The sequence below is a fragment of the Thalassotalea sp. HSM 43 genome, from assembly GCF_004752005.1.
Taxonomy (GTDB): domain Bacteria; phylum Pseudomonadota; class Gammaproteobacteria; order Enterobacterales; family Alteromonadaceae; genus Thalassotalea_A.
The window spans coordinates 2,305,054-2,362,724 of record NZ_CP038493.1 but is presented as its reverse complement, the minus strand read 5'-3'; the positions used below and the strand labels follow the sequence as shown (position 1 = coordinate 2,362,724).

Sequence of the window (57,671 nt, the reverse complement as noted above, 5' to 3'; positions counted from 1 at the left end):
GGTTCGAAGTGGTTCGCAGATATAATGACAACGGATGAACGCGGGATTAGGTATGCACGCTTCTTCTAAAATGGAAAAGGGTATCCACTACACTCTTAAATAGGCACTTTTCTTCAGTAAATTACAGACAACAAAAAAGGGTACCCTTACGGATACCCTTTTTCATTTTCAATTACTAGCACATGGATGTGTGTAGTTAGAGCAATGCAGGAGCAATTGCCGAGGAGCGAAGCTGAAAAGTAAAAAAGCCCCTAGCGTTAGCTAGGGGCTTTCTTGAATTGGAAGCCTGGCGATGACCTACTCTCACATGGGAACTCCCACACTACCATCGGCGCTACTTCGTTTCACTTCTGAGTTCGGCATGGGATCAGGTGGTTCCAAAGCGCTATTGTCGCCAGACAAAAAACGTTAAACAATTTGAAAGTGATATTAAATTCTTACTCAATTCTTATGATGCGTGAATTACATCAAACACATACAAAACCGTTTGGGTGTTGTATGGTTAAGCCTCACGGGCAATTAGTATCAGTTAGCTCAAGGCCTCACAACCCTTACACACCTGACCTATCAACGTTGTAGTCTCCAACGACCCTTTAGGGGACTTAAAGTCCCAGTGAGAACTCATCTCAAAGCCTGCTTCCCGCTTAGATGCTTTCAGCGGTTATCAGTTCCGAACATAGCTACCGGGCAATGCCATTGGCATGACAACCCGAACACCAGAGGTTCGTCCACTCCGGTCCTCTCGTACTAGGAGCAGCCCTCTTCAATTCTCAAACGCCCACGGCAGATAGGGACCGAACTGTCTCACGACGTTCTAAACCCAGCTCGCGTACCACTTTAAATGGCGAACAGCCATACCCTTGGGACCGACTTCAGCCCCAGGATGTGATGAGCCGACATCGAGGTGCCAAACACCGCCGTCGATATGAACTCTTGGGCGGTATCAGCCTGTTATCCCCGGAGTACCTTTTATCCGTTGAGCGATGGCCCTTCCATTCAGAACCACCGGATCACTATGACCTACTTTCGTACCTGCTCGACGTGTCTGTCTCGCAGTTAAGCTGGCTTATGCCATTGCACTAACCGTATGATGTCCGACCATACTTAGCCAACCTTCGTGCTCCTCCGTTACTCTTTGGGAGGAGACCGCCCCAGTCAAACTACCCACCAGACAGTGTCCCCAAGCCCGATCAGGGCCCCAGGTTAGAACATCACGCATACAAGGGTGGTATTTCAAGATTGGCTCCACTCAAACTGGCGTCCAAGTTTCAAAGCCTCCCACCTATCCTACACATGTAGGAGCAATGTTCACTGTCAAGCTATAGTAAAGGTTCACGGGGTCTTTCCGTCTAGCCGCGGGTATACGGCATCTTAACCGCAATTTCAATTTCACTGAGTCTCGGGTGGAGACAGTGTGGCCATGATTACGCCATTCGTGCAGGTCGGAACTTACCCGACAAGGAATTTCGCTACCTTAGGACCGTTATAGTTACGGCCGCCGTTTACCGGGGCTTCGATCATGAGCTTCGCTTACGCTAACCCAATCAATTAACCTTCCGGCACCGGGCAGGCGTCACACCGTATACGTCATCTTACGATTTAGCACAGTGCTGTGTTTTTAATAAACAGTTCCAGCCACCTGGTTACTTCGACCGACCGAGGCTTAGAGAGCAAGTCTCATCACCCTAGCCGGCGTACCTTCTCCCGAAGTTACGGTACTATTTTGCCTAGTTCCTTCACCCGAGTTCTCTCAAGCGCCTTAGTATTCTCTACCTAACCACCTGTGTCGGTTTGGGGTACGGTTCCTATATATCTGATGCTTAGAAGCTTTTCCTGGAAGTATGGCATCAACAACTTCAACTCCGTAGAGTCTCGTCTCGTATCTCAGCCTTAAGGAAATCCGGATTTACCTAAATTTCCAGCCTACATACTTTCACATGGACTACCAACGCCATGCTTGCTTAGCCTGCTCCGTCCCTCCTTCGCAATATATAGAAGTACAGAAATATTAATCTGTTTCCCATCGACTACACCTTTCGGTCTCGCCTTAGGGGCCGACTTACCCTGCCCTGATTAACATGGGACAGGAAACCTTGGTCTTTCGGCGGGGGAGTTTTTCACTCCCCTTATCGTTACTCATGTCAGCATTCGCACTTCTGATACCTCCAGCATGCTTTACAACACACCTTCAACGGCTTACAGAACGCTCCCCTACCACTTGAACTTACGTTCAAATCCGCAGCTTCGGTGCTATGTTTAGCCCCGTTACATCTTCCGCGCAGACCGACTCGACTAGTGAGCTATTACGCTTTCTTTAAAGGGTGGCTGCTTCTAAGCCAACCTCCTAGCTGTCTGGGCCTTTCCACATCGTTTCCCACTTAACATAGACTTTGGGACCTTAGCTGGCGGTCTGGGTTGTTTCCCTTTCCACTTAGGACGTTAGCACCCTAAGTGTGTCTCCCGGATAGCACTCATTGGTATTCGGAGTTTGCAAAGGGTTGGTAAGTCGGGATGACCCCCTAGCCTTAACAGTGCTCTACCCCCAATGGTGTTCGTCCGAGGCTCTACCTAAATAGATTTCGGGGAGAACCAGCTATCTCCCGGCTTGATTAGCCTTTCACTCCGACCCACAGGTCATCACCGCATTTTTCAACATACGTGTGTTCGGTCCTCCAGTTGATGTTACTCAACCTTCAACCTGCCCATGGGTAGATCGCCGGGTTTCGGGTCTATGCCCTGCAACTAAACGCGCAGTTAACACTCGCTTTCGCTACGGCTCCCCTAATCGGTTAACCTTGCTACAGAACATAAGTCGCTGACCCATTATACAAAAGGTACGCAGTCACCCCGAAGGGCTTCCACTGCTTGTACGTATGCGGTTTCAGGTTCTATTTCACTCCCCTCACAGGGGTTCTTTTCGCCTTTCCCTCACGGTACTGGTTCACTATCGGTCAGTTAGGAGTATTTAGCCTTGGAGGATGGTCCCCCCATATTCAGACAGAATTTCACGTGTTCCGTCCTACTCGATTTCACGGTAAGTTTATTTTCATGTACGGGGCTATCACCCTGTATCGCTGCCCTTTCCAGAGCATTCCACTAACTTACAAACCGCTTAAGGGCTAATTCCCGTTCGCTCGCCGCTACTAAGGAAATCTCGGTTGATTTCTTTTCCTCGGGGTACTTAGATGTTTCAGTTCTCCCGGTTCGCCTCGTTAAGCTATGTATTCACTTAACGATACCCGCCTTACGACGGGTGGGTTTCCCCATTCGGACATCCCAGCCTATAACGCCTTTTATCGGCTTAACTGGGCTTTTCGCAGATTAACACGTCCTTCATCGCCTCTAACTGCCAAGGCATCCACCACATACGCTTAGTCACTTAACCATACAACCCCAAAAAGTTTCGAGTGCCTTGGTGACAAAACCAAGACCAAATGTATGTCTGACATTTTCACGCATTCAATAAGAATGTTGATAACTTACGTTATCAAACTCAAATGTTGCCATTTGAGCCTTGAGTAAGAACAACTAACACAACGAATAGTGTTAGTTATAATTTGAAACGCTTTAACACGTTTCGATTGATAAACAACAAGTTGTTTATCGTGGTAACTTATTCAGCGCTTACGATTGGAGGTCGCAAGCATAAGTTACCGGGTTTAATATCAGCTTTCCAAATTGTTAAAGAACAGTGAGTTAAAAACTCTAAGATAAACAGCGTTTATCTTAGAATTCTCATTCTATTCAATTGTTATCATGTAATTTGTGTGAACACTCAACAAGTAAGCGTTTTACTTAAGGTAAGGAGGTGATCCAACCCCAGGTTCCCCTAGGGTTACCTTGTTACGACTTCACCCCAGTCATGAATCACAAAGTGGTAACCGCTCTCCCGAAGGTTAAGCTAGCTACTTCTTTTGCAACCCACTCCCATGGTGTGACGGGCGGTGTGTACAAGGCCCGGGAACGTATTCACCGTGGCATTCTGATCCACGATTACTAGCGATTCCGACTTCACGGAGTCGAGTTGCAGACTCCGATCCGGACTACGACAAACTTTGTGGGATTCGCTCCACCTCGCGGTCTTGCTGCCCTCTGTATCTGCCATTGTAGCACGTGTGTAGCCCATCCCGTAAGGGCCATGATGACTTGACGTCGTCCCCACCTTCCTCCGGTTTATCACCGGCAGTCTCCTTAGAGTTCCCGCCCGAAGCGCTGGCAAATAAGGATAGGGGTTGCGCTCGTTGCGGGACTTAACCCAACATTTCACAACACGAGCTGACGACAGCCATGCAGCACCTGTCTCAGAGTTCCCGAAGGCACCAAACTATCTCTAGTAAGTTCTCTGGATGTCAAGGGATGGTAAGGTTCTTCGCGTTGCATCGAATTAAACCACATGCTCCACCGCTTGTGCGGGCCCCCGTCAATTCATTTGAGTTTTAACCTTGCGGCCGTACTCCCCAGGCGGTCAACTTAGCGCGTTAGCTACGCTACCCACAGATCAAGTCTACAGACAGCTAGTTGACATCGTTTACGGCGTGGACTACCAGGGTATCTAATCCTGTTTGCTCCCCACGCTTTCGTGCCTCAGCGTCAGTATTTGTCCAGGTGGCCGCCTTCGCCACTGATGTTCCTTCCAATCTCTACGCATTTCACCGCTACACTGGAAATTCCACCACCCTCTACAATACTCTAGCCTGCCAGTTCGAAATGCAGTTCCAAGGTTGAGCCCTGGGCTTTCACATCTCGCTTAACAAACCGCCTACGCACGCTTTACGCCCAGTAATTCCGATTAACGCTCGCACCCTCCGTATTACCGCGGCTGCTGGCACGGAGTTAGCCGGTGCTTCTTCTGTCGCTAACGTCACAGTAAGCAGTTATTAACTACTTACCTTTCCTCACGACTGAAAGTGCTTTACAACCCGAAGGCCTTCTTCACACACGCGGCATGGCTGCATCAGGGTTTCCCCCATTGTGCAATATTCCCCACTGCTGCCTCCCGTAGGAGTCTGGGCCGTGTCTCAGTCCCAGTGTGGCTGATCATCCTCTCAAACCAGCTAGAGATCGTCGTCTTGGTAGGCCATTACCCCACCAACTAACTAATCTCACTTGGGCTAATCTAAAGGCGAAAGGTCCGAAGATCCCCTCCTTTGGTCCGTAGACATTATGCGGTATTAGCAGTCGTTTCCAACTGTTGTCCCCCACCTCAAGGCATATTCCCAAGCATTACTCACCCGTCCGCCGCTCGACGCCAGAGTAGCAAGCTACTCTTCGTTTCCGCTCGACTTGCATGTGTTAAGCCTGCCGCCAGCGTTCAATCTGAGCCATGATCAAACTCTTCAATTAAAAAGTTGTTTGAAACAAATGTTTCGACTCAATGAATTCTGTTGCTGTTTCTCTTTCGAAAAACATTTTTGACATAAATTGTCGTTTGCATGAGAACTCATCAAGTAAAGTCTTAAAAAAGACTTAATGGTAAAACCATCTTATCTTGTGAGTGCTCACACAAATTGCATGATAACTAATTGTTAAAGAACTAAGCAGTAGTCGCATTCGCTAGTGCTTGTTGCTTCAGGTCTTGCCCGAAACGAGATGCGCATTCTACGCAACTCAGTTTTGATGTCAACATTTTTTTGAATTTATTTTCAAAAGTTTTGTTGGCCGTTTAGAGAAACAATCGCTTAACTAAACGTATCAAAACACCCCGTTGGCCTTTGCCGTTGAAGTGGATGCGCATTTTAGGGATTTTTCAGATAAGGTCAACAGTTTTTTTGAAATAATTTGAATTTAGTGTTTTTTCGCTCAGTTCTTGTACAAAACCCTATAAATAAGGCTCTACACAGAGTTGCATTGGTTAAATACTAGCTAATTTAAAGAGGTTACAGTGCAACAGTTGTTTGCCAAAGAAACTCAGTCACTTGCCTTAAGAACTGATTAAATTGCTAACTAAACTCTATTAATTAGCAACATAATTTAACATTAAGACTCACTGATAAGAAATATACAAAATCACGCCTTTTCAGTAAGTTAATAAAGACGTGTATTTATATGTTTTTAATTCGTTTTTTCAGGCTCAGGCACAGTATCACCTTTAACCTTTTCCCTAAACCGTTGAATAACAACATATAAAGGGGGAATTAATAAAATGCCGACAGTTGAAGCGGCAATCATACCACCAAAAACCGCCGTGCCTACACCATTGCGACTTAGCATACCTGCACCAGAAGCAACCACTAGCGGTAATAAACCTGCAATAAAGGCAAAGCTGGTCATCATAACCGCACGAAAACGTAACCGAGCACCTTCGACAGCAGCATCAACTATAGGGACTCCTTTTTCTCGCTGCTCCTTGGCGAACTCTACTATGAGTATGCCATTCTTAGCGGAAAGTGCTATAAGCACGACGATGCCGATTTGCGCATAAAGGTTAAGCTCAAGACCAGTGATTAGTAAAGTAAACATCGCACCTAGTAATCCAACAGAGACGGATAGGATTACACCGACTGGAATGCTCCAGCTTTCATAAAGAGCTACTAAGAATAAATAAACGAATAACAAAGCTGCCGCCAAGATTGGCGCCGTTTGTCCTGCTGCTTGTTTTTCCTGTAATGCTGTTGATGTCCATTCAAAACCATAGCCAGGCGGTAGCGTTTGTTCGGAAACTTCCTCCATTGCATCTAGCGCATCACCCGATGCATAACCTGGGGCTGGTCCTCCCATCATGGTTAAACTGCGGTTGTTGTTGTAGCGCATCACGTATTGAGGACGCAATATCATTTCAGGTTCAGCTACCGAGCGCACTGGCACCATTTCACCGCTACGGTTTTTGACGTGCAATCTAAATATGTCTTCAATTTCGTTTCGATCTTCCATTTGGCCTTGTAGGTTTACCTGCCAAGTGCGGCCAAACAAATTAAAGTCATTAACATAGTAACTACCAAGCATAGCTTGCAGGGTTAAGAATACGTCACTAATTTCTACCCCCAAGGTTTGCGCTTTGCTTCTATCTATATCTAAATATATTTGCGGTGTATTGGCAGAGAATGTCGTGAACACACCTTGTAGCTGTTCATTTTGATTGGCATTAATCATCATGCTGCGACCAAGCGCAGCTAAATCAGCAGGACTCTTACCTTGCAAATCTTGCAGCTGATATTCAAAACCCGAACCGGTACCTAGGCCCATAATAGGCGGTAAGTTAAAAGGAAATACATTGGCGTTTTGTATCGTCGCAAATTGCCCACCCAATTTAGCGATCAATTGGTGAGCATCCAATGACTCATCTTCACGTTGATCAAATGGGTCTAACACCACCACTAAAAAACCAGCGTTGGATTTAACTATGTTATCTATCAAACTAAAACCAACGACTTCAGTTACTTCTTTGACACCTTCAGTTTCCATCGCCACTTGGCCGGCTTGGCGTACAACGCTATCTGTGCGATTGACCGAAGAGCCCTCAGGTAACTGGATTTCAACCATAAATGCGCCTTGATCTTCATCAGGTAAAAAGCCACTCGGTACATTATTGGTTATTGTGGTTAAGCCAAAGAAGATAGCAATGATGGCTGGGATACTAAATATCGACACACGTACTAATCGCTTAACAACCGATACATATCCATCTCGCGCTTTATCTATTCCAGAAAATACATATTTTATCAAACCCTTTGATGGGCCATGCGATGGTTTTAGGAATAACGCACATAATGCGGGACTTAATGTCAGAGCGTTAATAGCCGAGATAACCATAGAGCCAGACACGGCAACGGCAAATTGCTGAAACATCAATCCAGAAATGCCAGGTATAAAGGCAACCGGTACAAATACCGCGAGTAATACAGCGGTGATCGCAATGATTGGCCCAGTAATTTCTTTCATGGCAATTTTTGCCGCCTCAGCTGGACTTAAACTTGGATCTTTTTCCATTACTGCTTCTACGTTTTCAACAACAATAATGGCATCATCAACAACAATACCAATGGCAACCACTAAGGCGAGTAAAGACACTGTATTAGCAGTAAACCCGAAGGCCAGCATAACGACAAACGCGCCTAAAATTGATACCGGCACCGCAATGATGGGAATAATCGTCGCTCTTAAATTACCAAGAAACAGATAGACAACGATAACGACTAAACCTAATGCTTCAACCAGTGTGTGCTGAACAGATTCAATACTCTCCTCGACAAAACGAGTTGTATCGTAAGTGATGGTGTAATCCATTCCTTGCGGGAAACTTTCAGCAGCTTGCTCCATAACTTGTTTTACCGCTTCTGAAGCCGCGATTGCATTAGCTCCCGGTGCTTGATAAATGCCTAAAACAGCGGTTGCCCCACCTTGAAAGCGACCATAAGCATCTAAAGATTTACCACCTAATTCGGCATGGCCTATATCTTTTATGCGCACAAACGAGCCATCGTTGTTTGCTCTTACAACGACATTATCAAATTGTTCTGCATCGGTTAGTCGGCCTGTGGTTTGAATATTTAACTGGAAATCCTGATCATCTGTCATAGGTTGGGCACCTATACGACCGACGGCAGCTTGTAAGTTTTGCGACTGTAAAGAAGCAACAACTTCGGCAATGGTAAGCTTGTAGCTGGTTAATTTATCTGAATCTAACCAAATCCTCATGCTGTAATCTATACCATATAGGTAAACATCACCGACACCAGGCACGCGTTTTAGGTTATCAAGTAGGTTTATATTGGCATAGTTACTTAGAAATAACGTATCAAAGCTTTCGTCAGGAGAGTTTATAGCCACCATTTGCATCAATGCTGATGACTTTTTCTTTACGTTTACACCGTTACGCTGCACTTCAGATGGCAATTGTGCCTCGGCCAGATCGACTTTGTTTTTGGTATTTACTGTGTTTATGTCAGCGTCGGTACCAACAGCGAATGATCCCAACATTGTATAGCTACCATCACTACTGCTCGTCGACTTCATATACAACATGTTGGATACGCCAACCACTTTTGATTCAATGGTTTGCGCTACGGTTTCTTCGACGACTTCAGCACTAGCCCCGGGGTAAAACGCAGTTACCTCAACTTGAGGTGGAACAATATCGGGAAATTGAGCAACAGGTAGCGCTTGTAAAGAAATGACACCTGCGATTGAAATCACCAAGGAAATAACAATAGCGAATCGCGGTCGATCAATAAAAATGTCAGAAATCATCTTTCTACTCCGCTGAAGCTATATTAGGATTTACAACGACTCCCGGTCTTACTTTTTGCACACCTAAGGTTATTACTTTTTGCCCTTCTTGAAGACCATTTTTAATAACCACTTTACCTTGTATCGTGGCTCCCGCTTCAATGCGCTGCACGACGACTTTATTTTCATCATCAACTAACAGCACATAACGACCTTGTTGATCAAATTGCACCGCGGACTGCGGTACGGTAATTTCGGTTCTCGGGTTTTGTTCTTGCAACTCAACATTTACCAGTTGTTGATGCACTAAGACACCATCGGGATTATCAAACTTTGCACGCACTAATAACGTATCTGTTGTTGGATCCGCAACGACGTCAATAAAGTCTAACTTACCAATTCGTTGATAATAACTTCCGTCTGCCATTTTTACTCGTACCTCGATTTGCTCAGGCGTGATACCAGTTTTGGCACTTGAATGGGTCATTAATTCTCTTTGTGTAATTGGAAACGTAACGTAAGAAGGATCTTGACTGACAACCGTGGACAGTGCTTTTGAAGATGGACCAACAAAATCACCTACAGAGTATGGGGATAAACCTATTTTGCCACTAATAGGCGCTTTAACATCGGTATAACTAAGATTTAATTCAGCGGTGCGTAATGCTGCTTTTTGTGAAGTGATCTCACCGTTAACTTCTATAAGGTTTGCTTCAGCAATATCAAGTTGCTCTTGAGAAATGGCTTTAGTTTTTACCAGTTTTGCTCTTCTGTCTCGTTCGATTTGTGCTAGTCGACGCGCACCTCGAAGTTTTTCAAGCGCGCCTTTAACTCGTTCTACCTCTGCGATATAACTGTCTTTTTCGATAACAAACAGCAATTCACCGGCTTCAACTTGGGCACCCTCACTTTTCAGCCTCTCCAATAAAAACCCTTGAACCCTTGCGGTAAGCTCTACCGCATCAACCGCTTCAACTCGACCGTTGTAGGTCACCGATCGCTTAACATTCGATTTGCCAACCTCAATAACAGTTACCGAAGGTGGTGGCGTAGTCCCTGGTCCTTGTTGAGAGTCCTTGCAACCAAAAGAAAAGAGCAACCATAAGATCAATAAAGACTTAATGGCGACAGATACTGAACTAAACATAGTCCAATCTCCTAGTTAGTGAATAGATGCAATCGAGCTTCGATTTGATTGAATACATTACGTCGACATGATGAAAGCCCAATTAACTTGATAGTGCTGATGATTATTAACACTTATTAAAGGATAGGAAATGTAAGTAAATTCACAAATTTTTATCTAAAAAGAAGCGTGTTAAGTCTTTGTAAATGCGCAATAGAATGATTTTTAGATTATAAAAGCGCAAAAGCCCACTGTAATAGCGGGCTGTCTTAAACGTGCTGGAGGGAGACAAATTCTTAAAAGCCTAAAACCAAAAAAGCCCGCTGCAATAGCGGGCTGTCTTAAACGTGCTGGAGGGAGACAAATTATTAAAAGCCTAAAACCACAAAAGCCCGCTGTAATAGCGGGCTTTCTTAAACGTGGTGGAGGGATACAAATTATTAAGAGCCTAAAACCACAAAAGCCCGCTGTAATAGCGGGCTTTCTTAATCGTGGTGGAGGGAGGTGGATTACTAAATGCCTCCATGCATTTAAACCTCAAGGTTGTACTTCGTACGTGCCAAATTGCTCCAGACAATTTGGTTGAACCTATGGTTCTCATCCACATGCTCTAAAACCACAAAAGCCCGCTGCAATAGCGGGCTTTCTTAAACGTGGTGGAGGGAGGTGGATTACTAAATGCCTCCATGCATTTAAACCTTAAGGTTGTACTTCGTACGTGCCAAATTGCTCCAGACAATTTGGTTGAACCTATGGTTCTCATCCACATGCTCTAAAACCACAAAAGCCCGCTATAATAGCGAGCTTTCTTAAACGTGGTGGAGGGAGGTGGATTCGAACCACCGAAGGCGGAGCCGTCAGATTTACAGTCTGATCCCTTTGGCCACTCGGGAACCCCTCCAAAAATTGGAAGCCTGGCGATGACCTACTCTCACATGGGAACTCCCACACTACCATCGGCGCTACTTCGTTTCACTTCTGAGTTCGGCATGGGATCAGGTGGTTCCAAAGCGCTATTGTCGCCAGACAAAAAACGTTAAACAATTTGAAAGTGATATTAAATTCTTACTCAATTCTTACGATGCGTGACGTGCACGGATGCACTAGTGTCAAACACATACAAAACCGTTTGGGTGTTGTATGGTTAAGCCTCACGGGCAATTAGTATCAGTTAGCTCAAGGCCTCACAACCCTTACACACCTGACCTATCAACGTCGTAGTCTCCGACGACCCTTTAGGGGACTTAAAATCCCAGTGAGAACTCATCTCAAAGCCTGCTTCCCGCTTAGATGCTTTCAGCGGTTATCAGTTCCGAACATAGCTACCGGGCAATGCCATTGGCATGACAACCCGAACACCAGAGGTTCGTCCACTCCGGTCCTCTCGTACTAGGAGCAGCCCTCTTCAATTCTCAAACGCCCACGGCAGATAGGGACCGAACTGTCTCACGACGTTCTAAACCCAGCTCGCGTACCACTTTAAATGGCGAACAGCCATACCCTTGGGACCGACTTCAGCCCCAGGATGTGATGAGCCGACATCGAGGTGCCAAACACCGCCGTCGATATGAACTCTTGGGCGGTATCAGCCTGTTATCCCCGGAGTACCTTTTATCCGTTGAGCGATGGCCCTTCCATTCAGAACCACCGGATCACTATGACCTACTTTCGTACCTGCTCGACGTGTCTGTCTCGCAGTTAAGCTGGCTTATGCCATTGCACTAACCGTATGATGTCCGACCATACTTAGCCAACCTTCGTGCTCCTCCGTTACTCTTTGGGAGGAGACCGCCCCAGTCAAACTACCCACCAGACAGTGTCCCCAAGCCCGATCAGGGCCCCAGGTTAGAACATCACGCATACAAGGGTGGTATTTCAAGATTGGCTCCACTCAAACTGGCGTCCAAGTTTCAAAGCCTCCCACCTATCCTACACATGTAGGAGCAATGTTCACTGTCAAGCTATAGTAAAGGTTCACGGGGTCTTTCCGTCTAGCCGCGGGTATACGGCATCTTAACCGCAATTTCAATTTCACTGAGTCTCGGGTGGAGACAGTGTGGCCATGATTACGCCATTCGTGCAGGTCGGAACTTACCCGACAAGGAATTTCGCTACCTTAGGACCGTTATAGTTACGGCCGCCGTTTACCGGGGCTTCGATCATGAGCTTCGCTTACGCTAACCCAATCAATTAACCTTCCGGCACCGGGCAGGCGTCACACCGTATACGTCATCTTACGATTTAGCACAGTGCTGTGTTTTTAATAAACAGTTCCAGCCACCTGGTTACTTCGACCGACCGAGGCTTAGAGAGCAAGTCTCATCACCCTAGCCGGCGTACCTTCTCCCGAAGTTACGGTACTATTTTGCCTAGTTCCTTCACCCGAGTTCTCTCAAGCGCCTTAGTATTCTCTACCTAACCACCTGTGTCGGTTTGGGGTACGGTTCCTATATATCTGATGCTTAGAAGCTTTTCCTGGAAGTATGGCATCAACAACTTCAACTCCGTAGAGTCTCGTCTCGTATCTCAGCCTTAAGGAAATCCGGATTTACCTAAATTTCCAGCCTACATACTTTCACATGGACTACCAACGCCATGCTTGCTTAGCCTGCTCCGTCCCTCCTTCGCAATATATAGAAGTACAGAAATATTAATCTGTTTCCCATCGACTACACCTTTCGGTCTCGCCTTAGGGGCCGACTTACCCTGCCCTGATTAACATGGGACAGGAAACCTTGGTCTTTCGGCGGGGGAGTTTTTCACTCCCCTTATCGTTACTCATGTCAGCATTCGCACTTCTGATACCTCCAGCATGCTTTACAACACACCTTCAACGGCTTACAGAACGCTCCCCTACCACTTGAACTTACGTTCAAATCCGCAGCTTCGGTGCTATGTTTAGCCCCGTTACATCTTCCGCGCAGACCGACTCGACTAGTGAGCTATTACGCTTTCTTTAAAGGGTGGCTGCTTCTAAGCCAACCTCCTAGCTGTCTGGGCCTTTCCACATCGTTTCCCACTTAACATAGACTTTGGGACCTTAGCTGGCGGTCTGGGTTGTTTCCCTTTCCACTTAGGACGTTAGCACCCTAAGTGTGTCTCCCGGATAGCACTCATTGGTATTCGGAGTTTGCAAAGGGTTGGTAAGTCGGGATGACCCCCTAGCCTTAACAGTGCTCTACCCCCAATGGTGTTCGTCCGAGGCTCTACCTAAATAGATTTCGGGGAGAACCAGCTATCTCCCGGCTTGATTAGCCTTTCACTCCGACCCACAGGTCATCACCGCATTTTTCAACATACGTGTGTTCGGTCCTCCAGTTGATGTTACTCAACCTTCAACCTGCCCATGGGTAGATCGCCGGGTTTCGGGTCTATGCCCTGCAACTAAACGCGCAGTTAACACTCGCTTTCGCTACGGCTCCCCTAATCGGTTAACCTTGCTACAGAACATAAGTCGCTGACCCATTATACAAAAGGTACGCAGTCACCCCGAAGGGCTTCCACTGCTTGTACGTATGCGGTTTCAGGTTCTATTTCACTCCCCTCACAGGGGTTCTTTTCGCCTTTCCCTCACGGTACTGGTTCACTATCGGTCAGTTAGGAGTATTTAGCCTTGGAGGATGGTCCCCCCATATTCAGACAGAATTTCACGTGTTCCGTCCTACTCGATTTCACGGTAAGTTCGTTTTCATGTACGGGGCTATCACCCTGTATCGCTGCCCTTTCCAGAGCATTCCACTAACTTACAAACCGCTTAAGGGCTAATTCCCGTTCGCTCGCCGCTACTAAGGAAATCTCGGTTGATTTCTTTTCCTCGGGGTACTTAGATGTTTCAGTTCTCCCGGTTCGCCTCGTTAAGCTATGTATTCACTTAACGATACCCAACTTACGTTGGGTGGGTTTCCCCATTCGGACATCCCAGCCTATAACGCCTTTTATCGGCTTAACTGGGCTTTTCGCAGATTAACACGTCCTTCATCGCCTCTAACTGCCAAGGCATCCACCACATACGCTTAGTCACTTAACCATACAACCCCAAAAAGTTTCGAGTGCCTTGGTGACAAAACCAAGACCAAATGTATGTCTGACATTTTCACGCATTCAATAAGAATGTTGATAACTTACGTTATCAAACTCAAATGTTGCCATTTGAGCCTTGAGTAAGAACAACTAACACAACGAATAGTGTTAGTTATAATTTGAAACGCTTTAACACGTTTCGGTTGATAAACAACAAGTTGTTTATCGTGGTAACTTATTCAGCGCTTACGATTGGAGGTCGCAAGCATAAGTTACCGGGTTTAATATCAGCTTTCCAAATTGTTAAAGAACAGAGAGTTAAAAAACTCAAACATAAACGTTACCGCTTATGTTTGAGTTTTCAGAGAAGTGCAAAATTGGTAGGTCTGAGTAGACTTGAACTACCGACCTCACCCTTATCAGGGGTGCGCTCTAACCAGCTGAGCTACAGACCTACTGTTTTGGTTCAGTAAATGGTGGAGCTAAGCAGGATCGAACTGCTGACCTCCTGCGTGCAAGGCAGGCGCTCTCCCAGCTGAGCTATAGCCCCACTACTGAGATACTTCTCTTCTAATTCGTTATCGATGCAATTTGTGTGAACACTCGACAAGTAAGTGTTTTACTTAAGGTAAGGAGGTGATCCAACCCCAGGTTCCCCTAGGGTTACCTTGTTACGACTTCACCCCAGTCATGAATCACAAAGTGGTAACCGCTCTCCCGAAGGTTAAGCTAGCTACTTCTTTTGCAACCCACTCCCATGGTGTGACGGGCGGTGTGTACAAGGCCCGGGAACGTATTCACCGTGGCATTCTGATCCACGATTACTAGCGATTCCGACTTCACGGAGTCGAGTTGCAGACTCCGATCCGGACTACGACAAACTTTGTGGGATTCGCTCCACCTCGCGGTCTTGCTGCCCTCTGTATCTGCCATTGTAGCACGTGTGTAGCCCATCCCGTAAGGGCCATGATGACTTGACGTCGTCCCCACCTTCCTCCGGTTTATCACCGGCAGTCTCCTTAGAGTTCCCGCCCGAAGCGCTGGCAAATAAGGATAGGGGTTGCGCTCGTTGCGGGACTTAACCCAACATTTCACAACACGAGCTGACGACAGCCATGCAGCACCTGTCTCAGAGTTCCCGAAGGCACCAAACTATCTCTAGTAAGTTCTCTGGATGTCAAGGGATGGTAAGGTTCTTCGCGTTGCATCGAATTAAACCACATGCTCCACCGCTTGTGCGGGCCCCCGTCAATTCATTTGAGTTTTAACCTTGCGGCCGTACTCCCCAGGCGGTCAACTTAGCGCGTTAGCTGCGCTACCCACAGATCAAGTCTACAGACAGCTAGTTGACATCGTTTACGGCGTGGACTACCAGGGTATCTAATCCTGTTTGCTCCCCACGCTTTCGTGCCTCAGCGTCAGTATTTGTCCAGGTGGCCGCCTTCGCCACTGATGTTCCTTCCAATCTCTACGCATTTCACCGCTACACTGGAAATTCCACCACCCTCTACAATACTCTAGCCTGCCAGTTCGAAATGCAGTTCCAAGGTTGAGCCCTGGGCTTTCACATCTCGCTTAACAAACCGCCTACGCACGCTTTACGCCCAGTAATTCCGATTAACGCTCGCACCCTCCGTATTACCGCGGCTGCTGGCACGGAGTTAGCCGGTGCTTCTTCTGTCGCTAACGTCACAGTAAGCAGTTATTAACTACTTACCTTTCCTCACGACTGAAAGTGCTTTACAACCCGAAGGCCTTCTTCACACACGCGGCATGGCTGCATCAGGGTTTCCCCCATTGTGCAATATTCCCCACTGCTGCCTCCCGTAGGAGTCTGGGCCGTGTCTCAGTCCCAGTGTGGCTGATCATCCTCTCAAACCAGCTAGAGATCGTCGTCTTGGTAGGCCATTACCCCACCAACTAACTAATCTCACTTGGGCTAATCTAAAGGCGAAAGGTCCGAAGATCCCCTCCTTTGGTCCGTAGACATTATGCGGTATTAGCAGTCGTTTCCAACTGTTGTCCCCCACCTCAAGGCATATTCCCAAGCATTACTCACCCGTCCGCCGCTCGACGCCAGAGTAGCAAGCTACTCTTCGTTTCCGCTCGACTTGCATGTGTTAAGCCTGCCGCCAGCGTTCAATCTGAGCCATGATCAAACTCTTCAATTAAAAAGTTGTTTGAAACAAATGTTTCGACTCAATGAATTCTGTTGCTGTTCCTCTTTCGAAAAACATTTTTGACATAAATTGTCGTTTGCATGAGAACTCATCAAGTAAAGTCTTAAAAAGACTTAATGGTAAAACCATCTTATCTTGTGAGTGCTCACACAAATTGCATGATAACTAATTGTTAAAGAATTAAGCATTAGACGCATTCGCTAGTGCTTGTTGCTTCTGGGCTTGCCCGAAGCAGGATGTGCATTTTACCCATCCCAGATTTGAAGTCAACCGATTAATTTAAAAAATTTCAAAATAATTTGTTGTCGTTTGTAATTGCCGCGTTTGCGCATTCACAAGGTCAAATCTAACTTCTACTGGATGCTCGCCGTTTGGCGCATTCCCCTGTGGAAGTGGAGGCGCATTTTAGGGATTTTTGAGCTGCCGTCAACAGCTAAAATGAAAAAAGATGAATAAAATCGACTGTTCGCTCATTTAATCAGCACATTTGCTTTAATAAGACGATTTAATAACAAAAAACGATAGAATTTAGGCGTAACACTAGGTTGAAGCCGGTTAATTGACGTGCCTTTAGCTTAAATTGCTCTACAACGGGAGTTAGCGAGCTGTTTTTAAACACTTTTTAATCAATATGCATTGAAGTTTGTTAAAATCTGGTTAACATAGGAATTGATTAGATAAAATAATAAAATAACAATCAGGTAAGTACCATGAAATCTCCTCTAGCATTAACTTCTGCGTTCGTCGCAACCGCTATCACCGTTATAGGCTATTTCGCCGCCTCTGTTTCATCTGCTGTTGATCAGAGCTCTGTCGCTATCGGCTTATTTATCGGTGCCATTTTGGCGCCGCTAATTATTAAAGCGATGGCTGGTGAAAAAGCTGAAGTAAAAGACATAAAGACACTGTATGTTGGCAACCTTCCATATCGCGCTAATGAAGCGACAGTAAGAAGCTTGTTTTCTGAATACGGTCTCGTTCATTCTGTGCGTTTAATGAAAGATAAACAAACCGGCAAAAGACGTGGTTTTGGTTTTGTTGAAATTTCAGCAGCAGACGCAGGTAAGGCAATTAGCTCATTAAACGATACTGAGTTTCAACAACGTACATTAAAAGTAAGGGAAGCAAAAGAGCGACCTGAGCCAAGCCCACAACGTGGCTAAGGCTAATATAGAAAACAAAAAAGCGGCTTATTAGCCGCTTTTTTTTATTGATGATGAAAAACGTTATTGTTCTCGGGCAATCGCTCGATAGGCAATATCTGTTCTAAATTCAACACCATCCCAACTGATTTGGTTAAGTAACTCATAGGCCGCCTTTTGCGCCGTAGTCACACTTTCACCTAATGCAGTTGCACATAACACTCGACCGCCAGCGGTAACCACATTACCGTCTTTGTCAGCCGTACCGGCATGAAACGTTTTACGATCAGTTAAGGTATTAACATCAAGACCAGAAATCACATCACCCTTGTTATAACTACCTGGGTAACCACCCGCAGCTAGAACAACGCCTACCGCAGCTCGCGGATCAAAAGCGATTTCTTTACCAGCAAGCTCACCATTAGCAGCAGCGATACATAGCTCAACCAAATCCGACTGCATACGCATCATAATAGGCTGAGTTTCTGGATCACCAAAGCGACAGTTATATTCAATAACTTTTGGCGTACCATCGGCGCTGATCATTAAGCCAGCGTATAGGAAACCAGAATAAGGTGCATCTTCCTTAGCCATACCTTCAACAGTCGGCATGATAACCTCATTCATAATACGGTCATGAATTTCTTTAGTCACCACGGGTGCAGGAGAATACGCTCCCATTCCACCGGTGTTTGGACCTTCATCATTGTTGTATGCACGTTTGTGATCTTGGCTAGTCGCAAACGGTAATACGTTTTTGCCATCGACCATAACAATAAAGCTGGCTTCTTCACCTTCAAGAAACTCTTCGATAACGACACGATGACCGGCATCACCAAAGGCGTTGCCTGCCAACATGTCTTTAATCGCATCTTCAGCTTCGGCTAATGTCATTGCGACGATAACGCCTTTACCAGCGGCTAAGCCGTCAGCTTTAACAACAATAGGCGCACCTTGCTCACGAACATAAGCAATTGCAGGATCAATTTCAGTAAAGTTCTGGTAAGCAGCGGTTGGAATATTATGACGGGCTAAGAAATCTTTAGTAAACGATTTCGAACCTTCAAGTTGTGCCGCTTTTGCACTTGGACCAAAAATGGTTAAACCATCGGCTTGAAAAGCATCAACAACACCGTCAACCAATGGTTGCTCTGGGCCAACAATAGTCAGCGCTACATCGTTACTTTTAGCAAATTCAACTAGGCCTTGAATATCACCTACTGAAATCGCCACATTGTGTAGTTTGTTTTCCAATGCTGTACCAGCATTACCAGGAGCAACAAATACTTTCTCTACTGAGGATGATTGAGCGGCTTTCCACGCCAAAGCGTGTTCACGGCCACCACCACCAATTACTAATACGTTCATAAACTTTTTATGTTTCCTGAGTCAGCCTGCTATTTTGCAGGCTTTACAAATTTCAAAGTCATACGGTCACTTTCACCAATCGCTAGATACTTTGCTTTGTCCTTTTCACCCAAACGTAATGATGGAGGTAAAGTCCATACGCCTTTTGGATGATCAGCTGTATCTTTAGGGTTGGCGTTGATTTCGCTGCTTTCTGCTAGTTCAAAACCAGCTTCTATGGCTAAATCAATCGTCAACTGCTGTGGGAAATAACCGCTTTTAGAGTTCTTTTCCAAGTCTTGCGACTCTGGCATACGATGTTCAACGACACCGACTACACCACCTGGCTTTAATGCTTTGAAGCTGTCCTTAAATATTTGACGAACACCTTCAACACGCCAGTTGTGCAAATTACGGAAAGTCAGTACTAAATCAGCACTGCCAGCAGGAGCTAACTCGCTCTCTACGCGCGGTGTGAAATCGGTAAGCATCACTTCACTAAAAATCTCATCGGCTTTTAGCTTGGCTTCTAACTTACGGCGAGACTTACTGTAATAGTCATCTTTACCTGTATCAGGGTAATGAGCACCGTATAATTTACCTGTGCCTTTTAACGCTGGGGCAAGGATTTCGGTATACCAGCCACCGCCTGGTGCTATTTCTACTACAGTCATGTCAGAGCGGAAACCAAAAAACTTTAAGGTTTCTGCTGGATGACGATATTGATCGCGAGCTTTATTTTTATCGCTGCGATGCTCACTCGCAATGGCTTTATCTAATGCAGACAACTCTACCGCGTCATCAGCGTGAGCGATGGCAGTGGTTGAAAGAATGACGCTTGCAAGTAATGTTTTTAGTTTCATGGTTTTCTCCAAACTTATTTACTGATTAACCAAAAATTAACAATTAGTTATAACAGATAAACAGACATTAAAGAAACTTTGATTGCAGTGAAATAGTCAGCGACACCGAATATTCAGTGTCGCTGCAATTGGTTGTCTAGTGACGGAAGTGACGCATACCAGTGAAGACCATGGCAATACCATGCTCGTCAGCTGCAGCAATAACTTCTTCATCACGCATTGAGCCACCAGGTTGAATAACCGCAGTGATTCCTGCTTCAGCGGCGGCATCTAAACCGTCACGGAATGGGAAGAATGCGTCTGATGCCATAACCGAACCCGCAACTTGTAGGTTTTCATCAGCGGCCTTGATACCAGCAATTTTTGCTGAATAAACACGGCTCATTTGACCTGCACCAACACCAATAGTCATATCACCTTTGGCGTAAACAATTGCATTTGATTTAACAAATTTAGCAACTTTCCAGCAGAACAATAGGTCGCTCATTTCTTCGTCGGTCGGTTGACGCTTAGTCACCACTTTCAAATCATCTAAACCAACCATGCCTTGGTCACGATCTTGAACTAACAAGCCATCGTTAACACGCTTAAGCTCAAAACCAGTGGTCTTACTCTGCCATTGGCCACATTCTAATAAACGAACATTTGGCTTAGCTGCAACAATTTGCTTAGCGGCTTCAGACACAACCGGGGCAATAATAACTTCAACAAATTGACGAGAAACGATTGCTTCAGCAGTGTCAGCATCTAGCTCTTGGTTAAAAGCGATAATGCCACCAAACGCTGATGTAGGGTCTGTCTTAAAGGCTTTTTCGTAGGCTTCAAGAATGTTATCACCTAACGCCACACCACATGGGTTAGCGTGCTTAACAATAACACAAGCTGGCTTATCGAATTCTTTCACACACTCAAGCGCGGCATCAGTGTCAGCGATATTGTTGTATGAAAGTGCTTTACCTTGTACTTGAGTCGCCGTAGATACAGATGCTTCTTCAGCTTCTTGTTCAACATAAAAGGCCGCTTTCTGGTGAGAGTTTTCACCGTAACGAAGGTCTTGCTTTTTAATAAACTGGCTGTTGAATGTACGAGGGAATTCAGACACTGATTTGTCTTCATCAGCATAGGCTGGCAACATCTTACCGAAGTAATTGGCGATCATGCCATCGTAGCTAGCAGTGTGTTCAAAAGCAGCGATTGCTAAATCAAAACGTGTTTGATGAGTCAGTGAACCACCGTTTTGCGACATTTCAGTCAATACACGATCGTAGTCTGATGCATTAACAACAATGGTCACATCTTTGTGATTTTTAGCTGCTGCACGAACCATAGTTGGACCACCAATATCGATGTTCTCTACAGCATCTTCAAGAGTACAATCTTGGTTAGCAACAGTCTTAGCGAATGGGTATAGGTTAACAACCACAATATCAATAGCTGAAATGTTATTGTCAGCCATTACCGCTTCATCCATTTCACGACGAGCCAAGATGCCGCCATGAACTTTAGGGTGTAGCGTTTTAACACGACCATCCATGATTTCTGGGTGACCAGTGTAGTCAGATACTTCTGTCACTTTGATACCGTTTTCAGCCAAAAGCTTTGCAGTACCACCGGTTGACAAGATGTCTACACCTTGTGCGGCCAGCGCAGTTGCGAACTCTACGATACCTGTTTTGTCAGATACGCTCAGTAAAGCTCTTCTAATTGGACGTGGAGTTTCCATAGTCAATGTTTACCTTTTCAATATGCAATGTAATTAATAAATCTTTAATCAAGCTATGTTGTGAGCGGTTTATTAATTATTGTTCGGCTCGTTGTACCCTTGTAATTTTTTGGATACCTAACACAACAAACTCATCCCTGTAAATTTTGTATACATTCCGTCCTTGGAAATAAAAAAGCACCCGTAGGTGCTTTTTGGCAGGCAAACCTGCCAGTGATTAGTTCATACCGTATTTTTTAAGCTTCTTGCGAAGAGTGCCACGGTTAATGCCAAGTAAGTTTGCAGCACGGGTTTGATTGCCTCGAGTGTACTGCATTACTTCTTCAAGCATTGGCGCTTCGATTTCTGATAATACTAATTCGTACATATCGTCTACATCGTTGCCATTTAATTGTGATAAGTAGTTTTTAATGGCTACTTTAGCTTGGGTACGTAAAGGTGATGCCTTGGTCTGAGTTTGTAGGTCACCGATAACAAATGGAGAAGTAATATTTTGTTCAAACATAAAGTTCAGACTCTTTTTTAATTAGTTAAATTATCAAAAAATACATTCAATGCGGTTAATTGCTGCTCTGGCAGTTCTAATGCATTAAATGTAGAACGAAATTGCTTACCCTGATCATGCGTTTGCAAATACCAGGAGACGTGTTTTCGGGCTATGCGCGTACCCATAAACTCGCCGTAAAAATTGTGTAGCTCTGCTACATGAGACAATAAGATATTTCTTACTTCCTCAATGGCTGCTGCAGGTAAATAATCACCTGTTGCGAGATAATGGTTTATCTCTCTGAAAATCCATGGTCTTCCTTGCGCAGCTCGACCAATCATGACCGCGTCTGCACCAGTATATTCCAATACCTGCTTGGCCTTATCAGGGCCTGTAATGTCACCATTAGCTATCACAGGAATGTCAATGGCCTGTTTGATTGCTTTGATCGTGTCGTATTCCGCTTCCCCTTTATAAAAGTCACAACGGGTACGACCATGAACAGCTAACGCTTGAATACCGTTCAGTTCGGCGATCTTGGCAATCTCAACGCCATTTCGACTGTTTTCACACCAGCCAGTACGAATTTTCAGAGTGACCGGAATGTCGACCGCGTTAACAACGGCTTTAACAATCTGTTCAACCTGTTCAGGTGCTTTTAACAATGCCGAGCCAGCTAGTTTTTTATTCACTTTCTTAGCCGGACAACCCATATTTATATCAATAATTTGGGCGCCATTTTCAGCGTTGTATTTTGCCGCAAAGGCCATATCATTCGGTTCAGAACCGGCGATTTGCACTGAGCGGATACCTGCTTCATCACTGTGCTCCATTCGCTTCATTGACTTGCCTGACTTCCAAACCTGAGGATTAGAAGACAACATTTCACCGACAGCCATGCCAGCACCAAGTCGACAACATAATTGTCGAAACGGTTTATCTGTAATACCTGCCATAGGAGCGAGTATGACATTACTGTCTAACTGATAAGGACCAATGTTCACGTGATGCTTTTTTGAGCTACTGCGTAAAAGGGCGCTAAGTTTACGTCTTTTTTTTAAGAAATAAAAGTAGATAAATTGAACAATTGTGGGTTTTTTCGCAGTTTTTTTTATTGACTTTTTTCAATTGCTTATATCGATAAAAAAATGACGGTAAATTGATTAAATTTACCGCCATTTCGCTACAAATTAACCGCAAAGTTAATGATTGTTAACTAGTTGTTACGAACACCGTTCAATCGTACCCATTCATCTTGAACCGAAATCGGTGCCATCTCACACCATTGGCCATAGACCTGTTTGAGTTCCTCGCCCTGCTCTTCAAGAATACCTGATAATGCTAAAACGCCTCCCGGCATAACGTAGTCAATAATAACAGGAGCTAATTCACGTAATGGTCCCGCTAATATATTGGCGACAACCACATCGGCCTGCAAACTAGGTTGGTCTTTGGGAAGATACAATTCAAGGCGGTCAGCAACATCGTTGCGAATCGCGTTCTCTTTACTTGCTTGCAACGCTTGTGGGTCGATGTCGATGCCGATCACCTTAGCCGCGCCCAATTTTAACGCAGCTAAAGATAAGATGCCGGAGCCACAACCAAAGTCGACGACGGTTTTGCCGGTTAAGTCGAGAGAGTCAAGCCAAGTCAAACAAAGTGCTGTTGTCGGGTGGGTGCCGGTGCCAAACGCTAAGCCAGGGTCAAGCATCACATTAACGGCATCCGGTTCAGGTACGTCACGCCAGCTCGGGCAAATCCACAATCGCTCGCCAAATTTCATCGGATGGAAGTTATCCATCCACTCGCGTTCCCAATCTTTGTCTTCAAGTTGCTCTAACTTGTATTGCAGTTGTTTGCCATCAGGATGGATGCTTTGCAGATACTGAATCACTTTGTCCATATTGTGACTGGCGTCAAATAACCCCATAACCACGGTGTTATGCCAGTAGATCACCTCATCACCAGGTAAAGGTTCATATATAGGTGTATCTTTTGCGTCGATAAAGGTTACCGCCTGAGAACCGCAGGCCATCAACCAGTCAGAATATTTTTCTGCGGTTTCTTCATTCGCCTGCAATCGTAGTTGTATCCAAGGCATAGTTTCTCTCTAATAAAAATAGATATACGCTAATTTTATCATTGCTTGACGGTAAATGGCTAAGTCTTATATCACATTAAAAATAAATATTTTGTTTTTTCAGGCCAACAGCATACATTAGTACTGCACGACATTTGCGTACCACTTACATTAGGAACAACAGTTGAACTACTTTCCGATATTTCTCGACGGCAATAAAATTAACGCCTTAATCATTGGCGGAGGCAATGTTGCTGCCCGCAAATTAGAGCTACTGGTAAAGACACCAGCGACAGTGACAGTGCTGAGTCCGGAGCTAGAGAGCGGCTGCGAACACATCATAAATAAGCACAATGTGACGCACATTAAAAACGTATATCACAGCGACATTTTACAACAGCCGTTTAGCTTAGTTATCGCCGCAACAAATGACAAGCAGGTAAATAAACGCATTGCAGATGATTGCCAACAACGCGGCATCTTATTAAATGTGGTGGATACCCCAGATTTGTGCACCTATATTACGCCAGCCATTATTGACCGAGATCCGATGTTGGTTGCTATATCGAGCAGCGGCAGTGCGCCAATGTTGTTGCAACTATTAAAGCAACAGATAGATCAATTACTGCCGGCTGACTATGGCAAATTAGCGGCCTTTATGGGGGATAAACGCAAACAAGTCCAATCACAAATCTCCGACTTTGCCGCGAGACGATTGCTATGGCAACAAGTGTTGACCTCAGATGTTTGCGAGGCGGTATTTTCAGACAATAGTGAATTAGCTGAGCAGAGGTTTAACGAGTTATTAGATCAACAGCAGCAACTTCAAAAACAAATTAACCTAATTAAAGTGAACAGTGATACACCAGATGATCTAAGCCTCAAAGCTTATCGAGCACTGCAAAGCTCTGATGTGGTCTTTATCGAGTCTCAGTTAACCTCTGCATTTGCTGACTTTTGTCGCAAAGATGCGGAAAAGTTTACCGACTTTGATGCCCAACTAATCGCCCAATACAGCAATAACAACAACGTCAGTTTACTCATTCAAGAGCAGCATACATACCAAGCTTTAAAGCAGCAATTTAATGTAAACCTGATATATGGCGGTCATTAGTGTGAGTTTAATATTGCAGAGCGTAACATAATATTTTGAGACATTATGCTCACTGCTGGTGCAAGCATCTACGAGCGATACACATAATCAATGCGTTAGCGCACAAATCCCGCTACAGGCCTTATGGTTAGAGGTTTTCATCGACACGTTTTGCAACATTTAGCGCCGTGGGTAATGCAACTTTTTTAACTAAAATTTTCTCTTAGTAAAGGACATTACTAAAAGGAGAAAACTATGTTAAACGTAAATGCTCGCTCGTTTATAACAAAAAATCTTTTAACCTCCATAGCCGCTTTAGGCATTATGGTTAGTGGTTCTGCCGCGGCTGAACAAGCCGAATTTGTCGGCACCGATAATAGCCCAGAGACCAAACTCTGTTTGGCTGCAGCAAAGAACGATAAAGCTGCTTTAAGACATCAAATCAGACAAATCAACAACTGGCGTGGTATTCGACCTAGCTATGTTATCGACAACATCGCCTGCAACGACATGGATATGCCGAGTTTCGCGTATCAATACGGTGCTGATAAAACGTTTGATTATCTAAATCGTGTAAGTCGCAAACCTATCGATACCCAAGTTCAAATTGAGGATTTGGCGAAGCTTTCCGGTACTATCTATGTAAGCGCTTCATCTAAGTGATCACTGACATGATGGCAAATAGACGAGCTGTAGACTGTATTTGCAGATACAAAAAAGGCCCTCAACTGAGGGCCTTTTTTAAACATCATAATCGACTATTGTGCATCTGGTGATTCACTGGTGGTTTCAGTCACCACGGCATCCGCTTCTTGAGCAGTCACTGGCTCATTAACAATTTCGCTCTTCCAAGTAAGGTCAGGCAGTTCGTTAAACGCTACTTCAAGGGCACCGATATCAACCGATGGACCAATTTTACGGTTAGCCCAAATAACTTTACCTGTGATGGTATCAACCAAAGCGACATCAATAAATGACCCCTCGGTTGCTTGAACAGGCACCACAGCGCCCATGGTCAATACACCAACAAGAATGCTTGAGGCCACATCTTTAGCTACCATTCCCGATGATTTTTCAAAGCCATTGTAGTACACCAACAACGCCGCATCAGCGCCGGTTCTATCAGCAATGGTGTTTAGCACGCTACCGAGACTGGTTTGAAATTGAGCTTTATCTTTTTCTGGTACTAAGCCCAACTTGTACATGTCTTCTTTTGATTTGGTCCATGCTTCTTTAGCTGTGGTAATGGCATAAGCAAAATCGTCATTGCTTTCTATCTCAGCCGCAAAGTCAAACTCAACAACATTAAGGTTTTCCTGTTGCATACGTGAACTGGCTAGTGAGTTAATCTGATCGCGGATGGTATCGGCTTTGTCATCAAGAATTTCATTATCGCCATCAAAGTTAATCAATTCGATTTGCACATCGGCCGGTATGATCACCACCGAATCCACTGTCTTAGCGACCTGCTCAAAGTCTTGATGATGTCTCACCGATGTTTGTGCACAGCCACTTAGCCATAATACGAATACCACACTTGTTATTATTTTTATTTTGCGCAACATTTTATCCCCTTAGTTTTGCAAGTATTGATTCAACGTAGCGACGATCTTTCACTTTATCTTGTTGCAGATAACGGGTGAAAAAATCTATCGCCGTTTGAGTTTCGCCCTGATGATAAGCAACCATTCCTAGCCCCTTATTAACATCATTCATATCCGGTGCAACCGATTGGGCTTTTAGATAGCCTTGTTTAGCTTTTTGAAAAAACTGTTCTTGTTGATCCGCCAAAGACGCCGTTAACTCATCATCGAACGTCTCATCATGTATCCAAGCATATTCTCTGGCATACGCTTCTGGTTCACTAGCTTTTAAGCGATTAATCTCGCCAGCATAGTAATGCAGTTGGCCATTATTAGGGCCAAGTTCGAGCTCGCTATTAACCAACCGTTCTGCTAATTCAAACTGCTTGTTTCGCAATCTAATCTTAATGGTTTGCAGTAGTATTGGTTTACGGAACTGTAGATATGGCTGATCAACGTCAGACTCTGGTGGAAAGTCACCATACTCGTTGGCAATTGAGTTGTTATAGAATGCGATACGCTTATCAATATCTGGATGAGTGCTCCAGATCGAGGTGCTTTCTTTGGCGAAATCTAACTCTTTGATTTTTTCGAATGCCTGCACCCCACCGCGCAAATCAAAACCGCCGTCTTTTAAATAAGCTAAGCCATCAACATCGGCTTGATGTTCCATATTTCGGCTGAACTTTGAGATATCAGCGATGGTGGCGTAATACACCAAGCCTGTGCCAAACAACATCAAATCAGCAATATGCGAGCCGACGATTTTATTCTTGCGCTGCACTGCCCCTTTTAGGCTGTGCCGTTGAATAACATGAGCCACTTCATGCGCCATTACCGCAGCCAATTGATCGCTGTTATCAAAGCTGGCAATCAAACCGGTATTCAAATAAATGTCACCATTTGGCAAAGCGAAGGCATTGGTTGAGGCGTCTTTTAAGATATGAAAACGAATCTTCACATTAGGGTGATAAGTCGGTGGACTAATTTGACTCGCTAGATCATCAACAAATTGTTGGCTCGATTTATCCTTTAAAATCAACCCTTTGTTTTTAAAGTCTTTATAGAGGCGCTCTGAACGTTTGAAAAGTTTATCTTCTTCTTCAATCGCGGCGTATTGATACCCTTCATCTAGAGGCTGTATTTCTTTGAGCTTTACCGTGGAGGCACAAGACACCAATAGAATAGACAGTGGTATAAGTGAATACTTCATCCCTGAACAACATATTTTTTATTATTATTGGCATTAAATTATCAGCTTTTAGTACTGCTGTACAGGTTATATTTTCAGCAAAAATCCGTGTAAAAAACGAAAATCCATACGTATTCATACGCCTAACAACTTACTTTTATTAACTTTTTGTTAATAATTACTGGCACAATCTCGATCTCATTCTAGTCTCTAGTTAGGACCTTCAATGAACCATATAATAAAAACACTGCTTGTAACCATAATGTTCTTTCTCGCCTTAACAAGCTGTGCAGATAAGCAATCAAAGATGACGACTGATAATAGATACCAACCGACACCTTATGTAAAACTAAAGCACCCCGACTGGGTTAAAAATGCGACGATTTACGAGGTGAACATTCGCCAATATACGCCCGAAGGCACCTTTAATGCTTTCAGTGAACATCTGCCACGACTAAAACAACTCGGTGTGGATATTCTTTGGTTGATGCCAATCCATCCCATTGGTGAAAAGAATCGTAAAGGCAATATCGGTAGTTACTACTCGGTGCAAGATTATAAAGCGGTTAATCCTGAATTTGGCAGTATGGATGACTTTAAAGCCTTGGTCGATAAGGCACACCAATTAGGCATGTATGTAATACTCGACTGGGTCGCAAATCACTCCTCATGGGATAACCCGCTAACGCTAAGCCACCCACATTGGTACAGCAAAGATCATAATGGTAATTTTCAGCCTACGCCTTGGTGGGATTGGTCAGATATCATCGACTTTGATTATCAACAGCCGGGGATCAGAGAATACATGACAGGGGCGTTAAAGTTCTGGGTTAGTGAAACCGATATTGACGGCTATCGTGCCGATGTTGCTGGATTTATCCCGACCGATTTTTGGAATAATGTGCGTCGCGAACTTGAGCAAATTAAACCTGTGTTTATGCTGGCTGAATGGGAGTCACGAGATTTACACGAATATGCCTTTGATATGAGCTACTCATGGAAGTTACACGACGTGATGGAAGACGTAGCCCATGGCAAAAAAGATGCTCGCGCTTTGTATACCTACTTTGCTAAAGAACTTAATTCGTGGCCATCTAATGCCATCAAAATGAACTTTGTCGATAATCATGACAAAAATTCATGGGAAGATACCATGTTTGCGCGATTCGGCGATGCTCTTAAGCCAGCCATTGTATTGACGGTAACAGCAGAAGGCATGCCACTCATCTATAGCGGCCAGGAAGCGGGTATGAATAAAGTGCTCGAGTTTTTCGAAAAAGATGAAATCAACTGGCAACAACATGAAATCGGTGAATTATACCAAGCATTATTTGCCCTAAAACATGACAATACGGCGTTATATAACGGTGACTGGGGCGGCGATATGATCCCGGTACCTAATAACAAAAGCCAATCGATTCTGTCGTTCGTCCGAGAAAAAGGCAACGATAAAGTGTTTGTTATTTTAAACTTTTCGGCACAATCGCAAACAGTTAGTTTTGCTGAGAATATTCAACTCGGTGAGTATCAACAACTGTTTAATGGTGAGCATATTCGTATAGCTCAAGACACGAGCGTAGAGATTGCGCCTTGGGGCTATAAAGTATTAGTTAAATAACAACAGCTATGATGGGTTAATCGATCTAGCAGAGCTAAGGCTAACCGGGAAAACAAGACAAACAAAAAGGATGCTACTTAGCATCCTTTTTTAATCAAGTTAGTCAGCCCAGACTTAACCAGGCATTTGGTATTCGTATGGCGCTTGAATCCCCAACGGGATACCAATACTCCAGTAAACTAATAAGAATATTGTCCACACCACCATCATAACTATGGTGTATGGCATCATCATAGACGCTAACGAACCGATACCCGTGGATTTAACATAACGCTGACAATAAACCACCACTAACGGGAAGTAGACCATCAGAGGTGAAATAATATTTGATACCGAATCACCAACACGATAAGCCGCTTGCGATAGCTCTGGAGAGATGCCAACCACCATCAACATAGGCACCAAAATAGGACCGATTAACGCCCATTTTGCCGATGCTGAGCCGACCAATAGATTGACGAACGCGGTCAATAATATCATGCCAACGATGGTTGCTTCGCCTGGTAGGTTCATCGCTTTCAACCCTTCCGCACCGTAAAGCGCTAACATCGTACCAATATTTGAATTACCAAATGCCGCCAAAAATTGCGCACAGAAGAAAGCCATAACGATATAGGCGCCCATGGTTTCCATGCTTTTGCCCATTGCTTTGACAACATCATTGGAATCTTTAAAAACGCCTGCCATTTTACCGTAAATTAACCCAGGGATAATAAACAAGACAAAAATAAGCGGCACGATCATTTTCATAAGCGGCGCGTTAAAGGCGGTAATTTCGCCATCTGGCGAACGTAATGGTGAGTCGACAGGATAAATTGCTAACGCCAGTAAAGCACAACCTAGAATCATCGCCCATCCAGCCCAACGAAAAGCCTTTGCCTCAACTTCGCTAAACGCCCCTAAGTCTTGTGCTTCTTCTACGTCATCATTTAATTTGACGCTCGCTAAACGCGGCTCAATTAATTTTTCGGTTACCCACCAACCAGCTAGCACGATTGGAATAGAGCTTAAACCGGTAAAAAAGATATTTGCTAATGGGTTTACAATATAAGCGGCATCAAGCACCTGTGCTGATGTTTGGGTGAAACCCGCCAGCAATGGATCGATTCCTGACGGGATAAAGTTTGCCGAAAAACCTCCGGAAACACCGGCAAAGGCTGCAGCTATACCCGCTAATGGATGCCGACCTGCGGCATGAAAAATGATACCACCTAACGGGATTACCAATACATAGCCCGCATCAGCGGCGGTATGGGACACAATGGCCACTAAAATAACCATCGGTGTTAGTAATTTGGCCGGGGTGAAGGCCAACATTTTCTTCAAACCCGTGGTAATAAAACCGGAAGAGTCTGCGACCCCAACACCGAGCACCGCAACTAAAACAATGCCCAGAGGCGCGAATGACGTAAACACAGGTACCATATTGGCCATAAAGCTCGCCAAAGCATCACCGGTTAACTGATTTTGAACAACTAAGGCCTCACCGGTTCTTGGGTTGATCAAATCAAAACTGACGTTAGCCAGTAACGCCGAGAGTACCCAAACCAAAATTAGCGCCCAAAAGAAAAGCACCGTGGGATCGGGGATTTTATTACCAACCACTTCAATTGAATTAAGAAAGCGATTCATGAAACCTGATTTATTATTATTATTTTCTGCCTTATCCAATTGCATAGCAGCTCCTTTCAGACTATCAATAGACACTATATATCAGCGGATTCGACGCGGAATTGCAAGCTCGATATTACTTGGCGCCGATCTTATTCGCTGCTTACATCGTACAAAATAATATCGAGGTATGATAGATGCTTAAGCTAAGCCAATTGTTAAAACTAGACACATGCAAAGACAGCTTTGCCATGGATGGGTTACCGTTACTGACGATGTACGACGATAACTTGTTTATACGCAACGATTACGACATCTTATCTTTAGGCCAACGAAAACACTTACAAACTCACCTAAAAAACATTGGCTTTACACAAGTGACCGGTAAAATAATGCGACGAGAGAGCACTGAAGTCGAGTTCCCCAAACCAAATCATATGTTAAGCCAGTCAGGTTTTAAGCCGCATTTTATTGATACAACGAGTGAAAAAATTAATATCATAACGCCGACCATGTTTGCCGAATGCCTTTGTTATTTAAAGCTGCAAGATGGAACATTGGATTTGCAACAGCAACTGCAGGCGCTTATCGATACATGCCCATTTAACATCGAGTTATTGCAAATACTGGCCATTAATACCGATTTTGAGCAAACGATAAATCGCTTGGCAGGCTCTTTAACGGCATATCAAACGGATGTTATTGAACGAAAATTTAAACGTAAACGCGCCTATTAAGCAATTTTACGACATAAAAAAGGCCGCTGTAGCGGCCTTAATTGATGCCGAGCTTAACTAATAAGCACCTGCCGAATAGGTTAACTCATAACTATGGCTGTAGATCTCAAGAATATTACCAAACGGGTCTTCCATATAAATCATGCGGTATGGCTTCTCACCGGGATAATAGTAACGAGGTTTTTCCATGCGTTTTTTGCCGCCGGCAGCGACAATCTGTTCCGCCAACTCTTCTACGTTTGGATCTTGCACGCAAAAATGAAATATACCGGTTTTCCAATACTCAAAGTTATCTTGCGGATTTTCTTGGTTGTCGAACTGAAAAATCTCAACACCTATACGGTCACCGGTGGATAAATGGGCAATCTTAAAACTCCCCCACCCAGCACCAAAAACATCGGTACACATTTCACCAATTGGACTGTCATCTTCTTCAATATCGGTGGGCTTCATAATTAAATACCAACCCAACACTTCGGTGTAAAACTTAACAGCTTTTTCTACATCTGGAACGGAAATACCAATATGTGAAAAGGTGCGCGGAAAAGCAGACATAATTAATTCTCCTGTATTTAAGATGGACTAATTATAGGCTAGGATTAGAAGTGCAAAAATTTATCATTTTCAACATAAATAAGTAGATATCGTAATGATTAATACACTCTGGCTCAAAACGTTTTGTACCTTAGTAGATGTAGGCCACTTTACTCACACCGCTGATAAATTGTTTATGACTCAATCAGGGGTAAGCCAGCACATCAAAAAACTGGAACAATTGCTTGATACCGACTTGTTATTACGCACCGGAAAATCATTTAGATTAACGCCTGCAGGCTTGAAGCTATACGAAGACGGCAAAGAGATTTTGCTCGCACTGCAAAACGCCGAGCAAGCCATTAAAGAGGATGATCCACATCAGGGCACCATTACCATGATGTCGCCAGGTAGTCTTGGTCTTAAGCTGTACCCTTTTTTGCTTGATAAGCAGCAACAATTTAAGCAGTTGGTGATAAATTATTCATTCGCGTCCAATAAAGGCATCATTACTAGCCTACTTGCCGGCGATAGCGACCTTGGATTGGTTACCAGCCAAGTCGCCAATAACGATTTGATTTTTGCTGAAATCGCCCAAGAACCATTAGTATTAGTGGCGCCAGCCACGCAAAAAGATATTGATTGGCCGCAATTGCTCAAACTGGGGTTCATATCTCATCCCGATGCCGATCATCATGGCAGTATGTTACTGTCGGCAAATTACCCAGAATTTGAGCATATATCGCAACTCAATCAATCTGGGTTTTCCAACCAAATAAGTATGATATTAGAGCCGGTCAGTCGCGGCTTAGGTTTTACCGTGTTGCCCTTGCACGCTGCAATGGCCTTTGCCGCACAATCTATGATATCTATTCACACCTTGCCGAACGCGGTAAATGAACCCATTTATATTTGTCGTAAAAAATACAGCCCACTATTAAAAAGACAACAATTAGTCATCGATTGGATCAGTGAACAACTGGCGTTATAGCGCCAAACTATGAGCGTCGATTTATGCCAATAAATTCTTTCAAGTAACTGGTAAATTGGCAATTTATGACTAAGCTTTTTATCACAAACAGTTATTTGCAAAATGTGATTACCCATGAAAATTGCAGGTTTAACCCGACTATCCTTGCTAACTGTATGCGGTCTGCTGTTTGCTCATCATATGAGCTTGTCTGCCTACGAAAAAGCGTCCACCAGAAGTGATGCTGACCCGACCATAAAGTCTTGGGGTGAGGAATACCCTTTACATGTCGAAATGTATATGGAAATGCAAGATACCAGCAAGCCAACGGAATATGGCGGTAATATGCCTTACAGTAAATTAATACGCTTTCCACAATTAACTGAATTGTGGGGCGGTTATGCGTTTGCTTTAGATTTCAATGAAGAGCGTGGTCACTACTATAGTCAAATAGACCAGTATGAAACCAAACGTAATGACAAGGAGTTTCTCAATGCACACGGCTTGAAAAAGTTTAACGGCCAACCGGGTGCCTGCATGAACTGCCACAGTGGTTGGGTACCAGAATTAGTGCGAGAAATGGGTTGGGAAAATTTCAATCGCACACCCTACTGGGATACGGTAGACAAACTTAAAAAAGATCACGGTGAAGGCATACACGGTTCGGAAATGGGCAGTACTTGTGCCGATTGCCACAACGCTGACGATATGAGCTTACGAGTTACCCGTCCGGCCTACATCAATGCCATGGCTGGTCGTGGTTATGAAACCGATAAAAGATTCGGCCTCAAAGCGACACAAACAGAAATGCGCGATCACGTCTGTAAACAATGCCATGTTGAATATTACTTTTTAGGCAAAGACAAAGTTCTAACATTCCCTTGGGCCAACTGGCCTAAAGACAAGCCTTTAAAAATTGAAATGATTGAAGAGTATTATGACAATGCCTATGAGTCTGGCAGTTTTGTTGCTGACTGGACCCACGCGACGACTAAGGCACCGATGTTAAAGATGCAACATCCTGAAGCAGAAATGACATCAAGCGGCCGTCATACACGTGATGGTGTTAGTTGTGTTGACTGTCATATGCCAGTGATAGAAAAGTCTGGCGAAAAGGTCACCGATCATAATATTCGTTCACCATTACATGATTTAGTCGCCTGTAAGCAGTGCCATGCCCACAGCACGCAATCAGAAGATGAAATCCGCAAAATGGTAGCCGATGTACAACGCCATACTGCACAAGAATTACACCAAGCTGAACTAGCAATATTGGCACTCATTAATGATATTGCCGAAGTGCGTTCAGATCTTCGCATGCACGAACAATTTATGGCGATTAAGTCACCTGAAGAGCAGCAAGCTGCGATTTCAAAAGCTATTGAACCGGCGCTAATGATGCACAGACGGGCAAGTATGCGTTGGGATTTTGTCGGTGCCGAAAACTCTACCGGTATCCACAGCCCAAGAGAAGCATGGCGCATTCTAGATGATGCCGAAGATCAGGCGCGACAAGGTCAATTGTTACTCAATGAGGCGGCAGCGAAATATGGGGTTAAGTTTAGAATGACTTCTAAAGGGCCGATTCCAGCAGCACCTGAAGTTCTGGATCCAGGTAATATTGTTGGCGCTCCACCGCCAGACATCGCGTTAAACGCTGATGACAGATGTGCTGTTCCTTAAACAATGACAATAACGAGCTGATTATCGAGGTAAACTAATGAAAACTTGGATTCCAGTTAAAGAATTTAGTAAAACCAATCGCATCGTCCATCATATATCAGCAGTTATGTTTATCGGTGCTCTATTATTAATGGCCTACGACCAGTACGTAGGCTCATCCGATGCCATGCTATTACATCAATCATTTGGCGTCGTGGTATTTGTGCTGTATTTTGGCCGCATAGTGCTTATGGGTTGGTTTGGTAAACCTGAAGCGCTTGGCACACAAATGGAGCAGTTCCTTGCCCACATGGCACATTTGGCGTTGTACGGTATTTTATTATTGATGCCTCTATCCGGTCTGATGCTTAACATAGCCCGGGCACGAGATACCGTGGTTTTTGGCCTATTTACCATACCTGGTTTTTCTGAGCGCAATATGGATATCTATCTAATGGCCCTGGATGTGCACTCGTTTTTAGAGTGGATTTGTTATCTACTGCTATTCGCCCATGTCGGCGCGTCATTGTTCCACCATTTTGTGCTTAAAGATGACACCTTAAAGCGCATGTGGGGCAAAACCGATTAGCGCTAAACCTGACTCTCTATGATAGAGAGATAGCACTACGGTGAATATAAAGCCTTCATCCTTGTAGCCTTTTGCATTAGCATTGCGGCTTACTGTGAATTATCCCATCCTTTGCTAGGATGGGACCTCCATCAGTTTCCTTGTCGGTATCTATATATCGAGATCTATAGATGCTTTGGTCATGGTAGCGCACAAGTTAGCTGTATTTATTCATTTTCATAATATTCTCAAGCTGTTTTTAAGACACAACTCAGCTGTAACAAACTTAGCTGTAACAAACTTAGCTGTAACAAACTTAGAGAAATTTGCCGCGCGTAAAAGTGGTGGATTAAATGTTAATTGGTAAAGTGCTGAACGAGCTAGTGGGATAACTCGGCTAAGCGTTGCTCAATATTCTCTAGTAGCGGGCCAAATTTTTTCTTAGCAGCGCGTTTATTCAAAAAGTAAACACCAACAACCAATAAGACGACGCACCCATAATAAAAAGATAAGTGGGCGTTGATTTGCACAAAGCCAGATTCATTCACTGTAGCTCCTAAGGTAATCAACAAAATGGCAGTTGTTAATGGTGCGATATACCACCAAACAATTGATTCTAGCAGTTGCTTTTGCTGTTTCACTTTTTGCTTTTCTGTAAGTAAAAAGTCTCTAATACTGCTGCTTTTTTGCGGTGTAATTTGTTTAGCCGATACAAGTTTGTAGGGGATATAGACACACGACAATATCGCAATGCACAGGCCAATGGTTTGCATAGTACTTACCGAGTTAAACAAACCATATATCCACACAGGTATGAGTAACACAGCAATAGATATTTCCAATATATCTCGGCGTTTAACTTCTCTGTCCATTTTTTTCGTTTCTTTCTCTAACATGGTAATAACCTCATCTAAATTGTCAGGAACAGAAGCAGTAATGTTTTTTTGCCAATCTTTTTTTAAATCATCTAGCTTCATCATCACTCTCCTATATATTGATTTTCAAAATCATTTTTTATGCGCTTTATGCGCGATCTAACTGCATTAGCGCTAATACCTGTTACCTCAGCACAATCTTCAGAAGACAAGCCATCGAGGTACATCATCATTACACTAGCGTCTGTGTCGTTTAGGCTATTCATGAAGTTATTAAGAACCTCTGCCTGACAGTTTTCTTGTGAAGGCTGACTATCACTAATCACTTTATGCAAAGCCGATTGTTTGATTTCTTTATGCTTGATAGAACTGCGTACAAAGGTACATGCGGTATTTAGCGCAACTTTATAGACCCAAGTTTCGCGTTTCGCAGTACCAGTAAAAGATTCAAAACTACGCCAAAGCTGCAATAAGATTTCTTGGTACAAGTCATCGAATTCTCCCGCATGACAATAACGAGAAGCGATATAACGAATGCGCCCTTGGTTATTGATGATCACTTGTTCAAATTCTTTATGCATTGTCTCTCTGCGTATCGTTAATGAGTTAGATATATAGTTAGTCGCACTGAAAACATCATTGTGTCATGAGAGGTGAAAAAAAACACAGCTGTTTCGTCTCAATCAAGCTAGCTAAGCAATCTCTATCGGTTGCCTGTACGTATATCCTATATGATTCGCTATGATACGGAGACCAGATGTTAACCATCTTTTATGACGCTAACTGCCCACTTTGCGATGCGGAAATGCAAAGCCTCAAGCGCCATGATACGAAAAACCTAGTGACCCTTGTCGATCTTCACTCACCTTCACTTGCCACATCGTATCCTGATATTAATTTTGAAGCAGCGATGAGAGTACTGCACGGTGAATACCAAGGCAGTATTTTGCTTGGCCTTGAAGTGACACACCGCGCTTGGACTTTAGTCGGGAAAGGTTTTTGGGTGGCACCATTGAACTGGCCGGTTGTAAAAACCATCAGTCATTGGGTTTATTTACTCTTGGCTAAATACAGGCACCCTATTTCTGCGGCACTAGCAAAACTGTTTAATATCAAAACCAGTACGTGTCATGACGGCGTTTGCAGCAACAAGTCAGCGCACCAAAGTAGCAAACCACACAAGTGAACAACCCAGTTCAACACTTCAGCTTCTGACACCTAATAAAATATGTAAATCATTTTTGTTGCTTATGGCACAATCGTGATATCAATGACCAGTTAACCTTCTTTAAAAAAATCGTTCAAAATCTAAATAAAAATCTGAATAAAAATGAACTAACTATTGCCAATGGTTACATAAGGACAAGTTTATCAAAGGGAACAACAGATTGGTCTCAGTATTTAATTGTTCTAGACGTGCCAGAAAGTGCCAGCCAAATGGCTTACGGAATCATGCTATATGATGCTGGTAAAGTATGGTTCGACAATCTGCAACATCTAAAGTGAAAAGGTTAATGCCTACATATGCATTAAAATAGATTTTTGCTCTTTCTTGGTCATTTTGCTGACGACCAAATTAAACGAGTTATCAATTAACCGATGCACCTCACCTTCTGGCACGGAGCCATCAAGGTAGATACTAATCCAATGTTTCTTAAATCAATGCAACTATTAACCTATTGTATTTTAGCACTGTTTAAACCGTTAATTACTTTTCTTTAACGCTGAGGGTGTGAGTACCATAGCTTTCCGTATTCATACCGTATTTACGGGTTGTTTAGACTTCGTTGCGTAGCGACACCAAGCTAAGGCTGAAAGCCTATAGCGTCACCTACATTACTGAGTTGTTATAGATGCAATAAAGCGACCGATAGATGACCGCTATTATACGGTGGCTCTTCAGTTAGATTACTGTTAGTAACAGAGAATTGTAACCGACAGCTTTCCGACAGAACGGATAACCTCGCTCAAAAGTAAGCGCGGTGTTTGACCTACTGATTACCATTAGATGATGGTGGTTGATAGCGTTAGATTAACGTTAGAAAACGTTGCTGATTTAACTGTTCTTTTACTGTAGAAACAGTATAAAGCTTTCCATAAACGTTCCATAAATATGGAAACACTTTGGCGTTTTGAACCTGAACATCTTTGATGTAAAGGGGATAACTTTTCCAGTAGATGTCCTGTAGTTACTGGATAGCTTTACGTTTATTCCCATTAAAACTGTAATAGATGAAAGTATATGTAGTTACTTTTCACACCTATTTTCGGGGTATGTGGCATATGCACACAGAGTTTTTGCGTAAAAGGGGAAGTCAGTTTTAGAGTTTACACATATTAATGTTTTCCAAGAAAGTTAGGAAAAAGCTGCTATTTACCGTTTAGTGTACACTGCAAAATGGCTACAACCCTTATATATCAAGGGATACAGACGATTACATCGAAAACATTCTAAGGTACCATAGCATAGTGTTTTTAATAGCTTAGCAAGTTGCTTTAAAAGGTTCGTCATAATACCTATGATATGACTGCTTAGTGCCAGTTGCAGACTATTTTAATTGCCTAACTACAGGTGCTGTTCATTTTTCGTTTTAATTGCTATCTCCTTTATTGCTTCTTTTTCTTTTAATTCCTGCCAAAAAAATATGGGATAAGCACTACTCATATTTTGGCCTTTCAAGAAAAAGATGAAACTCTTATTTAGCTTTGAGGACTTAAGAGAGTCATACCCAATTATAGAGTTTGGGTCTAATAATACGCTAACTTGTTTTTTCGGCGGGTAAATGGAAGTAATTGTTTCTTCGATAGAAATAGTAATACTAATCATATAACCACTTCCAAGACCTGTTCTAGCGTTTTTAACATCTAATATATTATTTTCATAATCCATTAGAATAACGTCAACGACCTTTCCTTCAATTATTGTATCTGAGATAGAGACAAGTTTATTTAAAGATGGCACATCATAAGATGTTGCAGATACACTCGAAGATAAAAACAAAAAGAAAAGAAGTAGGTATTTCATGATGATTTGAATCTTTAGCCTTATGACTGTTAATCGCTCAAAGCGGAAATTAAGCTCCGCAACTAATCCTAATGTACTGAATTCTACCAACAAGTCAATTCCATCACTGGAAAAGTGTAAATAAAACATCAGCTAAGAACACATTTGAGTCTTAACAGTTTGAGTTCGCTTAGACCTTGGTTCAAGTGGACGACACTGGAATTGTGTTAAATGGTTCGTTAATTAGAGATTGACAACCCTAAACGAACAGTTCACAATACCCCTAGATTTCAAACGAACTATTTGAGCAAACTTATGACAACACTTATCGGATACGCAAGAACATCCACTGTAAAACAAGACAACGGCTTAGCTGCACAGCTAGAACAACTAAGTGCTTACGGTTGCAACAACATACTACAAGAACAAGTTAGCTCTGTTAATGATGAGCGTGAGCAATTAGGTGTTGCTATTGGTTCACTGAATAGAGGCGATAAACTTGTAGTTACTAAGTTAGACCGCTTAGCTCGTAGCATTATGGATCTTCACAACATCTTAGCTGAGTTAAAAGTAATTGGTGCTGATTTGGTTATCTTAGATTTGAATATTGATACCAGTACTTCTACAGGCCGTTTGATGTTGAATCTGCTTGGTAGTGTTGCTGAGTTTGAAAGAGAAGTGATGCTTGAACGCCAGAAAGAGGGAATTCAACGTGCTAAAGAGCAAGGCAAGTACAAAGGGCGTAAACCAACTGATGAAACTGTAAAGGCGAAAGTCGCCGAGCATTTAGGTAAGGGCTTAAAGCAAGCTGATATTTGCAAACTTGTTGGCATTGGCAAGACTACATTCTACAAGGTGAAAGCAGAGCTGAATCTTTAAACCCCAAAAATGGGGAAAATTGATTTTATTTAGGGTTACTTCGGTAGCCCTTTTTTGTGTCTGAAAGTAAGTGGCTGATGCGGTCACAGAAACGCTGATAATTGCAACTATTACTTGTGTGTTCAGGCTCGTTAAATCGTCACAATTATAGGCTATCAAGCTAATATACATTTGTTAGCCAAGCCTTTGTATAACAAAGGTTTCATTCCTTTTTGATGACGCTAATTAATGGGAAAGTATGACACAAAACAACAGGCGTTACGGATATGTAATTGAGGCTCGTTTTTCAGTCACAGATAACAAGCTCTGACAGATATAATTACTGTTCAACTTTTTACACAACAAGGAGTCAATTTTGACAACGATTAAACAACAAATAGAAACGCTGATTAACGACTTAACAGTCGAAGAAAAGCACTTGGTTTTAGCTGATATGAAAACGTCATTACCCAAAAAGAAACGAGGGCGTAAGGCTACTTCAACGGCTCAGATTAGCGCTGTATTGAAACTGGTATCTGATGGGCTGACTGAGAAAGAGATAGGTGCACAGCTTAGCTTAGGGCGTACCACGGTACAAAAGATTAAACGCAATAATAAGGGAGCGTAACGATGGACACAGCAAGACTCAGATTAACGTTGCCAGTTAACGTATTGGAGCAACTGGAAGAACTGAAACAAGGGCGCTCGATTAGCGAGGTAGCACTGGAACTAATTACTAAACAATTATCTGCTAATGGGGCGATGACTAATGACAAAACAAACAAAAGCAAAAACCTGTAACCACTGCGGTAAGCGTAGTCGAAAAGTTAAATACAATAGCTGTGATGAATGCAGGATTGACGGCTTTGTAAGTAGTCCTAATTTCCAATGGCTTTGGTGGCAAGCTGAACGTGGTGGATACAACCAATTACCTGAAACGTTTGAGGAGTTGGTAGCTGTACTGGAAGTCAAAAGACGGGCTAATAGATACAGTGGTTTTAAACTGGTAAATGGCGAGCTGACAAGTGATTACAACTATGAAGTTGGACACCGATATCCTTGCAGTAAAGGCGGTGCGTTAATCGCTGAGAACTTGATTGTGTTGCCCTGGGCTGTGAATAGAGCACTGGGAGATAAACACGGTTATGGACTAGAACATTTAGCTAAACCTACCAAGCCTTTTAAGGACATCAAAGAGTTTAGGCGAGTGTTTTTGAAACGATTTAAAAGCAACTTGGTGGAGCTGAAGAAGTACAGCATTAATCAACAGCTAGATGACTTTGATGTAAGCGGATGGAACGCTGAGATGATGCTAGCTGAGGAGATGGAAAAGCTAAACATTAAAACTGTAAAGGGTACTGAATACTTGGTATCGGACAAACATAGAATAGAAAGTAAGTTCGCTGAATTATGCGGTGGACTTGAAACAATTGAACGCGTCAAAGACTACGCAACACAGGAGTACAACATTATGGAACATTACAAACAACAAGAACAACTGATGGAACAGCACGAAATACGTGAGGCTATGGCTACAATAGAAAGTGGTAACTATGAAATGGAAGAAGTTATTGCCACTGAAAAGGAAAAGAAAACAGAACGGGAACAGGTAGTTGAGATACTTAAACGCTTTCCTGATGACTTCAAACCAAGCACTGATAATGAACACGCATCAAATAGTCATACTTTTACACGCAAGTATTACAGGCTGATTAAACAAAAGTACCCTGACTACTTCTACAAGTGGGTTGCGCAGGCGCAAGGGGCTTTAGGATTAAGCACTCCTAATTGGAGTAATAGACTAGTAATTGGGCATTTGACCTAACCGTGTTTGCGTAGAAAACGTGGCTTTACTACAAAAGCGTACAGTAAGAAATCGATGTAGCCCTTGCCTGTCGGGGGCTGCGGAGGATTTGATTGAAAACATTCTAAGGTACCATAGTGTAAGGAAATTAATAGTATGAAAGAAACAGAATGGTTAGATAGTATTGGCGCACGTAAAGCCAACTATAGATTTGAAAGTGTGGACTGCAAAGGCGTGGTTCATGAAGTTAGACCTGATTTGATGATCGGAACTGATGATGAAACGTGGATAGTGGAATACAAAAATGGTAACTGCTTAACGACAACAGGGATTAGAGGCGGTAAGGTTTCAGCTGAAAATGCAAAGGCGAGGTATGATGATTTAACAGACCAGTTAGTTTGTCCAAATGCCAGAGCCAAAAGGAACAAGAATAGCCGAGCGCATTTAGGTTGGAATCATACACTGGGTAAGATGATAGGAATGGACAACAGCCTAAATGAACATACGTTTGTATGTCCTGATACTAATGAGCAAGTTACTACTGGAAAGGCGCGTGTGATGATTGTAGATCCGCTGATGGCTAAGCATAGAAAGAGTAAAGCAAAAGACAAGGTTAGTATGTTTAAACACGCCAGCAAGACGGGTATTGAGTTCTATAGCACTGATGAGTTTGCGCTGATGTTGGATAGTTTAGAAAGTCCATATCAATGGTAAAAGTTACTACGATGATGATTTTAGGGCAGGTTGTTAATTCAGCTTGCCCTTTTTTGTTTGTGAATTAAAGTTAATTAGTGCCAAAACTGAACCCATGATATTATCAAATGAAATCAATAATTAACCTCAAAAGGGAAGTATAAATATGAGTCTGTTTTCAGGCATTGTTACACTATTAGTATTCATTCTAGGTGGTCTTGTTACGTTCGCATACAAGAAACCAAAAGCTTACAGTGTATTCCTAGAAAAACTACTTAATGGGTTTTTATCTATGCTAACTGGTGCATATGGAGTCTGTGTAGGAATGGATATGTTGATTAGGCATAACGACCTGAGCTATGACATTACAGGTGCTTTTGTTTTGATTCTTCCAGACTTCAAATATATCTGGGCTATACCTCTTTCATTCTTTGTAGTGTGGGTAAGTTTGCATTCTTTAGGTAAATTTATGAATGAATTGAAGCAAGCTGAAGATGGGTAATAGCTTTCAGCCTGTCCATCACTAACAAACACAAGCGATTCTAAGCCCTTGTAACCTGTTGCAATACAATGTGTTAACTGTAAATAGAACGGATCGCTACGGGCTGTTTAGAGACCTTTACGAGGGTGTTTCTACCTCAATCCACTGCTTATCTTTAAATTCGTAGATACTGTCGTTTGTAGTGATGAAAAGGCCGTCTGTATTGTACAGCATTTGGAAGTCTGGAAACGTTTTAGACAGCTGACGATTTAGCTTAACTCGTTCACGGTATACTTCATCTTTGGTTAGCTTTTCTGGTTCAGTTTTAAAGGACTGCATCAACGGGAAAAGGGTTTGCTGTAATGCGTTGGCTACTAGTTGCTTATTAGTTTCAAAGTCAAAGTAAACGTCTGTGCCTGACTCAGATTGTTGTTGTTTCTTTTCCTCGATTTCTTGTTCAAGATTGGCTATTGATTCCGACCTAGTTTGCATCTGCTTTAGGATCACGGAATTGGTAAAGTTGGCTGTTGCTGTCATCAACGACTCAAGGCTTTGCTGTGCTGATTGTAAGCGGCTTTCTAGTATTTCTAGACTATCGCCAGCGGTTACTTGTTTAGTCGATGCAGCTGCGTATTCAGACCACTGTGCTAGGTACTGTGGACTTAGGTATACTTCAATTAGAAACGAGTCCATATGCTTGTAAGGTATTGGTTTGTTTGTACAAAGCTGCTTGATACGATTGCGACAAGTTAAGTATTGCCATCTGGTTTTATCTGTAAAGTGCATTGCTTCACCACACTCTGAACACCTTGCTATTTTAGTAAACAAGTTTGGAAACGAGTCCCCTGTCCTACCGCCAGCTGTGTTAACAAGTTCACCACCAACGGTTCTTAAAGTTCGCTGAGTTCTACGAGATTGGGCTAGGTGATAGTCGTTTTCACTGACGATTGGAATGTAGTAGTTTTGTACTGGCTCACCAATAGGAACACGCTTACCGTCAACGTAATGGTGTGGCTGATATTCACCTAGAACACGCTTTGATTTAAGGATGCTACCAACTGTAGAAATACCCCACTTCTCAGTACGAGGTGGCTTAATGTCTTTGCTTTCTAAATGCTGAATGATGCGATTGATACCGACACCGTCAATTGATAGCTGAAACATTAATCTAACTATTTCTGCTTTTTCTTCGATTACTTCAAACTTAGTGTTATCTGTTGGTGATACCCGCAACCACCAAGGGCAAGTCTTTGATTTGACACTGGTTAAAGGGTTAGCTCTTTTCTTAGCGTGTATTTCACTTAGGCGCTTTGATTTGGTAACTGACTCATTGTTACTGCGTTCCATTATTGCTAGGGAAACTACTAGGTCTGTGAGATCTGGCTTGGTTGTGTAAACCTTATTGTCCATCAAAGTTACAACAGTAATACCTAAGTCATTTACTAGGTACAGGAAGTGCTGAAGTGCTACGGATACTTGCTCACGACTGATGCGGTCAAGCGATTCTACTAACAGCATTGAATTTCTTGGTATTGTTCCTGATTCGCAAGCTTGGATGAATTGAGAAAGGCCAGTGTCCGCTGCTCGGTGGCTACCTGTGAACGCTGAAAGGCCACAATCTTCAAAGTTAAGTTCTGAAAGGGTTAGATTGTTTTTGGTGCAATAATCTACCGCTAGGTCTGTTTGCCTGCGGATACTGTCACCGTGTTGTTGATGTTTAGCTGAAAAGCGTCTGTAACTGAAAACCTGTGTCATGCCTGAATACTACCTTACTACTGTGATTAGTTTGTAATGATTTGGAAACAGGTGGAATGTTACAGTGATAGTTATCCATGTGATAGCCAGAGGTTATCGACTTGAAGATGTCTTGTAGGGCGAGTGACTCATCCGAGTCACACTTTAAGTTAATCATCAGGCAATCATTGCGCCAAGTGAGCAAGGCGAACATTTTATTGTTCACCTTGTACACATGGACATCTTGATTGAATGGAAATGAAAGTGTGGTTTTCGGTTTTGCCAGTAAGTACTGACTTAGCTGCTGCATATCCATAGTTGTTTATGGACTCGAGCATTAACCATAATCGAGACTGTTGGCCGATTGATTTTGGTCATGAATATTAGACATCTCAGTTTCTAACCACTGCAATGCCTGTTCACGACCTAACTGCAAGCCGCAAAACTGTTTCAGGTGCCAGTTATCTTGTCGACGCTGATCTAAAACAGATTGGGTCTGAGCCTGTGCTTCTGAATTATAATGAACAACCGCCATAACTTTTAAAAATTCTAATGAAGCGATATGCAATTTCGCTTCAAAGGTGTACGAGTAGTTGTTTAATTTATTGATCAACAATCCAAATGGACGGTCGAACATATTGAGGAGAAATTCATCATACTCTTCGCACATTTCCAAAGACATTACCACGCCTTCGTCGATAATTACTTCTGCTAGGTGATCACTAAGTAAGTTGATCACACCAAAACTCATTTGAAATTTCATATTCTTACCCAGTTAAACATTTTCACTTTGCTTGAGAATTTCAAGCTCTAACCACTGTCTAGCCTTCATACGGCCTAACTGGTATGCGGAAAATGTCCTCATGGGTAATCGATGGTCTTGGGCAAGTTTGATAAATCGTTTGGCGACGCGCTCATTTTCGCGCCAGTATGTCACAGACGCAATGCCTGCAACGTCTTCATTTTTTACGATAGGAGTAACGACATCGTTATCAAAGTCTGCTTTATTTACCTGATTAATGATAACCCCATAAGGTTTTTCAAAATTTTGATTAATAAATTCACGGTATTCTTTGTAGGTTTCTATGTTAAAGACCGAGTTTTCATCAAGAAAAATTTCAACAATATTATTGGCGACCTTGTGGATCATGCCAAAAGTCATTGTGTATTTCATAAGCGCCCCAAATAAAAAGTGGATATGTTAATACACGCTTCAATTAATTGTACGTTTATACAATAAAACTAATAATAGAATCAAGACAGCCTGCTCTGCTCGTACCACTGCAAAGTAATAGAGAAAAGTCAGGAAATGAATTCTTAGCGCATTTATGTTTTTATATAAATAAAAGTAGGACAGTATGAATAAAAACGCTAATCGATTTGTCAAAAAAGTGTCATATTTTTTAAATCAGGCCAACTTTCAACTTTAACTTACTGTTTTTAAGAACTTTCACCAAGTAAAAGAAAATGGCACAATGAAACAAAATATTTTGGACTTCACATGAGAGCATTCGTCGTATTGTTGTGCTTAAGTCTCAGTCAAATGAGCTATGCCGCTGATAAAGCACAACAAATTTTTCAAGATCTGGCGCCGGCATTATTTCAAATTCGCTTGATAGATAAAGCTACCTCGGAAAAATCGAGTATTGGCTCTGGTTTTCAGTTCAGTGAAAACGGCTATATTGCCACCAATTATCATGTCATTTCAGGCTATGCGCAGCACCCAGAAAAGTATGTTATCGAGTACGAAAACCATTTGGGTGAAAAAGGCGAGCTTTCATTGCAAACAGTCGATGTCATTAATGATCTGGCCATCGTGTTACTGCAAGGGCAAGATACAGACAATTATTTTCAAATATCTCAATCCGTACCAGAGAAAGGCGAAGACCTGTATTCGTTAGGTAACCCCCATGATTTAGGCATGATAGTCGTACCTGGCACCTACAATGGTCTCAAAAAAGAATCGTTCAGTGACCGTATTCATTTCACCGGTTCAGTAAACCCCGGTATGAGCGGTGGTCCGGTGGTTAACCAATATGGCCAAGTTGTTGGCGTGAACGTCGCGTCATCAGGCAATCAAATCGGCTTTTTAATTCCCCATGACAAACTCGTCACCTTAATTAATCGTTTTGAGCAACAAGTCGAGCAAAGCTTTACAGAACAAATAAATGAACAATTACATACCTACCAAGAACAGTTATATTCGCAAATACTCGCTAAAGATTGGCAGACTAAGCCTTTTGCGTCAGCGCTGATCCCTGATACTGGCGTAAACTATATTCGCTGCTGGGGCGACTCTAATGCCGACCGCCCAGATGAGTTAATGTTTAAAGCGGTAACCACCTGTCAAATGGAAGAGTATGTCTATTTGTCCGATAGTTTCTCTACCGGTACCATAGATATGGAATTTCATTATTTTGATGCTGACGAGTTAAGCAGCAGTCGCTTTTATCAAATCTACCAACAATACATAGAAGATGCGCGTGCCGGTAATAATGCCAGTAAAGAAGATGTCACCGAGTTCTCTTGCCAGCACGACATCACCAATAACAACAGTAATACCATACGTAACAAGACCATTTACTGCATTCGCGGCTACCGCAAGTACCAAGGGCTATACGATATCCTGTATCTGTCGGCATCGATAGATAAGCAAAACAAAGCCATTGTTGGCCACTACACTCTGTCGGGTGTTAATAAACAATCGGCTCAAGGATTTAATCGCAAGTTCATGGAGGCTGTGACATGGAATTAATCATTGAAGAGATCAGCCGCAATAAAAAAATTAAAGCACGCCATAAGTTTGCCACCAAAGAGATCAGTATTGGTCGCGGCTTCGATAATGACATTATTTTATCTGACCCGCATATTTGCCCTGAGCATTTGGCGATAAAATGGCAAGATAATCAATGGTATGTTCAAGATTTACAAACCTTAAATGGCACCATGCTTAGTGATCGCCAACATATTGCCGATTGGCACCCAATCAAATCTGGCGACATTATCTTGTTGGGCAAAACGCAACTAAGGCTGTTTTTGCCTAATCATCCTGTGGCGCAAAGTATTGCCTTTACTAAAGTTGAACAGTTTGTTGAAAACTGCGGTCGTTGGACCTTCCTTATCGCCATGGTTGCTTTATTTTGTGCGATATCGTTTGCCTTAACTTACTTACAAGTAAGCCAAGTTGAAGTGCCTTACAGCCAAATTGTTATGTCCGTTGTCTACAGCACCATTGCCTATGCAATGTGGCCGTTACTATGCTCTTTAATGGCGTTTCTAAATAAAAATGAGTCTCGGGTTGGCAGTCAAATGGGCGTCAGCTTTTTGATGCTTAACTTGTTTTGGTTAGTCGATTTTATAGATGCCACTATGGCGTTTAATTTATCCAGTCAAATTAATTGGCAATGGCTGACGACAGTATTATATGTTGCGTTAACGTTCAGTTTATTTTGGTTCAACCTGTATATCGCATTTTCTCAAAGTAAATGGCGTCGAGTGACCATTTCGGCACTACTCACGGTGATTATATTTGGGGGATTGTACTTACAAGATCGCGGCGATTCAGTGGACTTTAATCCGCACCCAGTATTTGATAGCACCATTATGATCCCTGCCTTGTCAGTTAGCCCTGCCAGCAGCGTTGATGAGTACATTGAAGACTCAAACCGGTTATTTGAAGAGGTCGATAAAGCCTCGAAGAAAAAAGCCAATGGCGAAGATGGGGAATAAGCCGCCCGCCTAAATAAGCGCGCGCATACGGACATCAAAACCGACGCAACAAAAAAGGGCCACACGGCCCTTTTTTATGACATCAAATAAAGCATATTACGGCTTGGCAATAAAGCCAACAGCGTCATATACAGACGCTAATACCTTGCCCGCTTGTGCTGAGGCTTTCTCAGCCCCTTCACGCATAACCTGATTTAGAAAGGCCTGATCTTGACGATACTCATGGTACTTTTGCTGGATAGGTTGCAACATCGCTACAACGGCTTCAGCAACATCACCTTTTAGATGACCATACATTTTATCTTCGTATTTCGGCACGAGAGATTCGACACTGTCACCGGTTGCACAAGACAACAAACTCAACAAGTTTGAAACTCCAGGCTTCTCTTCAAGGTTGTAATAAATACGCGCTTGCTCATCAGAGTCTGTTACCGCACGCTTTATTTTCTTGGTAATTTTCTTTGGATCTTCTAATAAGCCAATAAAGTTACCGGGGTTGTCGTCCGACTTAGACATTTTCTTGTGAGGGTCTAACAAGCTCATTACCCGTGCACCGTTTTCTGGGATATAAGGATCCGGCACGTTAAAGGTGTCGCCGTATAAGTTGTTAAAACGGTTCGCGATATCGCGTGCTAATTCCAAATGTTGCTTTTGGTCTTCACCTACCGGCACTCGATTGGCAGAATACAAAAGAATATCCGCCGCCATAAGCACAGGATAAGTAAACAGGCCTGAATTGATATCAGCACCAGCTTTACTCGATTTATCCTTAAACTGAGTCATGCGGTTTAGTTCACCCATTTGCGTGTAACAGTTTAACACCCACGCTAATTGGCTGTGCTCTGGCACTTGTGATTGAACAAATATGGTGCTCTTATTATGATCGACACCACACGCCAAATATAACGCAAGTCCATCAAGAACCGCTTTGCGTAAATCATCAGGGTTTTGTCGTACGGTAATCGCGTGCAGGTCTACCAGTGAGTAGAAACACTGATGATCATCTTGCATGCCCACCCATTGGCGCAAAGCACCGAGGTAGTTACCAATAGTCAGCTCACCTGATGGCTGACAACCACTTAATACGATTGGCTTAGTCATTTTGGTCCTTATAGAGTGCTAACCTAGATCGGCCTGCGCCAGTTCACTGCGCATTTGGTCAATCACGGCTTTATAGTCATTTTCAGCAAAAATCGCCGAGCCAGCGACAAACATGTCCGCACCAGCCTCGGCAATTTCTTTAATATTATTCACTTTGACACCGCCATCGATTTCGAGGCGAATATCATAGCCACTTTGCTGTATTTTCTGTTTTACTTGTTTCAACTTAGTCAAAGTTGACGGAATAAAGCTTTGCCCACCGAAGCCAGGGTTTACCGACATCAGTAGAATAACATCCAGTTTATCCATGACGTAATCGAGTACATGCAATGGTGTTGCCGGATTCAATACCAGTCCCGCTTTACAGCCGTTGTCCTTAATTAACTGTAAGGTACGGTCAACATGATCACTTGCTTCCGGATGAAAGGTAATGATATCTGCACCAGCTTTAGCGAATTGTGGGATCAACGAATCAACGGGTTTGACCATTAAATGCACATCAATTGGTGCCGTAATGCCATAATCACGTAGTGACTTACACACCATAGGGCCAATGGTCAGGTTCGGTACAAAGTGATTATCCATCACATCGAAATGAACGACATCAGCACCAGCTTCCAGTACTTTCGCAACATCATCACCCAAACGCGCAAAGTCAGCGGATAGGATCGATGGTGCAATTAAAAATGACGACATAATAACAGCCTAAGAGTTATTTTTTACAGGTGCGTTACTTTACCAAAAATAAGCGCTAATAGAGAAGTAACAATGCGTAAATAGTGCAAAATATTAGCAAATTTCAACGCGCACAAAAAATGCACAACTCGCACTAAAATAGAGCAGCGACTCTAAATTGGTGTGTCTTTTGATCTCCATGGGATCCTCTAGCGCCCTTTAACTATATGTGTTGTAGCATTTTTTTAACATTTGGCATTGCCTTTGCAACTCCCTTGTCAGTTCGTTAATAACAAATTTAAAAAAATAACTTTATACAGGTAGGAATAAAATGAAAAATATCTTCAAAACATCGTTGCTGATGGCAACATTAGGGGCAAGTTCATTTATGGCCAGCACCAACGTTGCTTTGGCTGAAGTAAGTGGTAACGCAGGTGTTGTTTCTCAATACTTCTTCCGCGGTATTATGCAAACAGATACGGCTTCAGCAAGTGCTGGTCTTGATTACGAGAAAAATGGTTTTTATGTTGGTACTTGGGGTGCTGATGTAACTGACGGTTTAGAAATCGACTTTTACGCTGGATACGGTTTTGAAACAGAATCAGGTTTAGGCTTAAGCATTGGTGCGACTACCTACCAATATACCGGTGATTTTGACTCTGATTATAACGAAGTAAACCTAGGTTTAAGTTATGGTTTTGTGTCTTTGTCATATAACGTTGGTGTTCATGGCGAAGATGATGATTTAGGCATTGAAGAGTCAGATTATGATTTTGCCTCAATTACTGCTGAATACGAAGGTTTTTACGCGACGTTTGGTACTTGGGGCCAAGATTTCGAAGGTGATTACTTTGAACTAGGTTACGGCGCAGAAGTTGCTGGTTTTGATGTTGGTGTTGCCATCATTAGCAACTCAGAAGAATTAGATGTTGAAACCGGTGAAGGTGAAGAGTCAATGGTATTTAGTTTAAGCAAAACTTTCTAAGACCAATCACTTTGTAGAGAAGGCGGCATATCGTAATGATATTGCCGCTTTTTTGTTTGCAATTTGATCACCCTGCTCATATTCTGACACTATGAATGAAGAACCATCAAAACCATCGCTCGGTATAAAACAAGTGATCAGCAGTGTCGCTGCAGCGCTACTCGGCGTGCAAAGTGATGACAATCGAAAGCGGGACTTTAGCGAAGGTAAATTTAGTCACTTCGCCATTGTTGGCGGTATTGCAGTGACGTTATTTGTATTGGCATTAATCGCTATTGTGCAAATAGTGTTGAGTCTAACCTAACTGCTGCGCGATGACTTAACGCTTAGACTTGTATAGCGCCAGTAGTTCACCAACTTTATTACGGCCATTGGCCTTTTGACTGATGGTACGAGCGACCTTAATCGACTTTAACTTATCGGCGTGTTCATAAATTTTACGCGTCCAAATGGTGTCGTGATTAGAAATAAGCACAGTCACTTTTTTATCACGCGTCACTTCTTCTGCTGCGTTAGCTAAATCCGCTTGTTCGTCTAGACCAAAACCATTACCAGCGTAACTGGTAAAACTGGCGGTTTTGCTTAACGGCACATATGGTGGATCGCAATAAATAACATCACCATCTTCAGCACGCGCAAAGGTATCACGATAGTTTTCACAAACAAAATCTGTAATTTGCGCTTTGTTAGCAAACGCCAATAGCTCTTTTTCAGGAAAGTATGGGCGCTTGTACTTACCAAATGGTACGTTGTAGCCACCTTTTGAGTTATAACGACATAAACCGTTATAACCATGGCGATTCATATACAAGAACATCAAGCTGCGTTGATAGGCATCACTGGTGTCATTAAATTGACTGCGCAGCAGATAATACTCTTCAGCGACGTTATATTCTGGGGTAAAAAGTTTGCGCGCATCGGCAATAAACTTCTCAGGATTTTTCTTTAGCGTCAAATATAAGTTTATTAAGTCTTTGTTGATGTCATTCAACAAGTACTGATCATAATTGCTATTAAGAAAAATAGAACCCGCACCAGCAAAAGGCTCGATTAAACGCTTGCCTTTGGGCAGCATCTTACCAATGGTATCGCTAAGGGTGTATTTGCCACCGGCCCACTTAAGGAAGGCTCTTTGCTTTTGCGTCATGTTATTGTTCTTGTACTGCTTATGCCCGGCGGCTGATAGGGATTGCGATGCAGTTAAATAACCTGCTGCAACTGTTCACGGCTTATGTTATCAAAAATCTCGGTTTTGCCAATAGCCGTCGGCACAATTAACCGAATTTTCCCAGCCAGATTTTTCTTATCACGCGCCATATGCTTGAGATAAGAATCGATGTTCATTTCGCTAGGTCCAGCAATGGGTAAATCAAAATAAGCGATTAGGTTTTTAATACGCTCGACATCAGCATCGGTTAAGTGACCTAATAATTTAGCTAAGTTTGACGCTTGCACCATACCAGTGGCAACCGCTTCACCATGTAACCATTTACCATAACCCTGCTCAGCTTCAATCGCATGACCAAATGTATGGCCAAGGTTTAACATGGCTCGTACACCAGACTCTTTTTCATCCGCAGCGACGATATCAGCTTTTGCCTGACAGCATTTAGCAATCATGCTAGCGAGAATGTGTTGGTCACCTTGCTTAATGTTTTGCTTGTTGTCTTCTAACCAGCAAAAGAATGGGTAATCACCGAGAATGCCGTATTTAATTACCTCAGCCATACCCGCGGCAAATTCGCGTGAAGGTAAGGTATTTAGGCTATCAACATCTATAAGCACCGCCTGAGGCTGATAAAAGGCGCCAATCATGTTTTTACCTAAAGGATGATTGACCGCGGTTTTACCGCCAACAGAAGAGTCCACTTGCGACAACAATGTGGTTGGGATCTGAATAAAATCAATACCACGTTGATAACACGCGGCCGCAAATCCGGTAATGTCACCAATGACACCACCACCTAAAGCAATTAAGGTTGAGTCACGACCATGGATATTAGCCAGCAGATGAGCCATGATTTTTTCAAAATTAGCCAACGATTTTTGCGCTTCACCATCGGCTAAAATAACAACGTCTAGTTGATAATTCGCCAATTGTTGCTTTAACGCGTTTAAATAAAGTTTATCGACTACATCATTTGTTACGATGCAGACGCGTTGGCCTTTAATATAAGAGGAAATTGGGCTGTCAGTTAACAGCCCTGATTCGATAAAGATAGGGTAACTGCGTGAACCGAGTTCAACTATCAATTCCGACATGGATATTAGAAATCCAGTTTATCGACGATCTTGTTAGCAACGACTTTTGCGCTTTGATCATCTGTTTGAACAACGTGGTCAGCGATTTCTTCGTACATAGGGTTACGCTCTGCTGCTAAACGCTCTAGAACGGTACGAGAATCTTCTTCCGTTTGTAACAGTGGGCGACGACGGTCGCGTTGTGTACGGGCTACTTGTTTATCAATGGTGGTTTCAAGGTATACGACGATGCCACGCGCTGATAAGCGATTGCGAATAAGATCACTAATTACAGACCCGCCACCTGTTGCCAGCACGATACCCTGTAGTTCAGTTAGATCATCAATTACTTTCTCTTCACGATCTCTAAACCCTTCTTCACCTTCTAGATCAAAGACCCAAGCGATATCTGCGCCAGTACGGCGTTCTATTTCTTGGTCTGAATCGTAGAAATCTAAGTGAAGTCTGTCAGCGATTTCTCTGCCAATTGTGCTTTTACCTGCTCCCATAGGGCCGATCAGGAAAATGTTACGTTTTTCTGCCATGAGCTTACTTTACTACTCGAAAAATTGATTGTTAACGGAAACTGAGGACTCTCCTCGACAAAATTAAGGGCGCAATTATCGCAATTATTTTAGACTAATTGCAAGCACCTGCCTTAAAAAAACACAATCCGAACTAACACTCACCATATTTGGCAGTGTAAGTTCAGACTGATTTTATAAAACCGTTAACTCTTCGGTTTAAAATTTCTCTGTAACAATGCGAGGCGTTACAAAGATAAGTAATTCTTTTTTCTCGTTAAATTCGCTATTCGTGCGGAATAACCAACCAACGTAAGGGATATCACCAAGCACTGGAACTTTAGATACGGCATTTATTATCTGTTGTTGATAAATACCACCTAGCACTATGGTTTCACCATTATTTACCAGCACTTGCGTACCAATTTCTTGAGTATCGATGGCAGTCGCTAGACCAGTACCCGTTGCAATCGTGTCACCACGAGTATCTTGGGTAATCACCAAATCAAGAATAATACGATTATCTGGGGTAATCTGTGGCGTTACTCGAAGTCCCAAAACAGCCTTTTTAAAGGTTACTGAGGTAGCACCACTTGATGCCGCCTGAACAAATGGTATTTCGGTACCTTGCTCGATATAGGCTTCTTTTTGATTCGACGTGGTAATACGTGGACTGGCGATGATTTCACCCTTGTTCTCTTGCTCCATTGCTGAAAGCTCAAGGTCAAGAATGGTGCCATCCGCTAAACGTGCCACTTGAAAGGCAATGCTACCAGCCGGATCAACAACCGGTAAGTTCACATTTAAACGGTCATCCAATGATGGTACGACGTTGCCATTAGCAATATCGGCACCTTCTAAGCTACCAGAGGTCGACGTATCACCACCGTTATGTGTCACACCCCAGCGTATACCTAACTCTTCACTGATGTTGTCCTTAACGGTCACCATACGCGATTCAATCACCACCTGGCGAATTGGGATATCCAACACATCAATCATGCGTTTGATGTCTTCAATACTTTTCGCAGTATCACGAACCAATAAAGTATTTGTACGCTCATCAACGGTTACACTGCCACGATCTGATAACAAGCTCGTGCCTTCATTCTTTAATAATGAAGAAAAGTCAGCCGCTTTGGCGTAATTAATTTGTACGTATTCGGCGTATAACGGTGCAAGCTCTGACACTTGTTGTTGTGCTTGAAGCTCTTTCGCTTCACGAGCAACCAACTCATCGTTAGGAGCGATCATTAGAATATTACCGTCAAGTCGTTTGCCTAAGCCTTTGACTTTAAGAATGATATCCAACGCTTGATCCCACGGTACACCGTCAAGACGCAGGGTAATGTTACCATTTACTGTGTCACTGGTGACCAAGTTGAAACCATTATAATCGGCAATGATTTGCAATACGGTACGAATTGGAATGTCTTGGAAATTTAACGATATCGCTTTACCGTTAAAGTCTTTACCGTTTTCCAAGTACGACTTTTCCTCTTCCTGTTCAGCGACAGTTAACGAGAAAATATTATCAATTTGGTCATGCTCATAGGTGACTGGTTTGCTGGTAGTAATTTCCAAGCGGGCATTATTACCTTCTTTAAAGGTCTCAATGCTGGTCACAATAGTACCAAAATCACTTACATCCAGTTTGTAGAGCAAGTCGTCCATTATATCGGTATTATGAAATTCGATATTCACTTTACCTAAATTATCACTGACATCCACGGCTGACTTACTGTCACCAAGAAATACCAATACTTGGCCACTATCCGCTTCGCCTTTACGAAAATCGATAGCTTGAATATTGTTGATGAAATTTGCGCTACTGTCGGCTTCTACGTCGGCTTTATCGAAGCTAGACATACCATTAAGCAACATCACGAACTTACCTTCGATCAATTCTGCTTGGTACATTTTCAGTTCTTCAAGATAAATCGTTGCTTTTACTTTTCCTGCAACTTGCATGACGTCGATATGTTTCACACCAGCGTGATTGACCTGAGTATCTGAGAGGGGGGCAACAAATTCTTCAGCGTCAAACGTAATTTCAATACGTGCTGGGTCAGTAAAGGTTTTTACGACGGGCTGAGACGCAATATCTTGCTCAAAGCCAAAAGTGAATTCAATCTCATCGGCAAGCAACGTATTGTAATAAATATCGTTTAATTTGCCTTCTGCAAAGCTGGAAAATGAAGACACAGCCAAAGCCGCGCCTAAGGCGGATTGCAATAATCCTTGCTTTATTCGATTTGATGTTTTTATTTTTTTTCTATCAAGACTCAACATTAATTCCTTTGCCCCTCTAGATCCGAATCAACCATGGCAACAGTTGTTTCACGTTCTACCCAACAGCCTGCGCCGTCGGGAATTAATTCAACGATGATAATCTCTTCATCGCCAACGCTGGTAATTCGACCATTGTAAAGGCCCATATAACTGCCAATAGATACCCTATGTAAGGTAGTATCACCGGCTTGTATTAGTGCCCAAATTATTCCCTCTTCCCCTAGTGTGCCACGCATGCTCATACTTTCCAATGCAAACTTTTCTAAAGGTTGCTTGCGACGGCGAGGATCCGGATGTAAACAATCGGACATTTGTTGCAACTTCTCTGTCATCGCTTCAGGCTTAGGCGCCACAAACGGGCTGCGCAGCGCAAATGCCGAGTAATCAAAATGATTAAATTCGGTAACGGCTGGCATCGGCTCAATACGATTTGGAGTAGATGCTTTTACTTTTTCAATATGTGCGTGTAGATCTGTTTTATCATCAAAACAAGCAGTTAGCAAAAATATCGGTAATATTCCGAGTAACGGTTTAGACAAACGCATTATTTTCCTGCCTCCCGATATTTGTAGGTTTTAGCCTGTAATGTCAGCGTTAACTCACCATCCATACCGGCCTTGGTGCCAGCAATAGAAAAGTCATGCAAGGTAACGATTCGTGGTAAGCCTGATATCTTACTTACGAACTCACCGAAGTCATGATATGAACCGGTAACCTGCACTTGAATCGGTAATTCCACATAAAACTTTTGCTGAATTTCAGGCTGCCAATTTAGCTTTTTAAATTCCAGTCGAGACGTTGTTCCAACAAAGGTAATATCGTCAAGCAAACCCGGTGTTTCATGGCTCTCTGGGAGGCGTTTAATTTGCTTAGCAAACAACTCTTCTGCCTCTTCCATTTGCTCTCGGAACAACTCGAGGTTGGCTGAAACGTAATACTTTGCTTCGTAATCGGTTTTCAGTTTTACTTCGCGA

45 protein-coding genes, 3 tRNA genes and 6 rRNA genes (1 of these 54 running past the window's edge) are annotated in these 57,671 nt (G+C 43.0%); 18 read left to right on the top strand and 36 right to left on the bottom strand.

The features are described 5' to 3' along the window. Positions 1-284: 284 nt before the first annotated feature. From rrf (E2K93_RS10135) to E2K93_RS10085, 11 genes are all read right to left on the bottom strand, one after another. Positions 285-399: ribosomal RNA gene (gene rrf / locus E2K93_RS10135) — 5S ribosomal RNA — on the bottom strand. Positions 400-498: 99 nt separating this feature from the next. After that, positions 499-3,385 (bottom strand): 23S ribosomal RNA (locus E2K93_RS10130). Between the two features lie 416 nt (positions 3,386-3,801). Next, positions 3,802-5,343: ribosomal RNA gene (locus tag E2K93_RS10125) — 16S ribosomal RNA — on the bottom strand. The 16S, 23S and 5S rRNA genes sit together here, the layout of an rRNA operon. A 708-nt stretch (positions 5,344-6,051) precedes the next feature. After that, positions 6,052-9,186 (bottom strand): efflux RND transporter permease subunit, encoded by a 3,135-nt coding sequence (locus tag E2K93_RS10120; protein ID WP_135438982.1) that lies wholly within the window; start codon positions 9,184-9,186, stop codon positions 6,052-6,054. Between the two features lie 4 nt (positions 9,187-9,190). Beyond that, the gene (locus E2K93_RS10115; protein ID WP_135438981.1) at positions 9,191-10,312 is read right to left on the bottom strand and encodes an efflux RND transporter periplasmic adaptor subunit; all 1,122 of its coding nucleotides are present in this window, start codon (positions 10,310-10,312) and stop codon (positions 9,191-9,193) included. A 795-nt stretch (positions 10,313-11,107) separates the two neighbouring features. Next, a tRNA-Tyr gene (locus E2K93_RS10110) sits at positions 11,108-11,192 on the bottom strand. 11 nt (positions 11,193-11,203) lie between these two features. After that, positions 11,204-11,318 (bottom strand): 5S ribosomal RNA (gene rrf, locus E2K93_RS10105). Positions 11,319-11,431: 113 nt separating this feature from the next. Beyond that, positions 11,432-14,318 (bottom strand): 23S ribosomal RNA (locus E2K93_RS10100). A 371-nt stretch (positions 14,319-14,689) separates the two neighbouring features. Further along, positions 14,690-14,766 (bottom strand) — tRNA-Ile (locus tag E2K93_RS10095). Positions 14,767-14,785: 19 nt separating this feature from the next. Next, positions 14,786-14,861 (bottom strand) — tRNA-Ala (locus E2K93_RS10090). A gap of 79 nt (positions 14,862-14,940) precedes the next feature. Beyond that, positions 14,941-16,482 (bottom strand): 16S ribosomal RNA (locus E2K93_RS10085). A 719-nt stretch (positions 16,483-17,201) separates the two neighbouring features. Between E2K93_RS10085 and E2K93_RS10080 the strand changes: the two genes are divergently transcribed. Continuing rightward, the gene (locus E2K93_RS10080; RefSeq protein WP_135438980.1) at positions 17,202-17,654 is read left to right on the top strand and encodes an RNA recognition motif domain-containing protein; all 453 of its coding nucleotides are present in this window, start codon (positions 17,202-17,204) and stop codon (positions 17,652-17,654) included. Positions 17,655-17,717: 63 nt separating this feature from the next. On the opposite strand, the gene purD is transcribed toward E2K93_RS10080, so the two are convergent. The 6 genes from purD to prmA form a co-directional block, all read right to left on the bottom strand. Next, positions 17,718-19,001, bottom strand: coding sequence for a phosphoribosylamine--glycine ligase (purD, locus tag E2K93_RS10075; RefSeq protein ID WP_135438979.1), 1,284 nt, complete (start codon positions 18,999-19,001; stop codon positions 17,718-17,720). 29 nt (positions 19,002-19,030) lie between these two features. After that, entirely contained in the window at positions 19,031-19,843 is an 813-nt protein-coding gene (locus E2K93_RS10070; RefSeq protein WP_135438978.1) for a class I SAM-dependent methyltransferase, read from the bottom strand. A gap of 136 nt (positions 19,844-19,979) precedes the next feature. Next, positions 19,980-21,566, bottom strand: coding sequence for a bifunctional phosphoribosylaminoimidazolecarboxamide formyltransferase/IMP cyclohydrolase (purH, locus tag E2K93_RS10065; protein WP_135438977.1), 1,587 nt, complete (start codon positions 21,564-21,566; stop codon positions 19,980-19,982). Between the two features lie 217 nt (positions 21,567-21,783). Next, entirely contained in the window at positions 21,784-22,071 is a 288-nt protein-coding gene (fis, locus tag E2K93_RS10060) for a DNA-binding transcriptional regulator Fis (RefSeq protein WP_135438976.1), read from the bottom strand. Positions 22,072-22,088: 17 nt separating this feature from the next. Continuing rightward, positions 22,089-23,057 (bottom strand): tRNA dihydrouridine synthase DusB, encoded by a 969-nt coding sequence (gene dusB, locus E2K93_RS10055; protein ID WP_135438975.1) that lies wholly within the window; start codon positions 23,055-23,057, stop codon positions 22,089-22,091. A gap of 212 nt (positions 23,058-23,269) precedes the next feature. Further along, entirely contained in the window at positions 23,270-24,154 is an 885-nt protein-coding gene (gene prmA / locus E2K93_RS10050; RefSeq protein WP_135438974.1) for a 50S ribosomal protein L11 methyltransferase, read from the bottom strand. Between the two features lie 163 nt (positions 24,155-24,317). Here prmA and E2K93_RS10045 point away from each other — a divergent pair, with 163 nt between their 5' ends. Both E2K93_RS10045 and E2K93_RS10040 read left to right on the top strand, forming a co-directional pair. Further along, positions 24,318-25,247, top strand: a complete 930-nt coding sequence (locus E2K93_RS10045) for a precorrin-2 dehydrogenase/sirohydrochlorin ferrochelatase family protein (protein ID WP_135438973.1) — start codon at positions 24,318-24,320, stop codon at positions 25,245-25,247. 234 nt (positions 25,248-25,481) lie between these two features. Then, positions 25,482-25,889, top strand: coding sequence for a DUF3718 domain-containing protein (locus E2K93_RS10040; protein ID WP_135438972.1), 408 nt, complete (start codon positions 25,482-25,484; stop codon positions 25,887-25,889). A 95-nt stretch (positions 25,890-25,984) separates the two neighbouring features. On the opposite strand, the gene E2K93_RS10035 is transcribed toward E2K93_RS10040, so the two are convergent. After that, positions 25,985-26,791: a hypothetical protein gene (locus E2K93_RS10035; RefSeq protein WP_135438971.1), complete on the bottom strand. Its 807-nt coding sequence runs from the start codon at positions 26,789-26,791 to the stop codon at positions 25,985-25,987. A 1-nt stretch (position 26,792) separates the two neighbouring features. Next, positions 26,793-28,022: a M48 family metallopeptidase gene (locus E2K93_RS10030; RefSeq protein WP_135438970.1), complete on the bottom strand. Its 1,230-nt coding sequence runs from the start codon at positions 28,020-28,022 to the stop codon at positions 26,793-26,795. 286 nt (positions 28,023-28,308) lie between these two features. Between E2K93_RS10030 and E2K93_RS10025 the strand changes: the two genes are divergently transcribed. Beyond that, on the top strand, positions 28,309-29,619 hold the full coding sequence (locus tag E2K93_RS10025) for an alpha-amylase family glycosyl hydrolase (protein ID WP_135438969.1): 1,311 nt from the start codon (positions 28,309-28,311) through the stop codon (positions 29,617-29,619). A gap of 114 nt (positions 29,620-29,733) precedes the next feature. Here E2K93_RS10025 and E2K93_RS10020 read toward each other — a convergent pair whose 3' ends face one another. After that, complete coding sequence (locus tag E2K93_RS10020) at positions 29,734-31,296, bottom strand: AbgT family transporter (RefSeq protein WP_135438968.1); 1,563 nt, start codon at positions 31,294-31,296, stop codon at positions 29,734-29,736. A 131-nt stretch (positions 31,297-31,427) separates the two neighbouring features. Between E2K93_RS10020 and E2K93_RS10015 the strand changes: the two genes are divergently transcribed. Further along, positions 31,428-31,967: a hypothetical protein gene (locus E2K93_RS10015; protein ID WP_135438967.1), complete on the top strand. Its 540-nt coding sequence runs from the start codon at positions 31,428-31,430 to the stop codon at positions 31,965-31,967. 57 nt (positions 31,968-32,024) lie between these two features. Here the strand turns inward: E2K93_RS10015 and E2K93_RS10010 are convergent, their stop codons facing one another. Continuing rightward, on the bottom strand, positions 32,025-32,522 hold the full coding sequence (locus tag E2K93_RS10010) for a lactoylglutathione lyase family protein (RefSeq protein WP_416316096.1): 498 nt from the start codon (positions 32,520-32,522) through the stop codon (positions 32,025-32,027). 94 nt (positions 32,523-32,616) lie between these two features. On the opposite strand from E2K93_RS10010, the gene E2K93_RS10005 reads away from it, so the two are divergent. The 3 genes from E2K93_RS10005 (at position 32,617) to E2K93_RS09995 (ending at position 35,722) form a co-directional block, all read left to right on the top strand. Further along, a complete protein-coding gene (locus E2K93_RS10005) occupies positions 32,617-33,492 on the top strand; it encodes a LysR family transcriptional regulator (protein WP_135438965.1) in 876 nt (291 codons plus the stop codon). Positions 33,493-33,606: 114 nt separating this feature from the next. Further along, positions 33,607-35,154: an ammonia-forming cytochrome c nitrite reductase subunit c552 gene (locus E2K93_RS10000; RefSeq protein WP_135438964.1), complete on the top strand. Its 1,548-nt coding sequence runs from the start codon at positions 33,607-33,609 to the stop codon at positions 35,152-35,154. A 37-nt stretch (positions 35,155-35,191) separates the two neighbouring features. Next, on the top strand, positions 35,192-35,722 hold the full coding sequence (locus E2K93_RS09995; protein ID WP_135438963.1) for a cytochrome b: 531 nt from the start codon (positions 35,192-35,194) through the stop codon (positions 35,720-35,722). A gap of 359 nt (positions 35,723-36,081) precedes the next feature. Here E2K93_RS09995 and E2K93_RS09990 read toward each other — a convergent pair whose 3' ends face one another. Together E2K93_RS09990 and E2K93_RS09985 are read right to left on the bottom strand one after the other, a co-directional pair. Continuing rightward, a complete protein-coding gene (locus E2K93_RS09990; RefSeq protein WP_135438962.1) occupies positions 36,082-36,681 on the bottom strand; it encodes a hypothetical protein in 600 nt (199 codons plus the stop codon). Beyond that, positions 36,681-37,157 (bottom strand): RNA polymerase sigma factor, encoded by a 477-nt coding sequence (locus E2K93_RS09985; protein WP_135438961.1) that lies wholly within the window; start codon positions 37,155-37,157, stop codon positions 36,681-36,683. The genes E2K93_RS09990 and E2K93_RS09985 overlap by 1 nt, the downstream gene beginning before the upstream one ends. A 176-nt stretch (positions 37,158-37,333) precedes the next feature. Between E2K93_RS09985 and E2K93_RS09980 the strand changes: the two genes are divergently transcribed. After that, on the top strand, positions 37,334-37,762 hold the full coding sequence (locus E2K93_RS09980) for a thiol-disulfide oxidoreductase DCC family protein (RefSeq protein WP_135438960.1): 429 nt from the start codon (positions 37,334-37,336) through the stop codon (positions 37,760-37,762). A gap of 1,380 nt (positions 37,763-39,142) precedes the next feature. Here E2K93_RS09980 and E2K93_RS09975 read toward each other — a convergent pair. Then, positions 39,143-39,694, bottom strand: coding sequence for a hypothetical protein (locus tag E2K93_RS09975; protein ID WP_135438959.1), 552 nt, complete (start codon positions 39,692-39,694; stop codon positions 39,143-39,145). A 201-nt stretch (positions 39,695-39,895) separates the two neighbouring features. Between E2K93_RS09975 and E2K93_RS09970 the strand changes: the two genes are divergently transcribed. The 5 genes from E2K93_RS09970 (at position 39,896) to E2K93_RS09950 (ending at position 43,437) form a co-directional block, all read left to right on the top strand. Beyond that, positions 39,896-40,459: a recombinase family protein gene (locus E2K93_RS09970; RefSeq protein ID WP_135438958.1), complete on the top strand. Its 564-nt coding sequence runs from the start codon at positions 39,896-39,898 to the stop codon at positions 40,457-40,459. A gap of 355 nt (positions 40,460-40,814) precedes the next feature. After that, a complete protein-coding gene (locus E2K93_RS09965) occupies positions 40,815-41,066 on the top strand; it encodes a hypothetical protein (RefSeq protein WP_135438957.1) in 252 nt (83 codons plus the stop codon). Positions 41,067-41,207: 141 nt separating this feature from the next. Continuing rightward, positions 41,208-42,263: a hypothetical protein gene (locus tag E2K93_RS09960; protein ID WP_135438956.1), complete on the top strand. Its 1,056-nt coding sequence runs from the start codon at positions 41,208-41,210 to the stop codon at positions 42,261-42,263. 135 nt (positions 42,264-42,398) lie between these two features. Continuing rightward, a complete protein-coding gene (locus E2K93_RS09955) occupies positions 42,399-42,956 on the top strand; it encodes a hypothetical protein (protein ID WP_135438955.1) in 558 nt (185 codons plus the stop codon). Between the two features lie 145 nt (positions 42,957-43,101). Continuing rightward, complete coding sequence (locus E2K93_RS09950; protein ID WP_135438954.1) at positions 43,102-43,437, top strand: hypothetical protein; 336 nt, start codon at positions 43,102-43,104, stop codon at positions 43,435-43,437. Positions 43,438-43,554: 117 nt separating this feature from the next. Here the strand turns inward: E2K93_RS09950 and E2K93_RS09945 are convergent, their stop codons facing one another. From E2K93_RS09945 to E2K93_RS09930, 4 genes are read right to left on the bottom strand one after another with little or no spacing between them, the layout of a single operon-like run. Continuing rightward, positions 43,555-45,171: a recombinase family protein gene (locus E2K93_RS09945; RefSeq protein ID WP_135438953.1), complete on the bottom strand. Its 1,617-nt coding sequence runs from the start codon at positions 45,169-45,171 to the stop codon at positions 43,555-43,557. Next, a complete protein-coding gene (locus E2K93_RS09940; RefSeq protein ID WP_228445258.1) occupies positions 45,134-45,460 on the bottom strand; it encodes an MmcQ/YjbR family DNA-binding protein in 327 nt (108 codons plus the stop codon). Before E2K93_RS09940 ends, E2K93_RS09945 begins: the two co-directional genes overlap by 38 nt. A 27-nt stretch (positions 45,461-45,487) precedes the next feature. Then, complete coding sequence (locus tag E2K93_RS09935) at positions 45,488-45,913, bottom strand: hypothetical protein (RefSeq protein WP_135438951.1); 426 nt, start codon at positions 45,911-45,913, stop codon at positions 45,488-45,490. A 12-nt stretch (positions 45,914-45,925) separates the two neighbouring features. Then, positions 45,926-46,324 (bottom strand): hypothetical protein, encoded by a 399-nt coding sequence (locus E2K93_RS09930; protein ID WP_135438950.1) that lies wholly within the window; start codon positions 46,322-46,324, stop codon positions 45,926-45,928. A gap of 327 nt (positions 46,325-46,651) precedes the next feature. Here E2K93_RS09930 and E2K93_RS09925 point away from each other — a divergent pair, with 327 nt between their 5' ends. Next, on the top strand, positions 46,652-47,905 hold the full coding sequence (locus tag E2K93_RS09925) for a S1 family peptidase (protein ID WP_135438949.1): 1,254 nt from the start codon (positions 46,652-46,654) through the stop codon (positions 47,903-47,905). Then, the gene (locus tag E2K93_RS09920; protein ID WP_135438948.1) at positions 47,896-48,879 is read left to right on the top strand and encodes an FHA domain-containing protein; all 984 of its coding nucleotides are present in this window, start codon (positions 47,896-47,898) and stop codon (positions 48,877-48,879) included. Before E2K93_RS09925 ends, E2K93_RS09920 begins: the two co-directional genes overlap by 10 nt. Before the next feature lie 96 nt (positions 48,880-48,975). Here the strand turns inward: E2K93_RS09920 and trpS are convergent, their stop codons facing one another. Both trpS and rpe read right to left on the bottom strand, forming a co-directional pair. Then, on the bottom strand, positions 48,976-49,980 hold the full coding sequence (gene trpS, locus E2K93_RS09915) for a tryptophan--tRNA ligase (protein ID WP_135438947.1): 1,005 nt from the start codon (positions 49,978-49,980) through the stop codon (positions 48,976-48,978). 18 nt (positions 49,981-49,998) lie between these two features. Further along, the gene (gene rpe, locus E2K93_RS09910; RefSeq protein ID WP_135438946.1) at positions 49,999-50,676 is read right to left on the bottom strand and encodes a ribulose-phosphate 3-epimerase; all 678 of its coding nucleotides are present in this window, start codon (positions 50,674-50,676) and stop codon (positions 49,999-50,001) included. 310 nt (positions 50,677-50,986) lie between these two features. Between rpe and E2K93_RS09905 the strand changes: the two genes are divergently transcribed. Both E2K93_RS09905 and E2K93_RS09900 read left to right on the top strand, forming a co-directional pair. Then, positions 50,987-51,640, top strand: coding sequence for a TorF family putative porin (locus E2K93_RS09905; protein ID WP_135438945.1), 654 nt, complete (start codon positions 50,987-50,989; stop codon positions 51,638-51,640). Between the two features lie 91 nt (positions 51,641-51,731). Then, a complete protein-coding gene (locus E2K93_RS09900) occupies positions 51,732-51,944 on the top strand; it encodes a DUF2970 domain-containing protein (RefSeq protein WP_135438944.1) in 213 nt (70 codons plus the stop codon). Positions 51,945-51,959: 15 nt separating this feature from the next. On the opposite strand, the gene E2K93_RS09895 is transcribed toward E2K93_RS09900, so the two are convergent. From E2K93_RS09895 to E2K93_RS09870, 6 genes are all read right to left on the bottom strand, one after another. Continuing rightward, positions 51,960-52,787 (bottom strand): Dam family site-specific DNA-(adenine-N6)-methyltransferase, encoded by an 828-nt coding sequence (locus E2K93_RS09895; protein ID WP_135438943.1) that lies wholly within the window; start codon positions 52,785-52,787, stop codon positions 51,960-51,962. A 53-nt stretch (positions 52,788-52,840) separates the two neighbouring features. Continuing rightward, positions 52,841-53,902, bottom strand: coding sequence for a 3-dehydroquinate synthase (gene aroB, locus E2K93_RS09890; RefSeq protein WP_135438942.1), 1,062 nt, complete (start codon positions 53,900-53,902; stop codon positions 52,841-52,843). 5 nt (positions 53,903-53,907) lie between these two features. Continuing rightward, entirely contained in the window at positions 53,908-54,426 is a 519-nt protein-coding gene (aroK, locus tag E2K93_RS09885) for a shikimate kinase AroK (RefSeq protein ID WP_135438941.1), read from the bottom strand. Between the two features lie 198 nt (positions 54,427-54,624). Next, entirely contained in the window at positions 54,625-56,697 is a 2,073-nt protein-coding gene (locus E2K93_RS09880; protein ID WP_135438940.1) for a type IV pilus secretin PilQ, read from the bottom strand. Continuing rightward, a complete protein-coding gene (locus E2K93_RS09875; RefSeq protein WP_135438939.1) occupies positions 56,697-57,242 on the bottom strand; it encodes a pilus assembly protein PilP in 546 nt (181 codons plus the stop codon). The genes E2K93_RS09880 and E2K93_RS09875 overlap by 1 nt, the downstream gene beginning before the upstream one ends. Continuing rightward, positions 57,242-57,671 carry the 3' portion of a type 4a pilus biogenesis protein PilO gene (locus E2K93_RS09870; protein ID WP_135438938.1) on the bottom strand. It continues 170 nt past the right edge of the window, so the window shows 430 of its 600 coding nt (coding positions 171-600); its start codon lies beyond the right edge, outside the window — the gene reads right to left on this strand; the stop codon is at positions 57,242-57,244. Before E2K93_RS09870 ends, E2K93_RS09875 begins: the two co-directional genes overlap by 1 nt.

Bases quoted from the DNA above. Each gene is read 5' to 3' on its own strand.
- E2K93_RS09940 (WP_228445258.1), bottom strand. From the start codon at position 45,460: ATGCAGCAGCTAAGTCAGTACTTACTGGCAAAACCGAAAACCACACTT.
- aroK (WP_135438941.1), bottom strand. From the start codon at position 54,426: ATGGCAGAAAAACGTAACATTTTCCTGATCGGCCCTATGGGAGCAGGT.
- rpe (WP_135438946.1), bottom strand. From the start codon at position 50,676: ATGTCGTCATTTTTAATTGCACCATCGATCCTATCCGCTGACTTTGCG.
- E2K93_RS10005 (WP_135438965.1), top strand. From the start codon at position 32,617: ATGATTAATACACTCTGGCTCAAAACGTTTTGTACCTTAGTAGATGTA.
- purH (WP_135438977.1), bottom strand. From the start codon at position 21,566: ATGGAAACTCCACGTCCAATTAGAAGAGCTTTACTGAGCGTATCTGAC.
- E2K93_RS10115 (WP_135438981.1), bottom strand. From the start codon at position 10,312: ATGTTTAGTTCAGTATCTGTCGCCATTAAGTCTTTATTGATCTTATGG.
- E2K93_RS09970 (WP_135438958.1), top strand. From the start codon at position 39,896: ATGACAACACTTATCGGATACGCAAGAACATCCACTGTAAAACAAGAC.
- E2K93_RS10040 (WP_135438972.1), top strand. From the start codon at position 25,482: ATGTTAAACGTAAATGCTCGCTCGTTTATAACAAAAAATCTTTTAACC.
- E2K93_RS09935 (WP_135438951.1), bottom strand. From the start codon at position 45,913: ATGAAATTTCAAATGAGTTTTGGTGTGATCAACTTACTTAGTGATCAC.
- E2K93_RS09905 (WP_135438945.1), top strand. From the start codon at position 50,987: ATGAAAAATATCTTCAAAACATCGTTGCTGATGGCAACATTAGGGGCA.
- E2K93_RS10030 (WP_135438970.1), bottom strand. From the start codon at position 28,022: ATGAAGTATTCACTTATACCACTGTCTATTCTATTGGTGTCTTGTGCC.
- fis (WP_135438976.1), bottom strand. From the start codon at position 22,071: ATGTTTGAACAAAATATTACTTCTCCATTTGTTATCGGTGACCTACAA.
- E2K93_RS10020 (WP_135438968.1), bottom strand. From the start codon at position 31,296: ATGCAATTGGATAAGGCAGAAAATAATAATAATAAATCAGGTTTCATG.
- E2K93_RS10035 (WP_135438971.1), bottom strand. From the start codon at position 26,791: ATGTTGCGCAAAATAAAAATAATAACAAGTGTGGTATTCGTATTATGG.
- E2K93_RS10010 (WP_416316096.1), bottom strand. From the start codon at position 32,522: ATGTCTGCTTTTCCGCGCACCTTTTCACATATTGGTATTTCCGTTCCA.
- E2K93_RS09900 (WP_135438944.1), top strand. From the start codon at position 51,732: ATGAATGAAGAACCATCAAAACCATCGCTCGGTATAAAACAAGTGATC.
- E2K93_RS09875 (WP_135438939.1), bottom strand. From the start codon at position 57,242: ATGCGTTTGTCTAAACCGTTACTCGGAATATTACCGATATTTTTGCTA.
- E2K93_RS09980 (WP_135438960.1), top strand. From the start codon at position 37,334: ATGTTAACCATCTTTTATGACGCTAACTGCCCACTTTGCGATGCGGAA.
- E2K93_RS10025 (WP_135438969.1), top strand. From the start codon at position 28,309: ATGACGACTGATAATAGATACCAACCGACACCTTATGTAAAACTAAAG.
- E2K93_RS10015 (WP_135438967.1), top strand. From the start codon at position 31,428: ATGCTTAAGCTAAGCCAATTGTTAAAACTAGACACATGCAAAGACAGC.
- E2K93_RS09950 (WP_135438954.1), top strand. From the start codon at position 43,102: ATGAGTCTGTTTTCAGGCATTGTTACACTATTAGTATTCATTCTAGGT.
- E2K93_RS09925 (WP_135438949.1), top strand. From the start codon at position 46,652: ATGAGAGCATTCGTCGTATTGTTGTGCTTAAGTCTCAGTCAAATGAGC.
- E2K93_RS09920 (WP_135438948.1), top strand. From the start codon at position 47,896: ATGGAATTAATCATTGAAGAGATCAGCCGCAATAAAAAAATTAAAGCA.
- E2K93_RS09960 (WP_135438956.1), top strand. From the start codon at position 41,208: ATGACAAAACAAACAAAAGCAAAAACCTGTAACCACTGCGGTAAGCGT.
- E2K93_RS09895 (WP_135438943.1), bottom strand. From the start codon at position 52,787: ATGACGCAAAAGCAAAGAGCCTTCCTTAAGTGGGCCGGTGGCAAATAC.
- E2K93_RS09930 (WP_135438950.1), bottom strand. From the start codon at position 46,324: ATGAAATACACAATGACTTTTGGCATGATCCACAAGGTCGCCAATAAT.
- E2K93_RS09990 (WP_135438962.1), bottom strand. From the start codon at position 36,681: ATGATGAAGCTAGATGATTTAAAAAAAGATTGGCAAAAAAACATTACT.
- E2K93_RS10070 (WP_135438978.1), bottom strand. From the start codon at position 19,843: ATGAAACTAAAAACATTACTTGCAAGCGTCATTCTTTCAACCACTGCC.
- prmA (WP_135438974.1), bottom strand. From the start codon at position 24,154: ATGCCTTGGATACAACTACGATTGCAGGCGAATGAAGAAACCGCAGAA.
- E2K93_RS09995 (WP_135438963.1), top strand. From the start codon at position 35,192: ATGAAAACTTGGATTCCAGTTAAAGAATTTAGTAAAACCAATCGCATC.
- E2K93_RS09945 (WP_135438953.1), bottom strand. From the start codon at position 45,171: ATGACACAGGTTTTCAGTTACAGACGCTTTTCAGCTAAACATCAACAA.
- trpS (WP_135438947.1), bottom strand. From the start codon at position 49,980: ATGACTAAGCCAATCGTATTAAGTGGTTGTCAGCCATCAGGTGAGCTG.
- E2K93_RS10000 (WP_135438964.1), top strand. From the start codon at position 33,607: ATGAAAATTGCAGGTTTAACCCGACTATCCTTGCTAACTGTATGCGGT.
- E2K93_RS10120 (WP_135438982.1), bottom strand. From the start codon at position 9,186: ATGATTTCTGACATTTTTATTGATCGACCGCGATTCGCTATTGTTATT.
- E2K93_RS09880 (WP_135438940.1), bottom strand. From the start codon at position 56,697: ATGTTGAGTCTTGATAGAAAAAAAATAAAAACATCAAATCGAATAAAG.
- E2K93_RS10080 (WP_135438980.1), top strand. From the start codon at position 17,202: ATGAAATCTCCTCTAGCATTAACTTCTGCGTTCGTCGCAACCGCTATC.
- E2K93_RS09985 (WP_135438961.1), bottom strand. From the start codon at position 37,157: ATGCATAAAGAATTTGAACAAGTGATCATCAATAACCAAGGGCGCATT.
- E2K93_RS09955 (WP_135438955.1), top strand. From the start codon at position 42,399: ATGAAAGAAACAGAATGGTTAGATAGTATTGGCGCACGTAAAGCCAAC.
- aroB (WP_135438942.1), bottom strand. From the start codon at position 53,902: ATGTCGGAATTGATAGTTGAACTCGGTTCACGCAGTTACCCTATCTTT.
- purD (WP_135438979.1), bottom strand. From the start codon at position 19,001: ATGAACGTATTAGTAATTGGTGGTGGTGGCCGTGAACACGCTTTGGCG.